Here is a 57,671-nt window from a genome sequence, read left to right as displayed (position 1 = left end):
TACGCGACCTTTTATTTATGGCGTGTGCTCTACTAACCCATTACAGTGAGAATGTAGGAACAACAAAGGCATCTAGATGTATGTAACGTCTAGATGCCAGTCCCCCGCCACCATAAATCTACACGCTTCGATGTACTCGGAACCTTAAATTCTATCGCACCACAGCGTCACTCAGAATAGCCTAAGCCTGCATAACATTCGAGATGCGTTGTACATATAGCGCGCGGTCCGTCGGCACTTTCTTTCATAAGAGAAGCTGTTATCGATGGTGACTTATGAAGCAATGAACTCCCTATTACAATTTGGTATGTTCCTCGCAAATGACATATCCCTCATGTCTCTTGCCGCCCTTGCACATTCATTCCTTCATTCAGTATATTCATTTTAATGTAGCACAAAGAGAGCATTTTCTCTTCAACATTTTCAATTTTCTGTATTTTTTATATACGACGGGATTTATCTCTCCAATAAGGATGTGAAGGCATTTGGCATTGCCGAGAAGGTTTTCTGCATCTCTTAGGTCAAATGATTGTGATCGCTATCTAATAATCAATAAAATTAAACAACAAATTAATATTATTGATTATTTATATAAAAAAATTTAATTTTATTATTTATTTTTTAAATTTCTTGTTATATAATCGAATCAACCAAAGGAAAGGAATTTCATTATGGCTTATAAAGTAATCACAAATTGTCCTGTCTGCAGTAAAACATTGAAAATTACAAAGTTGCAGTGCACTCATTGTCACACGACGATTGAAAATGAGTTTGAATTATCTAAGCTGGCCTCCTTATCACAGGATCAGCTTCATTTTGTGGAAGTATTTCTAACATGCAGAGGGAATATCAAAGATGTTGAAAAAGAACTCGGGATTTCGTATCCAACAGTTCGTGGCAAGCTAACAGACATCATTTCATCCCTTGGCTATGTGCAGAAGAAGAAGAAAAATGAGGTAGACGAGAAAAAGATTGTTACTATGTTGGAAAATGGCGAAATTACACCAGAGGAAGCCATTAAGCTCTTAAAAGAGGAATAAGGAGGAATTTATCATGAAAGATGAAATTACAAGAGTGTTAACAATGGTTCAAGAAGGCAAGATTGATGCAGATAAGGGATCAGAACTGATTGAGATACTACAAGGAAAAGAAGAAACAGCAAATAAACTTTTGGAAAAACCGACTAAATATTTAGATAAAATGTTAAAAGTTCGTGTTGTCTCAGCCGAAAATGATAACGTCACGGTTAATTTGCCGATAAAACTTGTCAAAGTAGTACTAATGGCTGGACACAGTATCGCAGCGAGTATTCCTCAAGCGGAAAAATACGTGAAAGATATAGACATAGGCCTTATTATGGAAGCAATTGAAAACGAATTAGATGGCCAAATCGTTGATATTAAATCGGCAAACGGGGATACCGTTTCGGTTATCATTGATTAGTGATTTACTTATGATGCATGTAAAAGTGAAAGCAAAAGACATTCGGTTTACCATCCCAGTTCCATATGCTATTTTAAACATTGTTATTTCCATTTTGTCGTCAAAATTGTTACAGAAATATGCAAACAAATGGACAAAAGAGTATTTCGAAAGAAAAAAACTGGACTTTACCTTTCCACTCATAGACAAACAAACGCTAATACCTATTGTCAAGGAACTCCAAAATTATAAAGGAATCGTGCTAGTAGATGTCAAAGCTAAGGACGGTACTGAGGTAAAGGTTAAGCTATAATGCATGATCGCCTACACCGACCACTAACTAGCTTTTCAAAGAAAAAGCCTAATTTCTCGCATACAATACCGAGAAATTAGGCTTTGTTGCTTTAATAATAGCCCCTATTGCTGAAAAAAGAGCGTTCGTTTTCATCATTGACGTTCCCGCTAAAATAAAGATCTTACCAAACACGTCCCCTGTAAGATAGTCAATGGCTTACACTGCCACTTTATTCAACTGTCGTAATGCAATGTTCTAGTTTTTTGTGAGCTGGCATATCCTTTGTCGATGTTTCTTTTAGAGAAGTATACCAACGGCTTCTAACATAATTGTATTTTTTATCAAATTTTACATTCATCAGTGAAAGTATACCTACATAAGATAGTCTAGTATTCTCTAAAGATTCCCAGGGATTTACTGGGAAATTAACTAAAAATTACGCAAAAAGTGGTATAGCTTTACTATTCTAGTATTTGTTATGATTAAAAAGCATTTTTAAGAAAAGGAGGTTTTTTGATGAATTATTATGATCCTTATTACAGTGATTATGATGCGGTCTTTGGTGGTTTCCTATTAATTTTCCTTTTGGTGTGCCTTGTATTGGCTATTATCGGTTATATTATTAGTTCACTGATCTATTTTATGGCGTCCAAAACGAATGGCTTTAGCGATGTTGCTTACATTGCATGGATTCCCATCATTAACGTATACAGCCTTTTCCTCTTGACGGCAAATGGTGAGGATGATGCTACAGTCCGTGCAGCCGCGAAAAAGACTACACTGATTTATGCGGGATTATTTATTGTTTCATTTGTCCCATTAGTGGGTATTATCGCTTCACTTGCCATGCTGGGCTATGTGATTTACTACTCCTATCGTTTAATGTATCGTTGGTCAGGTGAATCTGGGAAAGCTATACTTTACATTATTTTATCGATTATCACGGGTGGTTTATTCTTTATGATTTATGGCTTAATGCGCATGAATCGTCCATTCAAGGTTTAATTACTTGCACACATAAAGTGCAGTCAAAAAATCCTCTTTTTTCTCTTAAGAAGAAGAGGATTTTTTGTTGTTTAGCACTCAAATTCACCTAAATAATGCCTGTTCCAGTCTGGTCTTGCCGCCCTTCTTTGGCATCTTCAATGATAATACCGTTTATTTTCTTAGAAAGGGACAGCCGACAGTTCGCAAACTGAAGGTTGCCCCTTTTTACTTTTTGACTGTGTTAAATGCAAAAAAATTTTTCACCTCCCCAAAACTAAGGTAAGTGCCTTGTCCTCCTACCCTATGTCAAAAAAATAGGTCAATTGAAGGAAAAATATGCTATATTATAGTTAGAAAATTTAGAATTTCATCTGCAAAGGGGATCCATGACTATGTATGAAAATATTTTAAGACATCCAGGGCCAACGCCTATTCCGAAAAAAGTTCAACTTGCCATGAATCGGGATATCTTCAGCCATCGGAGCACTGAATTTGTTGAGCTTTACCGCGAAACCATTGAACTTGTTAAGCCGATTTTTGGGACAAAGCAAGAAATTTTACTCCTGCCCTCAGGCGGTACAGCCGCATTGGAAGCTGCAGCAGTCAATACCGTTGCTGCTGGAGAAGAGGTTGTTGTCATTACAGTTGGTGCATTCGGCGACTACTTCGTTTCGATTTGCGAACAATATGGCTTTCACGTACATAAGCTAGAAAAACAATGGGGACAAGCCTGCACAGCACAGGAATTACGTGAATTTTTACAGCCATTACAACATATTAAAGCTGTTTTTATCACATACAACGAAACGTCAACGGGTATTTTAAACCCAATTGCTGAATTGGCACAGGTTGTGCGTGAGGAAAGTGACGCATTATTGATTGTGGACGGCGTTAGCTGCATTGGCGGCGCCCCCGCTGAAATGGATGCCTGGGGCGTGGATATTCTCGTTACTGGCTCACAAAAAGCGCTGATGCTACCGCCTGGGCTTTCACTAGTTAGTGTCAGCGAAAGAGCATGGCAAGTGATTGAAGAAAATCAAGCACCTTCTTATTACTTAAATTTAGCAAGCTATCGTAGTTGGGCAGAAAAAGGCATGACACCGAATACCCCTGCCATCACACTTATTTATGGGCTACATGAGGTGTGCACACTCATCGAGGCAGAAGGAGGCTTTGCCAAAACTGTAGCCCGTCATGAACTCATGAAAAATATGGTGCGCAGTGCTATGAAAGCCCTTAATATCGATTTGTTAACAACTGACGAATACGCATCACCAACGATTACAGCCATCATGGCACCAACAGGCATTGCACTAGGTGATTTCTTGACGCATCTAAAACAACACTACCATTTAGATTTTGCTGGCGGACTTGGTCATTTACAAGGACAAATGTTCAGATTTGGCCATATGGGCTATTGCTTTCCGAGCGATGTGTTACAGGCCGTTTCTTTAATGGAAGCAGCATTGCAAGACTTTTCTTATGATTTTGAGCCAGGTGCGGGCGTGCGCGCAGCCCACGAAGTATTTTTAACCGCGCAACGCAAATAATTAAAAATTGAACTACTAAAAAAGCATTCTCGGAACAAACTGTCCCTTGAATGCTTTTTCTCTTCTTGTATTTAGAGTGCGTTTCCTGACCATCTGTTAGCTAACTATAAAAAGCACGGGGATGGATGCCCGATGTTGTGCGTGCATTAAACACCCATTTTTCTACGAGTATTACTTGTTTTTTTCGGTTGCTGACTTTTCATTTTCTTAGTTGAAAGGTCTGCATTCTGTTTGCCTTTATTCGCTGAAGACTGATTCTTTTTGTTTTCAAGCTGCTGCTTCACTGCTTCTTGCAGACTAATTTTCTTTTTTGGTGCTTCTGATTGATGGTTCTCGGTCATGGAAAATCCCCCTTTTAATACGTTTATTAGTTCAGTATAATCTATTTTCTCTTATTTGTGAAATTTTGCCCTTGGTTTGGCATAATAGCAAAAATAATTTTGGTCCACATTATGTACAGCAACGGGTTTACTACTATGTCCCTCAAGGACGTTGTGGTACAAAGCAAAAGATGCTACCATTGCAGTCAAAAAAGACTCCGCAGATAGCATCTTGTTCATCATTTAGTTAAAAAATTTGTCTACACGCTGTATAACTTCGTCAGCCGAAAGACCATTCGCATCAATGATAGGCCCTGCCATGACAGGGTCGCTAATGCCCATTACATTTTTGTCTTGTCCTGTGATTACACAGGCATCACATTTTTTTGCATCCTCTTCATGGCGAAGCTGTAGCACTTCATAACCTTGTGCTTTTAATGCTTCTTCAACATTTGATAATGATTGCTCAACACCAATTATTCTAGACAATATTCTTCCACCTCCTATATGTAATGTGTCATTTTGGATGGCTTATTATTCACCTCATTCACTTTTTTGCTCTATACTCATGGATGTAGTATATAAATAATCTTTAATGATGGACTAGAGAAACCGACAAAGGAGGGTCGAAATGAAAGTATTTATGAAATTATTTACAGGGATGTTCTTAGTTTTTATACTGACAGGATGCATAGGAGAAGATTATGATGTTGGTGTGCCAACTGCTCATTTACATGTTGAAAGCTTTACCCCATCTGTGCAATTAACCGAAGCAAATATCAACTGGGGTGCATCAAGTGAAGATGTCCATCAAACAATAGAAGATATTCAGAAATTCGGATTATCACAAGATGAAATAAAGATTTTTGCGAATGAACAAGCTACTGTAGAATTTGAAGAGAACGAAGAAAATGGCGGAGATATTTGGACAGATCCCGAAACCCAAATATTAGTTGCCCTTCTGAAAGATAAACAACGAACCAAACTCGAAATAAATGATTTTAGTGAATTTCGATTCCCAACTAACAAAGGAAGATATGTTTTAGTAGTTGAATTTATAAGTGAAAAAGGATCTGCTCAATACGTTGGGAATGTCTTAATTCAGTGATATCTTGAACTAACGAGGCTTTAGTTGAAGATTCGATTTACGAAATATTAACTTGTGTTTTAACAGCAACAATCTTTGAGAAAATACTCTTGCATTTTGTCACTTCTCTAAAGATTGACATTCATCTTGAAAATTCTGAATTACAATCCTCCCTAATACACCATCAGTCAAAATAGCTTAGCACGCTCATTTTCACTGGTGGTATATTTGGAGGGTTTACATCATGAAAAATTTATCCCGCATGAACGGTCAGTGGCCCTCTAATCTCAATTTAAATAAATTTTCACATTTTAACAACTTTATGCCTTTTTCAAATACTCTTCGCGCATTTCTTGTGGCACCATACTACCGCCAGTCGCCCATACAAGATGCGTCGCTTGTGCCATTTTCTCCGTTAATCCATGCTTCTCTAAATAAGCTTGCCCATTTTTCATCAATTGAATGGGACCAAACATTCCTGCATGGGCTGATGGCTCTAAAAACAACTCTTCCGACGCCAGCGCTAATCTAAGTGCAGTAAATAATTCTTCATCTTTCACTGTATAGCAACCATTTATATACGTTTCCATCACTTTCCCCACAAATTTTGAGGCACGCCCCACAGCTAATCCATCTGCTTCTGTTTTATTGTCCAGACCGATATCTTCTACGCTAATGGCGTCATGTAAGCCTGTCATCAGCCCAATTGTCATGCAAGGAGACGCCACTGGTTCAGCAAAGAAAATATGGACGTGTTCTCCGAAAATTTCACGTAAACCGTACGCTACCCCACCTGGTCCACCACCAACACCACAAGGCAAATACACGAACAATGGATGTGCATCATCCACTATAATGTTCGTCTTTTCACATTGCACCTTTAAACGCTTTGCGGCCACTGCATAACCGGCAAATAAGTCTTTTGAGTTCTCGTCATCAATAAAATGGCACAGTGGATCTTGTTCGGCTTCCTGACGTCCTTGTTCAACAGCTACACTATAATCTGCTTCATATTCAATAACAGTCGCACCTTTTTCTTTCAGCAACGCCTTCTTCCACTCTTTTGCGTCACTCGACATATGTACAACGACATTAAAGCCGAGTTTTTTACCCATAATGCCGATACTTAACCCCAAATTACCTGTAGAACCTACTGCAATCGTGTACTGTTGGAAAAACGCGCGTAGTTCTTCCGTAGCTAAAACAGCATAATCATCCTCTTTTTTAAGTTTCCCATGAGCTATGGCAAGTCGCTCCGCATGTTTTAGTACTTCATAAATACCACCACGAGCTTTAATAGAGCCTGAAATCGGTAATGTATTATCACATTTCAATAGGAAACGGCCAGCAATCAATAGGTGATATTTTTGTTCAAGTGCTTCTTTCATAGCCGGTATCTCTTTTATAGCTGATTCAATAAGTCCCCCACTTTTCGCAAGTTCAGGGAAAGCCACTATTAAATAGGAAGAAAAGCGTTTAAGCGTTTCTTCCGCATCCTCTACCTCCTTCATCGAAAAGAGCTCAGTCCTCGCCTTTTTCTGCCATTTTGTATTTTCCCAAAAGACAGTATCGGCTTTTGCCATGTTTTTTAATAACGGATGTCGCTTAAATAGTTCGTGTTTTCGTTCATTTTTCATCTGCTGACGCCTCCATTTTCTTCGCTAAAAGTGCTCGTTCACAAATTTGTCGAAATTTCAATTCGAACGAAATATTGTTTTCTTGCGTTCGTTTTTTTGGTCCCTTGGTTCGTCCACCTGCACGCCTGATTTTCTGTCCAACATGGCGCATATCGAGCAAACGTTCGATGTTTTCATCTGACATTTCCCGTCCATTTTGATCGATTGGATAGCCACCCCTCGCCAAAACCATGGCAGCTAAACCATAATCCTGTGTAATGACAATATCGTATTTTGAAAGCGCATTCACTAGCGTGAAATCAACCGAATCTGGACCCTTGGGTACCATAATTGTTATTACATTATCACGTTCAATACGGTGGGATGTATCGCAAAACAAGATAGTTTCAATCTCATACTCAGATGATATAGATAGCGCTAAATCCACGACTGGACAGGCATCTGCATCAATTAATAACTTCACAATAAGGCATCATTCCCTTCTCACAATCAGATGAATTAATCATCTTTTAATTATTTTAATATAATAATTTCCACACCCTACTTGCTCATTTTTTCACAAACTTTACGTCCTTGGAAAAAGTATTTTATTGAATAGTGTGAAAAATAGATATACGATACACCTATCAAACATTTGGAGGTTTTCACTATGACAACAACAACTGTAAGCAACGAGCAATTAGCGAAAGAATACGTAGATGGCGTATTCGAGCAATTGAAACAACAAAACAGTCATCAAGCGGAGTTCTTACAAGCAGCTGAAGAGATTTTCATCTCATTAGTGCCTGTATTTGCACAACACCCTGAATATATTAAAGCAAATATCTTATCTCGAATCGTGGAACCAGATCGCATTATTTCCTTCCGCGTAGCATGGCAAGATGATCACAACCAAGTTCAAGTAAACCGTGGTTACCGTGTGCAATACAGCAACGTAATGGGCCCGTATAAAGGTGGTCTTCGCTTCCACCCTTCCGTAAACGAATCAATCATTAAATTCTTAGGTTTTGAACAAATTTTCAAAAATGCGTTAACTGGCCAACCAATCGGTGGTGGTAAAGGTGGCTCTAACTTCAATCCTAAAGGAAAATCAGACTCAGAAATCATGCGCTTCTGTCAAGCATTCATGACTGAATTATACCGTCATATCGGTCCAGATGTCGATGTTCCTGCTGGTGATATTGGTGTAGGTGCTCGTGAAGTGGGCTATTTATGGGGTCAATACAAACGTTTAACAAAAGCAAACGAATCGGGTGTTTTAACTGGTAAAACTCCTGGTTACGGTGGTTCATTAGCGCGTAAAGAAGCTACTGGTTATGGTACAGTATACTTTGTAAAAGAAATGCTACAAGATGCCAATGATTCATTCGAGGGCAAAACTGTTGTCGTTTCAGGTTCAGGTAACGTTTCAACTTACGCAATCGAAAAAGCGCAGCAATACGGTGCAAAAGTAGTAGCTTGCTCTGACTCTTCAGGCTATGTTTACGATCCAGACGGTTTAGACCTTGATGCCATTAAGGAAATCAAGGAAGTAAAAGGTGATCGTATCTCAACATACCTAAACTATCGTCCAAATGCTACATTCACAGAAGGTTGCACAGGTATCTGGTCAATTCCGTGTGATATCGCACTACCATGTGCTACACAAAACGAAATTAATGGCGACGCGGCTCGTACTTTAATTTCAAATGGTGTGCAAGCAGTTGGTGAAGGTGCAAACATGCCATCTGACCTTGAAGCAATTAATGAATTTTTAGAAGCTGGTGTATTATTCGGTCCTGCGAAAGCAGCAAATGCTGGCGGTGTTGCTGTATCTGCACTTGAAATGGCACAAGATTCTAGCCGTGTATTCTGGTCATTTGAAGAAGTAGATGCTAAACTACACCAAATTATGAAAGACATTTATGCGGATAGTAAAGCAGCTGCTGATAAATATGGCTTCCCTGGTAACCTTGTTGTGGGTGCAAACATCGCTGGTTTCATCAAAGTTGCAGATGGTATGCTATCTGAAGGTGTCTATTAAGTACAGTCTTTTTTCAATTTAGCCTCTGATGGAATTGGACCTTTCCGGTAGCACACGCCTACCGGAAAAAGTTTAAATTTTCTTAATTCCACCAAGATGATAGCGATCATTCGTTATCATCTTATTTTTTTGTAGATTACGAGATCAAAAACAGAGAAATTATTGATTAAAACGAACGTTTTTTATATTAAACATTTAAAACATTCGTGTTATAATCATAAGGTACTATGAATATTGGAGGGTTTTTAGTGGAATTATTGTATACAGGTAAAACGAAAAATGTGTTCAAACTAGAAGATGGTCATTACTTATTAAAATTCAAAGATGATGTAACTGGTGAAAACGGCGTATTCGATCCGGGCGCAAACACTGTAGGTTTAACAATTGACGGTGCTGGTCTTGCTGGTCTTCGCTTAACTTCTTATTTCTACTCAAAACTAAACGAACAAGGTGTCCCTACTCACTACGTAGATGCAAACTTCGACGATGCAACAATGACTGTAAAACCTGCAACAGTTTTCGGTAAAGGGTTAGAAGTAATTTGCCGCTTCAAAGCTGTTGGTTCTTTCTTACGCCGCTATGGTGCTTACGTACAAGAAGGACAAGATTTAGATTCTTTCGTTGAAGTAACAATTAAAGATGACGATCGCCTAGATCCTCCTATTTCTGAAGATGCTTTAGCTATGTTAAACCTGTTAACTCATGAAGAATATGCTATCTTAAAGCAACGCACGATTGAAATTTCAACATTCGTTGGCGCAGAGCTTGCGAAAAAGGGTTTAACACTTTACGATATTAAATTAGAATTTGGTCGCGATGCACAAACAAATGAAATTTTATTGATTGATGAAATTTCAGGTGGAAATATGCGTGCTTACAAAGGCGAACAATACATCGAACCATTAGAACTTGAAAAAATGATGCTAGCTGAATAACAAAGCTGAACGGAGCCGCTGTGATGCGGCTCTTTTTATATTTCATTTAAGCCGTCGTGTAGCTGAAGATGTTGACTGGCAGAAGCCTTAGATCATCTTCTTTCCTTTTTTATGAAACTTTTCATCACCCCTGTCGTATATTAACTATACGCAATATGCAATTATTCTATTATTTTTGGAGGTAGTTTAATGGAAAACTATAAGGATACACCGCAAGATAGGCAAAATGTTAATCCGTTTTTGCATGTATGGATGCATCCTAAACAAACAGCACGTTTTATGATTGATGTTAAATCCACTGGCTTTGCGATTCTTGTATTGTCAATCGGTTATATCGGTTCATTGCTTTCTGGCCTTATAGATAGTAATTTTATGCCAGAATTATCCCCTTGGATTATCGCGCTATTTTGTGTGATTTTAGCACCGATTGCTGGAATTATTGGTACTGCCATCTCCGCTTTTATCTTTTGGATATTCGGGAAACTATTTAAAGGGACGGCAACATTCTCCGGATTATTTAAAGCACTGAGCTTAAGCGCCGTTCCATTTATCGCCTTGATTCCTTTTTATTTAATTTGGTTATTTACTTCACCAGAATCTTTAATGGATGCGAATTTTATCGGATCAATACCGTGGATTTTTTGGCCAACGTTATTAGCAACTTTGGTTGTTACGATTTGGTCTGTTGTTGTCACTGTCGGCGTTGTAGGAGAAGCACACCAAATTTCAAATTGGAAGGCATTCTTTACTATCTTTATTCCTACCATTATTTTAGGCATCGTGTTCTTTATCCTGATTATGGTTCTCGTTATTGGCATAATTGGTGTCGGCTTAATGTAAAAAAACCTCCCCGCTCAACGATGAGTGCGGGAGATTTTTTTATTTTGCAATAATTGATTTTCCCAAGTTTTCTACAGTTTAAAATGAGTAATTAGCGCATTCATGTTTTGTGCTAATTCAGCAAGCTGTGCTGTTTTTCCAGACATCTCTTCCATTGAAGTACTGGTCTGCTCGGTTGTAGCTGTCGTTTGTTCAATGCCCGCTGCTGATTGTTCGGCAACTGCCGCAATCTCCTGAATGGAGCTATTCATTTTTTGGCCATCTTGCGCTACCATCGATAAATTCGTGGAAATCAACTTAACGCTTTCTACAACATCCGTAATGGCATCACTAATCGTATTAAAGGTTTCACTCGTTGCTTTAATTTGTTCTGAACCTTGTTTTACCTCTTTATAGCCATTCTCTAACGAGCCAGTTACTACACCAAAATCTTGTTGGATGTTCGTGACAATGTCTGTAATATCATTCACCGAAAAGGCTACTTGCTCAGCAAGTTTCCTTACTTCATCTGCAACAATCGCAAAACCATTGCCATGCTCACCAGCTCTTGCCGCCTCAATAGCGGCATTTAAAGCCAATAAATTCGTTTGATTGGCTATATCTTTGATGACGATCACTAATTTCGAAATTTCCCGAGACTAGCGTCTAATTTTTTGACTTTTTCGACGGCATTTTGAACAATGTCATCGATCTTTGCCATTTGTTCATTTGAAGAAGTCATTAAACGGCTACCATCATTAGTAAGATTCAATACCTCAATGGATGCCTGGCGAATATGCTCACCGTGTTTATGTGTTTCGTGTAAATCAGCAGTGAAGTTTTCCATGAAAGACGTTAATTCACTTGAATGATGGGCTTGCTTTTCTGCGCCCGTTGCTAAATCAAGCATCGTTACTGCTACTTGTTCCGTCCCCGTTTTCACTTCAATCGCCGATTGTGATAGCTCATCACTCGAGCGACTAATGAGGTCTGATGCTTGCAAAATTTTATCAATCATATTTTTTATTTTGTTGTGCATTTGATTCATCGCACTTGCTAATTTGCCAATTTCATCAGTTGATTTAATATCAATATTTTCACGCGATAAGTCCCCTTCTGCAAAAAGAACCATTGCCTCCGCTACTTGATTAATTGGCCTTGCCATACCACTCGCATATTTCCAAATAATTATAATCCCCAAAGCAAATGTTATACCCATGACGATTAAGGTTAGTTTTAATATATAATCAGCCGGCCTATCAAATTCTTCCGTATATGTACTTGCCCCAATGACCCAACCCCAATGTGGATCCAATTTTGCATAGACAATTTTCTTCGCAGGCGTCTCTGTATTTGGCAAAGGCCATTCATAAGTGACAAAATCCCCGCCTTTGTTAGCGACTTTAACGGTTTCTTGAATCCACCGCAACCCCTTACTATCAACTAAATCCCAAACATTCATTCCTTCATTAGTGGGATGGGCAAGTGTATCCCCCACCTGATTGATAACGAAAATATACCCGTTGTCACCGAGGTTAATGTTTTCATTGAGTGGTCTTTTCCCCTCAGCCGTTTTTTCACCTAATATCGCTACCTTTACTGTCTCTTGCGCTTCTGCCAATGGTAACCTTCCTGTTTCAACCTCTTTATGTAACATTTTAATCATTTCATGTGTTATTTCTACGCTGTTTTTTAAATTCTCTTTTCCGACAGCCTCTAAACTAGACTTACTTTGTTGATAGCTAAAAAAACTCAAAGCTACTAATGGCATCATTAAAAGGAATAATGAGAACAGGATAAGCTTTGTTTTTATGGAATGAAATTTTATAATGGATTTCAAATTGGCTCACTCCTTTGTCGTATTATTTATATAAAACTTTTTATCTACAAAAACCAATTATAGTAACAATTCTTTTTAACTATAATGATAGTTATTTTTTATTTCATAATTATAATGGCTATCTAATTTATTACACTGATTATTACATAATACTCATTTTAGTACACAACTAGACATAAAACAACACTTTTCGAGCACAATATAGACATTACTAACAAAAAATAACTACTTTCGAGCTACCAAAAAAAGGAGACCATCTGCTTGATGGCCTCCCTCTAGGTATCTCTCATTTATTTATAGTTATTTATACTGTGAGAACTGTCGTTTGCTGGAATAGCTCAGATACGCCTGATTCAACAGCCGCGCCGCTAACAGCACGTGAAACGATTTCTACAACTCTATCATCTAATGATTTCGGTACGATATATTCTTCATTCAATTCTTTATCACTTACAAGTGACGCAATGGCTTCCACTGCCGCTAACTTCATCGCTTCATTAATATCTGTTGCTCGAACATCCAATGCCCCACGGAAAATACCCGGGAAAGCAAGAACATTATTAATTTGGTTTGGATAATCTGAACGTCCTGTTCCCATAATACGGACGCCCCAAGCTTTTGCATTGTCATACGTAATTTCCGGATGTGGATTGGCTAGTGCAAAGACAACTGGATTTTCATTCATGGAAGCAATATGCGCTTCTGTCAGTAAATTTGCAACGGATACGCCGATAAAGACATCAGCACCTACGAGTGCATCCTCCAATGTACCGTGTACTTTTTGTGGATTTGTTAAATGGGCAACTGTCTCTTTAATCGGATTCATGCCTTCTACACGCCCTTCATAAATAAGGCCCTTGGTATCACACATATAAAGGTTTTTATAGCCCATTTGCACAAGAATTCTGAGGATCGCAATGCCCGCAGCCCCCGCACCATTAATGACAATCTTCATTGTCTCCACATCTTTTTTCACGATACGATTGGCATTCATCATTCCTGCCCCTACGACAATAGCCGTCCCATGCTGATCATCGTGGAACACAGGAATATCACATTCCTGACGCAGACGGTCTTCTATTTCAAAGCATCGTGGTGCCGAAATATCTTCTAAATTCACAGCGCCAAATGTTGGGGCAAGCGCCTTCACAATGCTGACGATTTCATCCGTACTTTTCGTATCTAAACAAATTGGAAAAGCATCAACATTGGCAAAACGCTTTAATAAAATAGCCTTTCCCTCCATAACAGGTAACGCCGCTTTTGGTCCAATATCTCCTAAGCCAAGCACTGCCGTCCCATCCGACACAATCGCCACCATATTCCCCTTCATTGTATAGTCATAAACTAACGATGGATTTTTTTCAATCTCCACACATGGAGCAGCTACACCTGGTGAGTAAGCAAGGCTGAGATCATAGGAATCCTGCATCGGCACCTTTGAAATAACCTCTAATTTCCCACTATAATGCGCATGCATATCTAATGCCTTTTTCATAATATCCATTCGACCCCATCCTTTTCCCTTTAAGTTTTCTTTGTATTCTAGAATCATAATACTTTGTGAAAACATAGTCAACGAAAAATTCTGATAATTATATTTTATCTTTGAAAATACGCCTTTATTTATCATTAAAGTCATTTTTTCGTCTTGTTATAACTTTCACAATCAATTATTTCAACATAATTAATACAACGAAAACCTTTCGTGAAAATGTACGTATAACGCTTTTTAACCTGTTCAACTTTTCACATAGTATTTTTCTTCAGTAAATGAGAAGAATTTCACAAACTGATGTAAGCGCATCCATTGTGACGCCTTACTTTGTCACAATTTCTTCATATTTTTTCACAATCATTTTTATTATTGCAACGAAACCATTATTGTTTCCTTCGTCTAAGTAAATTTATTTTTTTAGACAGAGTCAGAGCGGTCCTCCCATGCACCCGAGCGAACAACTCCCTCAGCCACGACACAAAAAAAGAGCCCTTAGCGTAAGGACTCTTGCATAAAATGTTGTGTCAAGGCCGTGATAATATGTTTTGAAGACCACTGCTCCCCCGAAGCTTTCGTAATGGGATAATCGCGACGGAAGATAGTTTTTGTTATTTCATCCACTGTGTGCCCTTGGTCATAAAGTTTTCGGACCTCGCCCTCTAATTCTTCTAAGTACGTAATTTTCTCTTGTATTCTTGCTCGGCCATCTGCTAAAAAGCCAGCATGACAGCAATAAACTGTTTCAAAATCATAGTTTAGTAGTTTCTTTAACGACGCCAAGGTATGTACGATGTTTTCTTCATCCAGCACAACCTTCGTTTTCGTCTGTATATATAAATCTCCTGTAAACATGGCACCGCTTGCCCGATTGTAAAACGATAGATGGTCTGTGGTATGTCCAGGTGTCGAGATAATATCCCAGGTAGCCGACTTCGTTTGTAGTGTGTCGCCAAATGGCTGCGCCACAAACGCGGGCCTCTTGCCCCACAGAGCCTCTCGATACAATGGATAATCGCCATCCTGTGCACAAATATCTACAGACTCGCGATGTATATAGATAGGTACATTACGCTGTTGCTGTATCCATGCTGCATTTCCTGAATGATCCTCATGTGCATGTGTCAGCGCCACCTGCTCAATCGCCAGCTCGTTAAAAAACGATTGGAACTCCTGCGACAGCGAGTTAGAACCCGTATCAATTAGTAGGCCGTCTACAAAGAAGCTATAGACACTCATACCAATACCCTGAACGGCTACCTTGCCATGTGCACAGTGCACATCACGATTCTGTCCAATTTCAATGCTTTTCTCTAGTTTATACACGATTTTCCCCCTTTTCCCTTTATAAAAAGAGTGTAGCACAAAATGAATGGTGAGTCATTTTCAGGTGAACGTACAACAAATGACTTTTTTCAATGCTTTCGTAAAGATAATATATGGAGCAATAAACGTACATGCTGCATCTCCCTCTTTCGCTCGTTGGACGAGTATATCCTGCACGATGCTCCCCTTCCTTTATCTATTAGACTGGCAAATAATAAATTTAGCTTTCGCTTCAAAATAATAATTGTGATTTCCAAAAAGTCTATCATTTTTCTGCAAAACTTCATATTGTATATTTGCCCCGTTTTTTATAGAATCTTATATAACATTAAAGTGAAAAAATGAGAAGGTGCCTATTATGGAAGAAAAAGAAATACAAACATTCTCCAAGCGTGAACAGAAAAAACAATTAAATAGACAAAACATCATTAATGCAGCAATCCAACTATTTAGTTCAAAGCCGTTTTCTGAGGTAAGCATGCGGGCTATTGCCAAAGACGCCAATGTTTCGCCTGGACTCATCTATCAATATTTCGATGATCAACAACATCTTTTTATGACCGCCTTTAAAATTGAAAGTACGAATTTATTAAATGCATTACGCCAAACAATAGAAATACAAGATGACCAATTGGCAGTAATAGCGCGTAAATATATAGACTACATGTTCAGACATGATAATTTATATCAAATGATGACTTATTTTATGTTGGAAAACGACCATCATGGAAGTGTTTCGGCAGGACTGCGTGACATCACAGATGACTTATTTGCAATTTTTCGAGAAGCTTTAAGCAAACATCTACCTGAAAAACAATTAAAAAGTGCTGCCCAGCTCTTTTTTGCTTCCTTAAATGGTATTTTAATTACTTATAAAAACTTGCCAGGGCGCTCACAGGAAGCGACATGGCAGCATATCGAGCATTTAGTAGAGGTATTAGTAGCAACTATAAAGAGGGCCTATCCGGAATAAAAGGCGCTTTTTTCTGACACTAGGTTAAAAAATTTCGCGACCGTTTCGCACAAAACGACCCACCAGACACTCTTAGTTATAGTAATCTAACGATGAGGCTTGCGGCTTGTCCGAGCAACGGCAGCGAAATTTTTTACGCTCAAAACTTTATCGACATTCTATAGAGCAGGTCTTTCATCCTTGCACGACTGCTTGTTTCAACTGATGCTTGAGTAACTTTCCAACGGCATTGCGAGGAAGCTGCTCGACAAAAGTGACTTCCTTCACTACTTTATAGGAGGCTAATTTTTCCTTACAGAAATGAATGATTTCTGTTTCAGTAATGGAAGCCTGTGGTTTTATGACGATATAGGCTTTTGGAATCTCACCCCATTTTTCATCAGGCACACCAATGACAGCTACATCTGCTACGCTCGGATGTGCAGCGAGTACTAATTCTAATTCAGCGGAATATATGTTTTCACCACCACTAATAATCATATCTTTCATACGATCGACGACATACAAATAGCCCTCATTATCGATATACCCCACATCCCCTGTGGCATACCAGCCATTTTTCAAGACATTATGCGTAGCTTCTGCATTATCAAAGTAACCAACGAAAACTTGAGGCCCTCGTAAAATAATTTCGCCTACCTGTCCAGCCGGCAATTCTTCCTCTGTCTGGACATCTATAATTTTCAATTCACCATGCATGACAGATTTCCCCATTGAATCAAATTTTTCTTTATCCATTTGTTCCTTCCACATCGTAACAGCACCCGTATATTCCGTAATGCCGTAGACCTGTTGAACAGGAATGCCTAACTGGCGAAAACCGAGAATGAGTGGGGCGGGTACCGAAGAAGCGCCACACGTAATATTGCGCACAGAAGAGGCATCAACACTTGCTCCCTCATACGTTTTTAATAAGTAGGCCAGCATGGTTGGCACCGTCATCATCGTCGTAATCTTTTCCTGTTCAATCAACCTCCATGCAGCCATCGGTTCAAAAGTCTCCATCAGCACCATTGTACAGCCACTCATTACATTCGTAATGAGCGGCGCAATCCCCCCAATGTGGAAAAATGGTGCCACCATTAAGAAACGATCCTCCTCCCACCAATCAATTGTTTGGGATAAGCCAATGCCAGCCCCAAATAAATTGTGATGAGAAATCATAGCTCCCTTTGGTTTACCCGTAGTGCCGGACGTATACATAATAAGTGCCACATCATCATTACTGGCATTGTACTGTGGTTCCTTGACATCTTCGTCGAAAATCCCCTGTAAAGAAGGTACTGTTTCATTGGAAATAGTAAAATCAAGCGCTATTTGCTCCTGTAGGGCGTTAATTACCGGCTCAAATTCCACATCATGCACAATCATTTTCACTTGACTGTGTGCCACAATATATTGTAGTTCCGCCACTTGTAAGCGCCAATTCAGGACAACTGTGATGACCCCAATTTTAGCTGACCCCATTAAAACAGCAATAAAGTCTTCGTTATTCTTACATAGTAAGGCAATGCGATCCCCTTTTGCATAGCCAAGCTTAGTTAAATAATTAGCAAATCCATTTGCTCGAGCATTCATCTGTTGAAAAGTCCAACGCTTACTGTGATGAATAAATGCCTCTTTGTCCCCCATTAAAACAGCACGATTTTGCAATAACTTCCCAATATTGATGTTCATAATTGCCACCCCTTAACAATTTTTTATTTAACATACATGCATCATTGGATACCGCGTGTGCCCAATCTCTTAAGGTAAAATCGGGTAATCTTGTATTTCTTTAATCGTTTGCTCTTGGAATAACGTAAAGATTTCTTCCCAAGTTTGTTCCCATCTTCGCGCAGCACGTCTATTTTCTGCATTCGGTAATGCCGTTAAATCCACCTGCAATAACTGTTCAATTTGTTCCACAAAGTGCTGAATTTCTTGCGCTGAACAAGCTGTTAAAATATTAGACAGCAATTCTTCAACAGAAATTTGCTTGCGCATCTTCATAATATCTCGATAAATTTGCGCAAGTAAGACATTGCGTGGCCCCTCCCACAATTCATTTACCAGGCTATCTCTAAACAATCTTGGCACGGCCGAAAAGTCTTCTATCGCCCCATGCCCACCAAAAATAGAAATCGCCAACCTTAGCTTATCAACCGCTTCTTTTGATGCAAAGATTTTTTGGAGCAAAATCAATTCCCGTACGACATAAGCCTCTGTTGTATGAGGATTTTCTTGTGTTCGATTAAATGCCGTATAAATGAAAAATGCTGTACCCACAACGCGTTTTGCTGCATGTTCTAAATCTTCAAGTTGAGCGGCAGCCATTGGGAATTCATCGATTTGACGATCAAATACCGTTCGAAAGCGCGCATATAACTTGGCCTCACGAGCCACTCTCATCAAAAAGGCGCCACTCGCAAACCCAATATCCAGTCTTGAACGTGTTAATACAATACCTACAGCTAAAGCCACTCCACGATTTTGAGGTCCAATGCGATAAGCAATTGCCCCCTGATAATCAATTTCCGCAGAAGGCAATTCTGCTGTCCCTATTTTCCATTTTAACCGATTAATCACATGATGATTTCGTTTCTCTTTTACCTTATCCCCCTGCAACCAAGTGGGCACGATGAAAACTGCCACATCATCGGTATGTTCTATGCGCGCAGTCACGACAGAATAGTCAGCATGCACAGCGGAACAGAAAAATTTATTGCCAAATAATCGATAATGTTCACCTTCTGGCTGAGCTGTTAATATATTGGCAGGAATATTAGACCCCCCTTGAATTTCAGACATATACTGTGCGCCAATACCGAAATCCCCGCCGATTCCTGCCGTGACATGCTGATAAATGTTTTGTATTTCGGCGGAGGCATCATCCATGAAATGCTCAATTAATGAGACCAGACCGTCTGTACATGCTAATGGACACGTGATGCCAGCTTCCCCATTCCCATGCAAAAAATAGCGCTTAATAATACCTTCATTTTTTAGTTGGTGGTGGGAAAACAAGCCGTAACCAAAAATCTCCTGCTCCATGTGTTGCATGTCAGAGGACCGTATAATGCGATCAATCCGTTCATTATACGCATTATAATGCCTTACTCTAGGCTGATTTTCAGGACGTGCATTTTCAGCCGATAGCGTGCGCCAATCCGTTGTTACTTTTTGCACAAAGGGCTCTAGCCGAGGCAGCATTTCATCCCACGTACCAAGGCAAAATTGTTGCAATACCTGCTGTAGAAATGGATTATCCAAATCATTCAATTTATCTCTTTCGTCAATAAATTCTCGAAAACTATACGTTTTTTCTGTAACACGCACCAAAACAACACCCCATTTACTAAATTTTAAAAATATTTTAACACTATAAAACAACAAAGTAAACACCGTTTATTTTTGTGTGCGATTTGGATATTCTACGCTCTATCCATAAGGTTCGCGGTCTCTAGCCGTCACTTCGCATGCTCTATCCAACATTTCGCCGATTCTATCCGTCATTTCGCGGGTTCTATCCGCACTTCGCATGCTCTATCCGTCATTTCGCACGGTCTATCCGCCACTTCGCACGGTCTATTCGCCACTTCGACTCACCCCGCTTCCATAGCAAAAAAAACGCTCACCGAGGTGAGCGTTTCAAGAAAAAATTTGTTATTCGTTTGTTCCTTTTTCTACATCATATGTGGTAATCCAGTCACTAAAGCTGCCTGTATACAGTTGAATATGTTCATAGCCCTCATCTGCTAACACGGCATACAACGGAGAGGCTGTGACACCACTGCCACAGTATACGACCACGTGCTCGTCATGTGCCACCTTCGCACGTAGCGCATCATTTGCTTGTAATGTACTGTCTGCCTGCAACTGCTCCCAGTCAAAGTTTTTAGCACTTGGGATATGTCCTGCAACCTTATCCAGTGGCTCCACTTCCCCGCGATAGCGAGCTGCGGCACGGGCATCTAGCAATGTTGCTTGAACATCACCATCCACGATGGCTTTTACCGCCTCTCGCGGTGCATACAGGTGATCCTGCCAATCAAAATCAATGATCGTCGGTGCATATCTCACAATATCCTGCGTAAATGTTACTTTCTTCTCTAGAGCGCCCACGCCACCGTTGACAATCACAACATTCGGGAAGCCCGCATATGTTAGCATCCACCAAGCTCGCGGTGCGAAGGGTGATGCGCCCTGATCATAGACAACAATCTCATCCTCATAACGTAATCCTAGTCCTTGAAAAACAGACGCTAGCTTTTCCTTACTGGGCATCGGATGGCGACCATTGCTACTTTCCATATCCGATAAATCCTGCTCTAAGTCCATAAAAATAGCGCCAGGTGCATGTCCTTCTTCAAACAATAATTTGCCTGCTTCTTTGTTCTGCAAATCAAAGCGTGCATCCACAAAACGGACACCATCAAGCTGAATTTCCTCAACTGTTTTGAATACTTTTCCCATTTGAATCACCTCATGCATATTGTAATTGTGCGTAAATTGATTTCCATGATGCTAAACGACTTTCCTCTTGAAGCACAAGTCGCTCTGTCGCGATTTGCTCTAATGCCTGATGGTAAATGTGCAGACGTAATCGCTCAGCTTCCTCACCGATATAGGTAATGGCCCATGTCATTAGCGAAACCTTTTGACCGTCTAAATAGTTTTGAGCATCTGGCTTCGTTAATGTTTCCAGCGCTTCACTTAACTTCATTTTTTCATTCTTCTCAAAGAAAGCCTTTTGATTGCGGAAGTGTGACTTCACTCCAGTATATTTCGCCATTTCTGCAAAAGGTCCTTCAAAATTAAGTAAATCGGGCTCAGATGATTCAAAGCCTAAAAATGAGAAGCTACGGTTTAATTCTTTCAGCTCACGTACTTCATCTTTAAAGCGTACTTGCAACTTCTTGCTAATGAACTGCGATAAACGGAAGTTCGTGACACGCATTTCCTGTGTAAAATCAAAACGAAGACTTTGCAGTACTTCTTTTAAGGCATGCTCTAATGCTTGCTGTGCTGGCATCGCCGCAAAGGTTGACGGATTGTAGCCTTCTTTAAAGAATTCCGGGTAGCGATAGTAGACACGCTGTAAGACGTAATACAGTAATTCATCTAATTCCTGCTTTGTCTCACTTTCCATCATGCTTGTATTCAGTGCACTAAATTTCGTTTTTATGTGCTGTTCAAGAGTTGTCAGTTCGGCTAATCGCTCATCCTTACGCTTTAAGTTATCTTCCGTTTGCGCAATTAAATCCCCTAAACGTTGTTCTGTTTTGTCGACTTCCTCCGCCAGAGCTTGCACTGCCAATGCACTCAGCTCATCATTTAAGAAGGTATGGAAATTCTCTTCAAATGGTGGCATGCCTGATGCAAAATCAGCACCCTCTACCTTTTCCTTCAGTGCCATTAAGCTTGACACGCCATATAGACGCGGGAAACGAATACCAAAGCGTTGTAGCTCTGAACGTACATAGCCTTTGACATCCTCTTGCTCTTCTTCAGTTGTCGCCAAATCAATGGCATTGACAATAAAGAACATCTTATCTAGCTCAAAAGCATCCTTAACTCGCCCGAGCTGGATTAAAAACTCACGGTCAGCTTTGGCAAAGGCATGATTATAGTACGTAATAAATAAAATGGCATCTGCATTACGAATATATTCAAACGCAACGCCTGTATGACGTGCATTGATGGAATCTGCTCCTGGTGTATCCACTAACGTCACACCCATGCGTGTCAACGGACTATCATAATAGAAATCGATATTATCTACAAAGCAAGATTTGTTTTCTTGCGCAACAAATTTCTCAAATTCTTCGCGCTCGACACGTAACACTTTGCCAAGCTCCGTTTTAAATGTAGGATAGCCTTCCTTATAAGCACGAATAAATGATTTATGGACGTTTAATCGTTCATCTGATAGTTGTACCGCAAGGCCTTCATCTGCACGATTTAGGGCTTCATCTAGCGAAGCAACCGATAAGCCGATTGCAGCATATGAGCTTTGAATATCCTCTAACATTTGTGCCGCTGTTTTCAACTGCACATCTGCTGTTTCATGCGGATGTTCTGCTGTGACAGGGCGAATTTTATTGATGGCTGCTGTCGTTGGATTTGGTGATACTGGTAAAACCTTTGCACCCATTAATGCATTCGAGAAGGATGATTTCCCCGCACTAAACGCACCAAATAACGCAATGGTAAAGTCTTTCTTTTGTAAGCGTTCCACTTTATTTTCTAGATAACTTGCTACCTCAGCAAAGCCCTGTACCTCTTTGACTGCATTGGCCGTATGAAGTGCACGTTTAATTACACCATCGATTGGTAGGCTTGTAGCACTAACAACTTGCTGTATTTCTTCTTCCTGAAGTGCTACTTCTTTTGGTTTTAACATTGACTCATCAAATAAGCGGATTTCGGCTAATGCCTGTGCAAATGCTTTTTCCCAGAAAGTCAACTGGTTATTCGCTTCCTTACGAATTTCATTGCTTGCCTGATGCATGACGCCTGCACTATATTGTTGGTAACCTTCGATTTCTAATACCGCATTGATGGCATCTACTTTATCTTGCATGCCAGCCATTTTTAATTTTGCTGGTGCGGCAGTTTCAGTAGCGACCGCTTCTAACGTTGTAGCTTGCGTATCTTTCCACTTATCCGTTTCCTGAATATAATAGCGTTTAGTCGCCTCTGCTACACGGTTAGCAAAGTTCAACACGGCATCCCCTGTTAATAGCGCACCGATTTGCACTTGCTGTTCAATCAGCGAAAATGGCAAGTCAAACACATAGCCATCAATAGCCTCTGCACGCTCTTCACTTAAGGCGCCTACATCCTTTAACGCCTTTTTCATCAGTCCTTTTAAATGACCAGTTATTTGGGCATGTACGACTGTTTGATAGCTACTAAACGCTTCCTCTTTACGGCGATTGCGCTCTTCCTCGGTTTTTTTCTTCGCTGAAAATAAGCCTCCGACCTTAAAGCCTTCCTGCTTACTTTCTAGATAAAGACGTAATTTATCACGTAAATCTGCCGGCATAATCGCTGCATTCGCAAGTAACTCTTTGCGTTCTTCTTCAAACGTTTCATTCCATGCTTCAATGGAGAATAATTCAACCTGACGATTCAGCTTATTGTATTGTTCTAATATATCTTGATGGTTTGCCCAATCATCGGCGCTTAAAATGTCTTCATCTAAATCTAAACGATCTTGTCTTTCTTCTATTAAATAATTGTCATGCTCACTTTGCAATAAACGTAGCGTATTTGTTGCTGTTTGCACAAGTTGATCTTGCCAATCATTCATACTATCCATCACGATTTTCTTGACGGCTTCAAAATCATTATTTGGATGCTCAGGTTCTCTTAAAGACGTGAAAAATACACCCTTTGGCTCAACGCCCCATGCAGAAAAGGAGTGATGAACAGTGGCCTTAAACTCTTCAAAGCTTAATTCATTCTCTTTATGCTTATCAATCATATTGACGATTAAATAGACATTGGGATTGTATTTCATTAATTGCTTAGTAAATTGAAAGTTCAACTCGGATTGAACGTGATTGTAGTCCATTGTATAAAATACAATATCAGCAATATGAAGTGCTGATTCTGTAGACATGCGGTGGGCATCATCTGTTGAGTCAACACCTGGTGTATCCATAACGGTTACGCCACTTGGTAATGTCGAAGTGCTATGGCCAATCTCAATCTGTGATACCAAATCACCATTTTTGCTTAGCTCTTTTACCGTTTTAAAATCATAGCCTGCTTCAAATTTTACAGGCTTTTCATTATGCATGTAAACAATCGCATAATCTTCATCCGATTTATGGACCTTTACGATGTTGGCACTTGTCGGAATCGGACTGGAAGCCAATAAATCTTCGCCAGATAAGGCATTAATCATGCTCGATTTACCCGCAGAGAAATGGCCGGCAAAGCCAATGACATATTCTTTCTGCTGTAATTTTCGTGCAAAAAGCGATGTTTTCTCCATGCGCTCTGTATCACCATTATGCTGATATATTATGTATTGTAATGAAGCTTGCTTTAAAAGCCCCTCAAGTTGTTGATCAAATTCTTTCATAAAAACAGTAACTCCTTTACCCTTTAGTTATTCATATTTAGTATTCTACCTTATTCGACATTCAAAGTATAACACTAATTTACTTTAAAAAGCATATATATCAAGGTTTTAGACGCAATATTCGTCTTTCCTTTCATACAAGATACTGCATAAAAAAGTATGATTTGGCAGGTAAATCTTTAAAATTTTGATGCACAACCAATCATAATAAGAGTTTCCATCATACTCTAAGTTAATGAATATTTTTGTCCGATAGATTTGTTAGTGTATGACAGACTGATTCTCGCCCTTACAGGAGAACGCTTCAAGGAAACTATACATTGTTGGCTTATCAATAAGAGGGAGGAAGTGATTAACCTATGAAAAAACAAAAAAAGCATATGAAAAGAGTGCGGGATTTAGAAGATCATTCATGTGAAGAGAGCATGCCTTGCATGCAGCGTATCATAGCAGTGAACGCTGCATGCATCAGCAACCCTCCCCCAGGGAATAACGCTGAGGGAAATATCATCCCCATCATAAATAGATACTTTTATATTCCAGAGGAAGATATTGATTTAACAAATGGCGTCACAATACCTGCGAATTTATTTTATGGGGATGATGGCAATCCAGTAACTGAATTTATGCTTTTTCGTCCAAATGGATATGTGAATCTTTACATCAATGCTGTTATGCAAGAAGGTGGGATTTACACAGTCACGACAGATTCCTTAACATTAAATCCTTATGCTACGACCATTTTTGCAGGGACTCCGATTATCTTGGAGTCCCTCGGATTCACAACGACATGATGGCTGCCGCTAGCATGAAAGGAGGTGAAAAAATGGCACTTTCCATAATTAATATTAATGTCAATGTGACTGGCACTTCGACAAGATTTTTTAATATATTAGCTACAACTTTAACAGTTGCTGACGGTACCACTATCCCTGCTACTGCCTTCCTAGATGATAGTGGGGTTGCCGCAACTGCTTTTCCAGTCGTAACGAATGGTTACTATAACTTCTATGTTAATGGTGTCTTACAAGAGGGCGAATCGTATACAATTTCTACAACCGAGTTAACCTTTAACACGGTTACAGGCACTATTTCTGCTGGCACGCCATTGGTAGTTGAGGCTGTAGAATTTGTGACAACAACTTAACTGGCAAGCTTTATTTGGGTTTCGTTATGCTGTTTGATAACCATCATATAATGAAATCACTAAGATTCCTGCGCATTATTATTAGAAAATGATTCACACAAAACGACTGCGGAACTTGGACGTCCAGAAAGTGACCTCGGTTTTCTACAAACGGATAGATAAACAGAAATTAATCGCTGCCGCTAGAATCATCTTCGCGACAAAAGTGTGAGTAGAACGTAGCGATTGATGTAGGATAAGCTGGTCAGTGACCAAGGGACTGACCCGATATATAAGACAAAGGTAAACAATCATCCAACCAGTTGTCGGTATTGAACCGGCAACTGGTTGTTTAGTTTCACTTGTATTCAAATATAGTTAGACGTTTGCTGTTGTAGTATTTCTTAAATCGACTTAGAAGAATGGTTCAGACTTTAGTGCAAGATAGGGCATTATCAGTGGCCGTATGGTAACGTATTATGCTTATGACCATGCCCTTTTTTTGATAATGAATACGACTAATAGAATGTGTACACTGAACCTTGATTACTGTGCAGTGTACATTCTTCAGCTAAAGTTACAAGTTGAGATATGATATCTTGATATAAACTGAGCGTAGCGCCTTTTAGCATTTGTCAGGTTCGCTTACCTCAGTAATTCATTAAACGAAATCGTTAGGTTGTTCCAGTTTGTTTTACTTTCACTTGATACGGCAACGATATTTTTGCATGATGTGTTACGGTTATTTATACAATAAAATCTGTAACTAAAATCATAATCAATGATACTAGCCAAGCTAAAGTTGTTGGTACAGACCATACCATAATTTGCTCTTTCGTATCTGTAATGCCAAGCGAACGGTTGACTACCCAGAATAATGTATCACTGAAGTATGAGAACACCATAGCGCCTAATGCAGCAGCTTGTGCAGCTAATACCATGTTAACATCTGGAATAGCCATTAAAATTGGTGCTGAAATTGAAGCGGCTGTTATCATAGCAACAGTACCACTTCCTTGAATCAATCGAACAAGTGAAGCGATAATGAATGGAATTAAGACAGCTGGCAATGGAAGAGAGGCTACTGAATTACCGATATAATCGCCAGCACCACTTTCACGTAATACGAAACCAAACGCTCCTCCCGCACCAGTAATTAATAATATAACCCCGGCACTATTCATACCTTCTTCCAAACGACCTAAAACTTCTTTACGATCCCATTGACTAGCTAATGTATAAATCGAAGCAATTACTGCTAAACCAACTGCAATAATTGGTTGACCTAAGAAGATTAAATAGTCAAAAATGCCACCGGTAATTTTAAAAGCTGATAACGTTGTATTTAAGAAAATTAACACGATTGGTAATAAGATTGGAAAAATTGAACGGAACAATGATGGTAATTCTTTATTACGCTCATCTGATAATTTAACAAAATCTTGATACGTATATTCTTCGTCTTGTCGAATCCAATCCGTCCCATCTTCGTTTGGAATTTGATTGATGCGCTTACCGAGCCATTTCCCATAGAAAATACCGACAAGCATTATTGGCACAGCAAAAATCAATCCATAAATAATCATTTGTCCAACATCAACATTGAAAATCCCTGCAACCCCTAATGGACCAGGTGTAGGAGGAACCGCATGGTGTGTTGCCGCTGCACCAATTGCTAATGGAATCCCGATAGCTACTACAGATTTACCAGTGTTTCGTGCGACAGATTTAATTAATGGTGTTAGAATAATAAATGTAGAATCAACGAAGATTGGGATTGCCACGATGTAGCCCGCCAAAGCCATCGCCCATTCTTCTTTTTTTCTACCAACAAAACGAATCAATTCATAAGCTAATCGTTCTGCTGCTCCTGATACTTCTAAAATACGTCCCATCATTACGCCAAAACCAATAACAATACCTATTGAACCAAGCGTACTGCCAAATCCACTAACTATAGCATCTGAAACAGCTTTTGGTGCCATTCCACCAATAATCCCTGTAGTTGCCGCTGAAATAATTAATGCTAAAAAAACATGAATCTTTGTTTTCACAACTAGAAATACTAATAAGATTACGCCAATAATAAGACCTAGTAAAATCGTTGTTTCTGTTGTCATATTGTAACCCCTTTCATTTTTATATAAGAAAAAAGAGGAAAGGAATATTCCCTCATTTCTTTTTAATCAAAGTGATTGTCTTGTAAATTTCGGTGCATATTCAGCAGCAAGCTTGATGCATTCATACATACTTACTTCCGAAGCTATATTTTTCCAAGCAATATCAAATGCTGTTCCGTGATCTACGGATGTACGTAAAAACGGTAAACCATTTGTAATTGAAATTGTACGGTGGAAGTCCGTCATTTTTGCAGCGATATGTCCTTGGTCGTGATATAAAGACAGAACAGCATCATAGCGACCATTTAGTGCCTGATAAAAAACAGAGTCTGCCGGAACAGGCCCAACGGCATCGATACCAGCAGCGACTGCTAATTCAATGCCTGGTTTGATTTCTTCTACTTCCTCCATTCCGAATAACCCCCCTTCACCAGCATGTGGGTTTAAACCCGCTACTGCAAATTTACGACTTTCAACACCTAAACGTGCTAATGCTTTGTCACAACGCACTAAGTAATCGTATACACGTTCTTTTGTCATTTGTTTAATGGCATCCGCAACAGATAAATGACGTGTTAAGAAGAAAATACGCATCCCCTTTACTTGAAACATTGTTAGTGGATCTTTGGATTGTGCTAAGTCTTCCAGCATTTCTGTATGTCCGATATACTGCACTTTTCCAGCTTTTAATGATTCTTTATTAATCGGTGTAGTTGCTAAAGCTTTGACTTCACCATTCATTGCTAGTTCTACTGATTTTTTAATAAATTCAAAAGACGCCCTACCATTTTGAGCTGATACTTGACCCGGTTCAAATGCATCCATATCGACGTTGGCTAAATCGATGATATCAATGGTACCGAATTGATATTTACCATCTAATGGTGTGGAAACCACATTGACTGACAATTGTACGCCCGTTACATCGATGGCTTTTTGAACAATGCCTGCATCACCGACTACTAATGGCTTGCACATTGTATAAATCTCTTCCTTTGCTAAAGATTTCACAGTAATTTCTGGCCCAATTCCTGCTGCATCGCCCATTGGAATAGCGATAATTTCTCTAATAGTTGTTGTCATATTGTTACTCGACCTTCTTCCTTGTTATTTATTAAATATTGAATGCACTCATCAATCGAATGCTTGTCACCCACTGTTCCGCCTTTTGTTACGACAGGAATCCCATCGAATGTACCACCGATAAATCGCCCAAATGCTGCCCGTGGTAGCACTTCGTCATATAGTTGAATCGCTTCTGCACCACTGATTGCACAAATAGCCGCTGTAACATCCCCGCCGCTAGAAAACGAACCGCTAATACGAGATTTCGCATGTTGTACAACTTGATTTGTTATCATGGCTAAGCCCTCTGTAATCCGTTTTGCTACTATTTCTTCTGGGACATTTTGTTCCTTTGCAAGCGTCCATAAGTCTAATTTTTCTGTTCGTGGTGAATAGGTCGTGATGATTAATACATCTTCACTAAATAGCTTTTCGAATGCTTCCGCTGTAGCACGTGCAATTTCCTCGTCCCAGCTAGATGAAACGGAGGCAAGTTGTTGAGGATTGACGTAAACTGGGTTGGCATTGCGTTTATCAATGACGTATTGTAACTGGCAACCTGTTAATGAGGTAATGCTTCCAACTGTCACGATAATTTTATTATTTTTGACAGATTGGGCGGTCTTGGCATAGCCGTATGCCGCTGTTAATGGCCCAGGATCGACAGGCATTACATCGAAATCTTTAATAGTCATCATTGCCTCAGCGATGACATCAATATCTTCATTCGATATAGCATCTATCACGATAATACGACTACCTTCTTCAATCTGTTGTACTAGTTGTTCACGTAATGCTAGTTGTCCTTGTAACACACATGATAAAGTAATATGTGTAACTTTATGATAGCTTTGCTTTTGTAAAATAGACGGTACATGGGAATCCGTAATTGGATTCATCGGGTCTTTTGCAACATCTGTTTTTTCAACAGGAACCCCATCTACTAGTAAATAACCACCTGTTACGGAACGACCAGAGTCCGGATACGTCACGATGACAACCGCAATTCGATTTGCTTTGATCTCTAATAATGCATCAATCTCACTCCCCAAATTTCCACGTACAGTACTATCAATTCGTTTCGCAATAACATCTGCTCCCCACATATCTAGCTGCTTTTGAACACGGAGGACGCGCTGTGCAGCAATTTGTGGTTGCACATAACGACTATCTGTATCGAAACATAGCGCATTAAGCGAGCTATTTTTAGGGATTTCTCCACCGAATACTACAGTAGCACTACGAAACGCCTTTTTTGATAAACACACGCCCGTTGCATTAGCTCCTGTTAGGTCATCTGCAATTACGCCGATTTTCATTAACTCACCTCTTCTATGAATATTGAATATTCCTTATAAAGCTCTTTGATATCCTCTGGCAAAAGATGATCCGTAATAATTCCCGTTACGCTGTCTACTTTAGCAATTTTTGCAAACGCTTTCTTTTCAAACTTACTAGAATCGACTACTAGATAAACTGATTCAGAAGCGTCAATAACACGCTTTTTCAAAGAAGCCTTTTCAAAGGTAGTCGACATGATTCCTAAATTGGCATGTACTGCATGTGCACCTATAAATGCGATATCTACATGAATATTTCGCAACATTTCATCAGCTGTTACCCCGAACACAGCGCCTACATTTTTTTGAACAATGCCACCGAGTAATACTAATTCGTGCTCACTATCCATCAATTCAGCAGCAATTATAATATCGTTCGTTACAATCGTTAGGGGTTGTCTTGATTTTAACTGGCGTGCAATTTCTAAATTGGTTGTGCCAGAATCTAAAAAAACTTTCATGTCTTCTTTAACAAGTGACACTGCTTTTTCTGCAATTTCTATTTTTTGTGAACGTGCTTCAGAAAGTTTTTGATTGTAACTTACTTCTGTCATAATAGTTTGAGCATGTGTTGCACCGCCATGTGTACGAATAAGCTTTTTATGTTTTTCAAGTTCATCTAAATCCCGACGAATTGTCATGGCAGACACACCAAGCATCTCAACTAATTCTAAAATTTCTACCCTGCCTTTTTTCTGAATTTCATCAATAATTTTTTTCTTTCGTTTTAAAGGTGTCATAGTAGTTCCCTTTCTGTACCTAAAAATCATTTGTTCACTTTGAACAAATTATGCACTTTTCTGATAATTAAGTCAATAACTTTTTGTTTACTTTGAACATTTAAATGTTAGTTTTTATCATCGATTCATTTCATGCGGAGCATTCAAGAGCGGTTAATGGCTGGAATCACCACATTCATGTGCTTGATTTTTTTCGCTTTGCTAAACAAAAGGAGGAATGTAATTGGTAGCATTTACAAGTTGTTTTGTGAAGAGGGTGACCAAATAGTATGGCTATATAGGGATTTTTCTGAATGGATGGGGCTTGGAATGGCGTAGGTGGAAAGATAGAGAAGAACGTAACACCACTAGCTGGCGCTTTACGAGACATTATAGAACAACAGCCATCGCACTGAAGGATATTACCTACTTTGGCTGTATGTATGCTTTATTGCAGAATTGCCAGAGACCTATCTTTATGTACCAATTAAAGTCGCAGAAGGCATTCTTGATATCATGGAAACTTCATCCCAAAATGCACAAAAAAAACTGGATGCAATCAGCTATTATGAATACACATTTACATATAAGAAAGTAAATTGATGGACATTACCACTACTTTATTAAACAAATTTTACTTTATAGATACATAGGTACATAGGTATAACAAGCCCCTCAACAAGTGGTACGTGTTTTAGTAAACGTAACGATTTATAGATGAACATAAAAAAGAGAAGGCATTTAAAGACTAGTCCATGAATCACCACAGTGACTGCTAACACGATTGAAACCAAAGTCACCAATGGGACTGCCTTTTAACGCCTTCCATTCACCTGGGTGTTATTGCCCGCTTAAAAAAATCAAAGGAATAATTGGCATGGTGCCCGAAGTAAAAGTCGGCTGTTCATTCATTTTCCTCGATTACCACACCAATCAGCTTGGCTTAGGCGTCATTTTCTTTCTAAGTTGTCAAACTTACCTTACTTAACGATTCAGCTCATATATTTTTTTGGCAAAGGCGAGTGCATGTGGGCCGTCCCCGTGTATACACAGTGTTTGGGCGGAAATTTTGATTTTCTTTTGTTGCACAGACATTACCTCATTCGTTGTGAAAATACCTTTGACATGTACTAGCATTTCCGCCTCTGTGTGAATCAGCGCATTTGGTTCCAATCTACTCACTAATGTACCGTCATCATTGTAATTACGATCTGAAAAAGCTTCCTCGTACACCAGTAATCCTTGTTCTTTTGCAATAGTGGCCATCTTACTGCCAGACAAGCAATATAAAATATATGCTGGGTTTACGTCATATACCGCCTTGACAATCGCTGTTGCCTTTTCGATATCATTTGCACTTTGATTATAAAGCGCCCCATGCGGCTTGACATGATGGAGTGTTCCATTTTCTACAGTAACAAAAGCTTGTAATGCCCCTATTTGATAGACGACCATATTGTAAATTTCCTGTGCACTAAAATCCCGATTACGACGACCAAATCCTTCGACATCAGGATAACCTGGGTGTGCGCCAATATGGACATTTTTTCGGATGGCATTTCTTACAGTACGATGCATTATTGTATGATTACCAGCATGATAGCCACATGCAATATTAATGGACGTCACATAATCTAAAATTGCATCATCATTGTCTAATCTAAAAGCATCCGTGCTTTCACCCATATCACAATTTATATCAAATGGCATAGCTATCCCTCCGATAGTGCAAATTTCACAGTGTTAAACACACGCATTTGAGCAATTTTATGTAAGTCCTCTTCATGAATTGTAGCAATTATTGGATAGCCACCAACCGTTTGTGCATCTGCCATTAATACGATTGGCTCCCCATTTTGTGGCACTTGAATTGTTCCAAATTGTGTTGCCTCCGAAAGAATATCTTTCTTTTCCTTCAACTGCAGCACAGAACCTTTCAAGTAATAGCCCATCCGATTTCCCCCTGTCAATTGGAACGAATGCTGCAATAATTGCTGTTGACTTTCTTCGGTAAATAAATCAAAATGAGGGCCTTTAAAAACGCTTACTGTTATGGCGTCTTTAAATGTCGGACGAAATGGTGCATATAGACCCCTTGTAAATGGCATGGACGCAGATGACTCAGTTTCATGCCCATACAATATGCTACCTTTCCTTACCGAATCACCTATGGTCCCTAAGGGAAAACACGAATTACTGGCCAGTATTTGCGCTGTTTGAAATCCACCTTTAGGCGTTAGATACACGATTGACCCACAACTGACATTTTTTATCGTTAACCGATCTCCCTGTGCTAATTGAAAGGTCTTCCACATTTCGACAGGTACACCATTCACGCAACATTCGCTTTGTGCCCCTGTCAATACATAAGTACCTCCAGTTAATGCCTCAAATTCAAACCCACCAATAAATACTTCAAATGAAGTTTGGTTTTTGTCGTTATTTAAAATATAATGAGCTGCTTGGAATGATACTTTATCCATAGGTCCAGATCGAGGAATACCGTATGCCCGATAGCCGTATCTCCCTTGGTCTTGCATGCTACCATATACACCTTGCTTTTTCACTATAAGAAGTGGCTTCAACTGCTACACTCCTTTGCTCTTTATTTCACTATACTCCTGCTTTGTGATTTCATAAAACTGTACTTGATCCCCTAGAGAAAATAAAAAACTGTTCTTCTCGTGTACATCAAATAAAGTAAATGGTGTTTTGCCAATAATATTCCAACCACCTGGTGAATCGAGTGGATAAATCCCTGTCTGTGCACCACCAATGCCAACTGAGCTTGCTGATACTGATTTTCTTGGCTTCTTCAAGCGTGGTACAAACAATTGTTCATGTAAATCACCCAAATAAGGAAATCCCGGTAAAAATCCAATTAAATACACAAGGTATGCCTTAGACATGTGCATTACTTTTACCTCTTCATACGTTAAGCGCGTATAATCCATAACACGTTGCATATCTAAGGCAAATTCTTCATCATAGCAAATTGGAATTTGTAAATGGCGACTTGGTATTTCTTCGTTTGTTGTAGACATTTGCATAGCAAGCCATTGCTTTTGTAAACACTTTATATCAATTTTTTGATGGATATATGCCGTAACTGTGTGATAGCTAGCAACTGTTTCAACTAACTTGTGCTGTAGATTTTTTTGCAGAAACCAATTAAATTTTTGTACAGCTTGAAAATTTTCTTGGGATATTACTTCATTAAATGCAAAACGAACTGTGTATTGGCTAATCCACATAGTATGAGGGAAATTAATTATTCGCCGCACAAATTGCCTCTTTGATGCAGATTTCGATACTGGCGATTAAATCTTGGCTATTCCATCCTGGTATTTTGCCATGCTGAATGGCCAACTCAAAGGAAGCAGGAATATGGATGAATCCAGCGAGAACTCCTTCATGTTGCTGTGCGTAACGTAGCCCTTCATACATAATATTATTGCATAAATAGGTACCTGCTGTATTTGAAATTTCGGCAGGATAGACTTCGTTGTGTAAGCGGTTCACCATGTTGCGGATAGGCAAATTCGTTAGATAGGCATCGACTCCACCGTCAAGAATGCTTTCATCCACTGGTGTATAACCATTATTATCAACCTCGCCATCTTTCACATTAATGGCAATTCGCTCTGGTGTAATCTTAAAACGTCCTCCAGCTAATCCTAATGAGATGATGATTTTAGGCTCTACTTCAGCAATATGTTGTTGCAACTGCTGGGCAGATTGCTGAAAATCTACAGACAATATGCGTCCAGCAATCTCATAATCATCCATTACCTTTCCATCCAAAGCTTCTACAATTTGCATGGTTGGATTCATTGTATAGTCAAGAAATGGCACAAACCCTGTTATTAATATTTTTGTCATTTTATTCACCTAGATTTCTATTGGACGTTGTTTGATGATCCGCCCATTTTGATTTTGTTTATTGACTGGTGTCGAGACAACCGCCTCGATAATTGCCTGATTGAATAACTTATGAGCCTGAATACATGAATTTAATTCCTCATCATACACAATTTCGTCTGCCACTTCTGATATTATATCAAGTGCCACCCATTGGGGGTAACGTAAAATACTTACAGAAGAGTATGTTGGTGTCACTTCCATCCCCCGGTAGAAATTAATATTGCCCATTTCTTCAATTGGGTATTTTTGAGGTTCCCACTTCGTACCATACTTATAATAACGATGACGCCAATAAGTATTTTCTTCAGCAAAGGTTGTGTCTTCAAAAATAGCATTCACTTTTTCAGCTACATGTTCTAAATTTTTTGCCTGAATCTCCCTTGTCCCACTATCTGCATAACGACCAATCCCATATATTTTTGCGCTTGGCAATGTATAGGAGACTGGAAAAATAGGTGGGCAAGCATAGCCAGCAAAAGGCTGTACCCATTCACGCGCAGGAATCCCATGATCATCTAGTACAATATCAGGTGCCCATTTTTTTAATATCATTGGTAAAACATTTGCCTCACCAAATACACTTTTTTGGAATTTCACATGCGCAAATTCTAATCCAACTGCATTGTATCTGGCTGCATGATGTTTCCATTTTGGATGCTCTTGTGTCAAAGTCTTCATCAGCTCATAACCATCCGGGTTCGCTAGTGGAATCACAATCATATTGATTTTCTTTAAAATCTCTGGGTGCTGACGAATAACATCTTCCACTAGTTCTAATATAGCAGGTGTACTCGAAACTTCATTTGGATGATGCCCCGCTTCAAAAACAATCGTATGCTTGTCATTAGATTTCTTGAGCCCCGAAAAATAGTCACTAGTAATCGGTTCTGTCACTTCGATAAAGGGTATCAAGTTCCCTTTATACGACAAATCCGCAGTATTGATTTTGACTTCTGGCATGGTGTTATATCTACTTAATAGCTGAAAGTCATCTTTTATTTTGTGTTTTAATGGTTGTTCTACTGCAACAACTTGACGTTTTTGGCCAACGAGCATTTCTACACGGTCCATCCGTCCGTTATCATCAAATAGTATTCGCTTTGTTGTAGAGGCTATATATGCTTGTTCACGCCACTGATACAACTTTAGCAAGCTATTAATGGGCGCATAGATATCCTCCTGCATATGGATAAAAGGTACAACACCTCCTGGCGCCTTATAAGGTCGATTCACTAGTCGGTCGCCCAATGCATAAAAATAGTCCAGCGTGTTGAAATATATATCCTCATACAACGCCTCAAAGGATGAATTTGCTTCTTGTTTAATAGAGAGTTCCTCTTCAATTCCAGAAGAGGTAAAGTCTATTTCAATTCGGTCAAAAAGCGGATACAGTTCCCCTTGACTGCTACTACTTTTATCAATAACTAATCGATCCACGACATGTGGTAAAAATCTATCTATATAGTATTTATAAAAGCGTTCTCGATCAGACAATATGGCTTTTTCTTGAATACAATCTTCATCTTTAAATAATCTGTATCCTGCTGTAGTCGGATACGCTTTTTTATCTCCAGCTACATAATCCAATTCACTAATTAACGGGTTTAATACCGCTATCAATTGTTCATCTACATAGACACGATAAACGTGATGTTGTGTGGACGATAGTTCAAAATGAACATTCTCCTTCGGAACCCCATATTGCGCTTCAATCAATTCGTCAATCGGATATAGTTCCATAATCCATCGATTGCGTAATTCTAAACCTTTTTGCTTGCTGCCATCCTTACAAACAATTTTCACCTGTGTAAAAGGTGTTTGAACTGACGGCAGTACTTCTTCTAATATCCAGTACAATCCTGTTTTAAATGCCGAGCGCACATAGATAGTCTTTAGAGTGGGAAATTTATCAACTAAATCTAAACGATAGTTATCTCGTTTTTCTTTTGATGCCGTTATATATATTTCGGCATCTACTTCTAGTTGTGTTTCCATTTGTAATGCATTCATAATCGATGTAGCTTCTGATTCATCTTGCCACTTTTCTTCGTATAGCAGTTGAGCTTCATTAACTTGCTTGTCGTTTAATTCCCAAATACCAAGTAAACCACCTTCAGTGACGTGCTTTTCTTTTGTAATCGTATGAAGAACAGTTGGTAGACTTACTTTCGTACCCATTATATGAATGGCGTTCGGAGCGACTAGTTCCATAATATTTTCGGTCCCTAGTTTAATGACAATGGACAAATTACGTTCTTCTTGTGTCACAACAGGAAAAGAAGCTGTCGTTGAATATAAGCCTAGTCGTAGCCCAAGATAACAAACTTCTTTCAAGAGTGCATGACTTTGCACTGCTTCTTGCAAATGCATTTGTACACTTAGATGTTGTAAAGGATGGGCCTCATCTTTTTCACCAGTACCATAAGCTGACCACAGATGACTTAAACTTTCATAATAGATAGCAGGAATCGTTTCACTTGTATCTGGCATACCCTCACACGCAACAGCGCTTAACAATGCCGATAATGACTCCTCTGTCTCATAATAAAAGATAAATGTTGAATTTTTTTTCATCACATACGTGGCATCATGGTGTTGAAAAATCATTGAGAAAGTTTGGTTGGCTGGTTGAAATAAATTAAAATCAAGTTCATTTGCTTCCAAGCCCAATCTCACACAAAAGTCGATTAATCCAACAGGTGCAAGATGAGACGGTAATTCAATATATAAGGAAGGTTTTTTTAACGGTTGATGCATACTAAATAAACTTGTGAAAATAGTTGTATTCATATTCATCACCTAAACTTTCATATTCGGATCTAAGCGGTCACGCAGCCAATCCCCTAATAAGTTAAAGCCTAATACTGTTAACATAATTGCAATACCTGGGAATACAGAAATCCACCATGCCGATGTCATATAGTTCCGACTATCGGCTAGCATGCCGCCCCATGAAGGTACAGTTGGTTCAACGCCTAATCCTAAAAATGTCAGGGAAGCCTCTAATAAAATAAACTCTGCAATACACATAGTAGCTAATACTAAAATAGAAGACGCAACATTTGGCAGAATATGCTTAACGATTATTTTGAAATGAGTTCCTCCAATAGCTTTCGCCGCTTGAATATACTCTTGTTCTTTTAAGGCCAAAATTTCTCCGCGTATTAATCGGGCAAAACTTACCCAATACGTAAGACCTAAAATAATAATGATTTTCTCAATGCCTGTACCAAATACACTCATAATAACAATCGCTAATAATATAAAAGGCAGCCCTAATTGAACTTCTGCCAAACGCATAATTAAATCATCCAACCATTTCCCAAAATAACCAGAAACAAGTCCTAAAACCGTGCCTAACACAAGAGAAATGGCAACCCCGCAAATACCAACCAATAAAGAAATACGTGCCCCATAAATAATTCTACTCAACAAATCACGTCCTACTTGGTCTCCTCCAAGTAAATATTGTGATTCCCCTGTTTCATCCAACCATTTAGGCATATCTAGGCGTTGCCCTAAACTGGCAGCACCTGGATCATATGGCGCGATATATGGCGCAAAAATGGCACAAAATATGGCGGCTACTACTAGCACTAATCCGATCATCCCTGTCAAGTTCGCTTTGATATACTTTAAAATCTGCATCATTTTACTTGTCTTTTTAGCCGCTACTATTTCAGTCTCAATCGCCTGTGTCATTAATTGTCACCTCTTCCTGTCCGAATTTTCGGGTTAATCAATGAGTAGCATAAATCTACCATCAAATTGACCATGATCATTAATAATGCCAGAAGAATAATGCCACCTTGTACAACTGGATAATCCCGTTGATTGATGGAGTCAACAATTAAACGACCAATGCCTGGCCAAGAAAATACTTGCTCTACTATAACCGCACCACCTAATAGCCCACCAAACTGCAAACCAACAAATGTCACCGTTGGCAATAACGCATTTCGGAATGCATGCCTTACAATGACGAGCCATTCTCTAATTCCTTTAGATCTTGCTGTCGTGACATATTGCATTTTAAGTACCTCAAGCATCGATGATCGAATTAAACGCACTAAAATACCTGATAAAATAAGTCCTAATGCGATGGATGGCAATATTAACGAACTCAAGCCATCAAAACCTGATACAGGTAGCCATTTTAGCTGTACAGCAAAGATTAAAATTAACATAAAGGCTAACCAAAAGTTTGGAAATGAGATACCTAGTAGCGAGAAGATACGACCAAATATATCAATTGATTTTCCTTTATACACAGCTGATAGAATGCCAATAGGAACAGCGATTAATAACGCCACAGTCATACCACCTAAAGCAAGTGCAATCGTTGGCCATGCACGTTCTATCAGCATATCCAGAACGGGGCTATTGGAGCGATACGACGTACCAAAATCAAGCATGAATAAATCTTTCATAAAAATGATATATTGTTCCCACACCGGCTTATCTAAACCTAATTTAGCAGTTAACTCTTCTACGGCCTGCTGACTTGGTTCACCAGCACCGAACATAATACTTACTGGGTCTCCTGTTAAACGGATAGAGAAAAATATGATTAATGAAACGGCCATAATCACCAGCACCGTATGCGATAAACGTCTCAGTATATAGGAAAGCATAATTCCATCCTCCTAGTTTGAAATGAAAGAGATAGTATGTAAGCATACTATCTCTTAACTTACTAATTACTCGACAGTAACCCCTTCAAATCTAAAGCGACCATCATGTGGTGGTTGGAAATCTTTTACTCGCTTATTCACTCCGTATATTTCAACTTCTGAATATAAATTCACTTCTGCTGCATCTTCATATAATACGTCTGTCAGTTCTTTAAAGATTTTTTCACGTTCCGTACTATCATTCGTCGCACGTTCCGCAGTTAACAATTGTTCAACTTTATCGTTTTTATAAGTTGGATTCCAAAATTCTCCTTCGTGATACATTAAATAGGCAGTATTATCAAAGTCTAAAGTCCAACCACCCCAACCATTTTTATACATATGACCAGCGTCGCCTTTTGGTATTAATTCTGATTGGAAGGTTGTATTTTCTACACTATTAATAGATACTTTTAAGCCCACTTCTTGTAAATAGAAAGCGACTGCTTGTGCAATTTCTTTAAATGTTCCATCAGTACCCGGAATATAGAATTCTAATGTTGTTCCTTCAGCAACATTTGCCTCAGCAAGAAGTTTTTTTGCCTTTTCAGGATCATATGGATATGGTTGTAAATCTTTGTTATAGCCAAATGAAAGTTCACTTTGGAATGAGCTGATAAGTTTTCCATAACCACCTAAGATTTCTTTCACGATTGTTTCCTTATCAATGGCAAAGTTGATTGCTTGTCGAACTCGTACATCGTCTACAGGTGCTTTCGCTGTATCAAAGCGTATCGAGTATGCTGTAGGAGTAGGTACATCCATTAAAGTGATGAAGTCAGTACCTTCTGCGGTTGCTGCTTGAGCAACTTCTAAGCGTGTCATAATATCAATGTTACCTGTTTGTAATTCTGCTAATGCTGTCGCAGTTTCTGGAATGACTTTAAACGTTACTTTATCTAGCTTAATTGCGTCTTTATTCCAATAATCTGCATAACGCTCCACGACCACTTCTTTATCACGTTGGTAATCCGTCATCTTGAATGGACCTGTTCCGACAGGTTTCATATCAAAATTCTCTGCACCCTGTTCAGTAATGTATTTTGGTGGAACGATGACTGCACCGTAACCAGATAATTTCGTTAATAACACTGGGTCAATTGCCTTTAAATACATTGTTACTTCATAATCGCCAGTTACTTCTACACGATCAATCGATGTATAGTTTGAATATTGAGGCCCCTTTTGCCCCTCTTCACCAAGTAAACGGTCAAATGTAAATTTAACTGCTTCTGCGTTAAATGGTTCGCCATTGTGGAATGTAACGCCATTACGCAATTGGAATACGAGTGTCTTATCATCTACATATTCCCAAGACTCTGCTAAGCCGGGTTGAATTTCTAAGTCAAGTGAACGACTAACTAAACCTTCAAATACGGAAGTTCCAACCATACTCCAAGCCAATAGATATGTATCAATTGGATCCCAGTTTTGTGGATCTCCCGGAACACGAATGACTAATTCGTTGCCACGGGCTATTGCTGGATTTTCACCCTTCACTTTTCCATTGTTTTTTTCTTTATTACCACTTTCTGATGTGTCACCACTACATGCTGTTAATACGAGCAGCATACATACAAGTAACAACGTGAACAATTTGTATTTTTTCATATACGACATCCCCTTTGTTGTTTGCTATTTATACACCATATGGATATGGCAACGAATAACCTAATTCAGCTGATATTGAAGCCGCTGTGGCCCAAAGCCCCTCTAAAAAACCATTTACTTTTTCTTTAGGTAATAACGAATCTATTCCAGCGATACTGATGGAATATTCTACTTCACGATTGCTATTAAAAATTGGTACAGCTATTGAAATGGTGCCCTCTTCTAGTTCGGAAACACTGTAGGCATAGCCATTGTTTTTTCCAAATTCAATCAATTCATAGATTTCTTCGTCTGTTACCGGTGTTCCACTGGCATATTTTTTACGTGTTTTTTGTAAAACTTCTTGTATTTTTTCTTCTGATTGGAAAGATAAGATAATACGTGAACAAGCACCTGCGTACAGTGGCGCCCTTCTCCCTACTCTTGTATAAAGTAATACCGGTTTTAGACTTTCTATTTTTTCAATGTATAGACCATCTGTATCGTCCATCACGATTAACTGAACAGCTAAGTCAAATTTCTGCTGTAACATTTTCATATGTGGTATAGCAAGTGAACGAATTTCAATGGAATTAGCAGCAATAGCCCCCAATTCAATTAATTTATGTCCAAGAAAATAATGATCACTCAACACTAGTTGACCACCACTTTGAATATATGGGCGTTTTAACACCCCTAATTCTGTGAATGTCTTCAGAAATCTAAGTAAGGTAGGCTTTGGAATGTCTGTTTCATGTGCCAGTTCATCTAAACGCCAGGAAGGTTTTTCTTCCGTAAATAATGTCAAAATGTTAATGCCTTTTTCTATTGTTTTACTCATCATAATCGCTCCATTTTTTATTCATAAAGTAAGCAGGATACATCATGCTTCTCACCCATTCTTTTTAGGGTAGGAGGCGTCACTGTGCATATGTCCATACAATTAGGACATCTTGTATGGAATGTACATCCACTAGGTGGGTTTGCAGGATTTGGAACATCTCCTCTCAGGACAATACGCTCTTTTTTTCTCGAAGGATGCGATTTTGGTAATGCCGATAGTAACGCTTTTGTATAGGGATGTTTTGGATTACTAAACAATTCATGCTTATCCGCTACTTCCACTAATTTCCCTAAGTACATAACACCAATACGATCACAAAAATGATGGACGACACTTAAATCATGTGAAATGAAGATATAGGTAAGATTCATTTCCTTCTTTAAGTCTTTCATGATGTTCAATACTTGAGATTGAATCGATACATCAAGTGCAGATACAGGCTCGTCCGCTATAATGAGCTTAGGATTTGAAACAAGTGCTCTCGCAATGCCTATTCGTTGTCTTTGACCACCTGAAAATTCATGTGGGAAACGATCTAATTGCTTTTGTGTCAGTCCCACCTGTTTAGCTACTTCATAAACTCGTTGTTTTCTTTCTTCTTTTGTACCAATCTTAAAATTAACCAATGGTTCTTCAATGATTTTATAGACCTTCATTCGAGGATTAAGGGAAGAAAAAGGATCTTGGAAAATAATTTGCATGTCTCGGCGTTTTTCACGTACCTTTTTCGGGCTCAGGTTTGCAATATTTTCTCCGTTTAATAAAATTTCACCCTCTGTTGGTGTAAGTAATTGAATGAGTGTTTTTCCCATCGTAGACTTTCCACAGCCTGATTCACCAACTATGCCTAAAACCTCTCCTTCATTTACAGTAAATGAAATATCATCTACTGCTTTTAAATAATCTGCCCGTGATCCTTTTAAGTTGAAATATTTTTTCAAGTGTTTTACTTCTAATAATGGACTGACCATTTACATCCCCCCTATTAATTCTCCGCTCTCATAAAGCCAGCAACGCACTGTACTGCCAATATTTGTTGTAAACAAATTTGGTTTATTCTTACATTTTCCTGTTGCATACTCACATCGATCGAAAAATCTACAACCTGCTGGCATATCCGCTGGGGCTGGTACAACTCCCTCAATTGAAGGCAAATACTCCTGCTCTGTCTCAATATCTGGCAAGGAATTCAATAGACCCTGTGTATAAGGATGGAGAGGATGATTAAAAAGATCTAAAACAGTCGCTTCTTCAACTATTTCTCCTGCGTACATGACGACTACTCGTTCGCAAATTTCAGCAACGACGCCAAGATCATGCGTGATGATAATGATAGACATCTGTAATTTCTCTTGCAGGTCTTTCATCAATTCGAGAATTTGGGCCTGAATCGTCACGTCTAATGCAGTAGTAGGTTCATCTGCAATTAATATTTCTGGACCACATGCTAATGCCATGGCAATCATGACTCGTTGACGCATCCCACCTGATAATTGATGAGGATACTCATTCACTACTCTTTCTGGGCGAGGAATTCCAACAAGTTGAAGCATGTCAACAGCACGTTGCAGCGCCTCTTTTTTGGATATATGCTCATGACTAAGAATCATTTCAACTATTTGAGAACCAACTTTATAAACTGGATTTAACGAACTCATCGGTTCTTGGAAAATCATTGCTATTTTTTTCCCTCGAACGTTTCGCCATTCTTTTTTTGATTTTTTGTTAATTTGCATTTGGTCTATGTAAATGTCTCCATTTTGCCAATCCACTCCAGAAGGTAACAATCCCATTAGTGATAGCGACGTCATACTTTTACCACAGCCTGATTCGCCAACAATCCCTAAAGTTTTTCCTTTTTCAAGTTGTAATGACACGCCATTGACAATCGCAATGTCTTTTTTGTCTTGTTCAAATCCTATTTTCAAATCTTTGACTTCCAAAATGTTGACAGCCATTTTTAACCTCCGTTCCAATATATGAAAAGCGATTCCATTTTTTAAAATTCTACATAAAAAAATAACCTATTTCAATAGTTTTCAGAAAAAAATAAATATTTAGTTTAATAAAATTATTCTATAAAAATAAATACTTTTTCTCTATTTTTCTTATTTTTTGTCGAATAAATAGGCTTTTGCAGATTTCCACTTTACATATAACCAAGGGATTTCGTTGATAAATCATTTTACAAATGTTGATTTTTTCGCACAAAAAAAGAGTATGACTCAAAAGAACTTTGTGTCATACTCTCTTTATTAAAATAATCATTTTATATGGCAACAGCTAAAATACAAACTTTACTATTTTATATGTGCAGTCGCTTGTTTCATGACGTATTTCCCCACGCCAATATAGATCGCCACTGTTACTCCAATGAATACGAATGTCATTGCTGACCGCTCCTTTTCTTATAGATACTTCAACTTAAAAACGAAAACTTTTGCACTATCTTATTGAATTTGAAAATCATTCTCACTAATATAATATAAATTTCAGCCTATTTCGTCAAGACATACTTTCATCTTACCCTTTTAACATGGTAAGATGTAGAAAAGTCGGAAAAAGGATGCGGTAATGATGAGTAATTCGAAGTACTTTCAAACTATTTTAAACGGGACAATCCATGCATTAAAATCGATACTACCCATGGACATCCAGGTGAAATCGCCAAGTATTATTTCTGAACCTTTTCAACAGCAACAAATGGGCGTATTAATTGGGCTTATTGGAGATTTAAAGGGCCGTGTTATTATCGATTCCTCTCCTGAAATATTCAGTGGCATTGGCAACACGATGTTTGGTATGCCTCTTGAAGGAGAAATGTTAGAATCCTTTACAGGTGAATTCGGAAACATGATTGCAGGTAACTTATGTACGGCTGTCGGACAACAAAACCTTGAAATTGATATTACGCCACCAACTGTAATGGTGGGAAACACGAAGTTATATGGGTTTGAGAAAGCCTTTGTCCTCCCTGTTACGATTCCAGACATTGGTGCACTAACGGTTCTATTAACCATTGAAGAAGAAGCATAACTAACTAGATTCTGATCTTGCAAACGATACATCTTATGCCATCGCATCAAACATTTATGCATAAAATTTGGCATTCGCTAAATAGGAGGGCAGCCCCTAGTGATACATACATCACTTAGGGGTTGCCCTCTTATTTTTGTGCAAACTACTGCTGAACGACCACGCACATCCATCTCAAAGCTATCAATCGTCGAACTACAAGATTAGGTCTCAATGCTCAGAACGTTTATTTATTTTTTTGATTGACACCTTTGAGCGAATGACTACTAAACTGTCTTTTTACCTATTCGTAAGATACCTTCTTTTGTTTTCGCTCTATATTTCACATTTTTTTCACACTTTGACCGAGAAAGTGTGATTTTTTTCACATCAAATCGACATAAATTTCTATATGATGACATTAAGAAAGTCCACTAAGAAAGCGTAGGAGGGAGCAACAATGGCAAATAAAAAGAAGTCAGAAGATAATCTTAAAGGTTCACTCTATGCAGTATTTGGAGTCGGCATCATTATTATTTTACTGTGGGTATACTGCTTCAATTTATTCATCGGCCGCTTTTAACTTATCACCGTAAATTACCTTTTTCATTCGGTGTTCAGTATGACAAAAGCAGTTAATTCACGTTAAAGTCTGTAAATATTTACCTATGCGTTTAGCCCAATGCCAAGCAGCGGGATGAACATTTCAGCAAGATGTCATTAATTTTAGAAAGAAGGGACAGAGATATATGCACTTACATAAGTATGAGAAATATTGGCTAGTGTTTGGCGTCACTACTTTAGTGGCATTTCTCGTTATTCTCGGCATTGGTGCATTCCATCAAGGCTCACATCCGAACAACGGTAAAAAAACACTAGATTACGAGAAAGCAAAAGAAATTGCACCATTTGATAACCCTGGTGTCCATAAAGTAGAGGGCAAGGATTGGGATTATGAAGTCGTTGTTTTAGCTTCTGCGTTCTATTACAATCCCCCTGAAATCGAAGTTCCACTTGGGGCAAAAGTGAAGTTTATCGGTACAAGTGAAGATGTAATGCACGGCTTTGAGGTTGCCGGCACAAATATTAATATGATGCTTGAACCTGGGTATATTTCCGAATATGTGACAGAAGTAAATAAAGTAGGAGAGTTTTTAATCGTCTGTAACGAGTACTGCGGTACAGGACATACGATGATGCACTCTATGCTAAAGGTGGTGGATCCAAATGAGTCTGAATAATAATTTGACAAAGGTGGATCGTCGTGACGCGAAGCTTGCAATGGCGCATATTTATGTCGCATTTATCGCATTATTATTAGGTGGCCTTGCAGGTTTATTACAAGTGTTTGTACGCTCTGGACAATTCACGTTACCAGCAGGTATTGGTTATTATCAAGTTTTAACAGTACACGGTGTGTTACTCGGTCTTATTTTAACAACGTACTTTATTTTTGGTTTCCAAATAGCCAGTGTAAGCCGTACTTCTGGCACGTTCTCAGCTGCTCAACGTCGTCTTGGCTGGATTGGTTTCTGGTTAATGACGATTGGTACAGCTGCGGCAGCAACTATGGTGTTACTCAATAAAGCAACCGTTCTCTATACGTTCTATGCTCCTCTTCAAGCACACTGGATTTTCTACTTAGGCTTAACCTTAGTCGTTGTAGGTTCTTGGGTTGGCGGTGCAGGTCAAATTTTACGTTATGCACAATGGCGTAAAGAAAATAAAGCAAGTGGGCAACCGAGTCCCCTACTATCATTTATGGTTGTTGTTAACAATCTGATGTGGTTTGTTGCCACGCTAGGTGTAGCCGTTTCTGTATTATTCCAGCTACTGCCTTGGTCATTAGGTTTCATCGAACGTGTTGATGTAGCCTTATCTCGTACATTATTCTGGTATTTCGGGCATGCCCTTGTATACTTCTGGTTATTACCAGCTTATATGGTTTGGTATACAATGATTCCAAAGATTATTGGCGGGAAAATTTTCTCTGATTCTCTAGCTAGACTGGCATTTATTCTTTTCTTATTATTCTCTGTACCTGTTGGGATTCATCACCAATTAACTGAACCAGGTATTGATGGTACATGGAAATTCATTCAAGTTGTTTTAACATTTGCCGTTATTGTGCCATCCTTAATGACAGCCTTCTCCATGTTCGCTATGTTTGAATTACGTGGACGTGAATTAGGTGGAAAAGGTCTCTTCGGTTGGTTCAAAAAATTACCGTGGACTGATGTACGTTTCTTTGTACCTTTCATCGGTATGGTGTCGTTCATTCCTGGTGGTGCTGGCGGGATCGTCAATGCTTCTTATCAAATGAACCAATTAATCCATAACACCATTTGGGTAACGGGACATTTCCATTTAACAATCGCTACGGCTGTCGTGTTAACTTACTTCGGTGCGGCATTCTGGTTAATTCCGCATTTAACAGGTCGTACGCTCACAAAATCATTAAACAATCTTGGTAACTTCGCAGGGATTTTATGGGCAGTTGGTATGACAATCATGTCTTCTGCTATGCATATCGCAGGTCTTATCGGTGCACCTCGTCGTTCAGATTACTCTGAGTACGGTGGCGCCCAACAAGCATATGATTGGATTCCATATCAAATTGCACAAGCAGTTGGTGGTACAATTTTGTTCATCGCCATCCTAGTAATTATGTATATCGTTGTAAAACTAGCATGGTTCGCACCAAAAGGTGACGAAGAGTTCCCAGTAAGTGACGTACATGAACACAGTGGCAAAACACCAGCCATTTTAGAAAACTTTAAACTATGGGTTGTTATTTTAGTCGCATTAATATTATTTGCTTACACTGTTCCACTGATTGATATTATTTCCAACTCACCTCCTGGCTCAAAAGGCTATAAACTTTGGTAACTCATGCATCCCGCATCTTCTTTATTAAAGCGATTTCTCTGTAATAGAGAAATCGCTTTTTCTTTTAAAATAGAAGTATCTAGATGAACCCGTTGATTTCCGCTACGGCGGACGCTTTTCATAGGCATGGCTTCAGTCTCCTCGTTGCTATATCCTCTCGAAGCCTTTAGCTCTTGCGATTCTCGCTGGAAACTTTGCTCTGTAGCGAAAGGCGAATGGCGTCAGCTATAATTTAAAGGTGATGGATAGGATGACTGAAAATTTAAATCATGAACATCGTCAAAATAATAAACAAATTTAAGCGCATCGCTAAGAAAACGCTGGATTGTGTTTTATACATTGCAAAAGAAGCATTGGATAACCCTCAAAGCTGGTCATGCAGATAATACTTACTTTTGCTGCAATGACTTTGAAGAAACTTGCTAACTGAATATAGCGAAGTCCAGAAATGGCATAATAGTTGAATTCGTAGTAGTTCGTGGAATTTTAAGCGCAATGGAAAAGGCATTCAGAATATCATCATTCTGAATGCCTTTTATCGTCAAACTGAAGCGATTTCTCCGTAATAGAGATATCACTTTTTTATAGCTGATACAGTTTTGTATATTTGTCTTGTAAATAGTTTGCTAGATAGTGGCCATTCAAGCCTTCCCCTGTCGCCGCTTGGAGCAGCTCGAAAGGTTTTTTCAATGCACCATATTGATGCACCTTATCGCTTAGCCATTCACGAATAGGCAGTAGCTCGCCATTTGCTAGCAGGTCATCAAAGTTTGGAATATCCTTGTCCATCGCATGCTTCCACTGTGCCGCATAGATCAGACCTAAAGCATAAGATGGGAAATAACCAAACATGCCACCTGACCAGTGCATATCTTGCAGTACCCCTTGTGCATCTGTCTCAGGTCGAATACCTAAGTATTCCTCGTACTTAGCATTCCATACTTGCGGTAAATCTTTTGCTTGTAAATCACCATTGAACAAGTCGCGCTCAATCTCATAACGAATCATAATATGCAGCGCATACGTTAGCTCATCTGCTTCAATACGGATAAGTGACGGTTCCACCATATTAATGGCACGTAAGAAATCGGCTAATGCAACTTCACCAAATTGTGCGGGCGAATACTTTTGCAGACGCTCATAATTATGCTCCCAGAATTTTTCGTTTCGACCGACAAAGTTTTCATAAAACAATGATTGGGATTCGTGTATGCCCATTGATGTGCCTTGTGCTAATGGTAAACCATCAAGCTTGGCGTCAATATTTTGTTCATACATGGCATGTCCACACTCATGAATTGTACCAAATATCGCCGAACGGAAATCCGCTTCATCATATTTCGTAGTAATCCGGTTATCCCCATGATTTAAACCGATCATAAATGGATGGACACTTTCGTCTAAGCGACCCGCATCAAAATCATAGCCAAGTTGCGCTAAAATTTCTAGTGACAGCGCTCGTTGTTCCTCTCGCGGGAAATGCTTAAATAAAACGCTGGTATCTGGTTTATTTGATGATGCAGCAATTTTTTGTACCAGTGACACAATCGTTGTACGTAACTCGCCAAAAACGCGGTCTAAAATTTCCGTCGTCATTTCTGGCTCATATTGGTCCAGTAATGTGTTGTATGGAGAGCCGTTTTTCATGCCCCAATAACCGATAAATTTCTTTTGCCAAGCAATGATTTCTTCGAGGTATGGTAAAAATAGCGCAAAATTATTTTCTGCTTTTGCCTCTTCCCAAACGGCTTCTGCTTTCGATTGCAAGATTACAAATTCCTTGTACTCATGCGCTGGAATTTTTTTATTATTGTCGTAGTTTTTGCGCACTTCCTCGACTAAGCGCAGTGTGACATAATCCAGCTCTTCCTTCTGCGCTTCAAGTACCGTAAGTAACTCCCCTAATTCTTCACTCGTTTGCATGTCAAATAGTGAGGCTGATAGCGTCCCAATCACTTCTGAGCGCTGAGCGAGTCCCTTCTTAGGTGCCCCCGTGCGCATATCCCAATAAATTACACTGAGCGCTTCTTCATAATGTTCCATTTTCTTCACATAATCTATAAATCGTTGAACGGCCATGCCATCATCCCCCTTTTTCTCGCTACTATTTTATCATATTTTCGAAAATTTTGGATATTATGGACTTTTAAGTATTTAAAATATGTGCAATATCATTGTTGTGTGTTGATTTCCATGCTTGTTCACAGTTGATTTCACACTACCCGAGCGCTAGATGTATTTCAATCACTCTTTTCAATTAATTTGAAAAAGTTCAACTTTCATCCAGAGCTTTTCGAATATCATAATCGTTTAGATTGATATCCAGAGCTATTCCTAGTGCCATCTTTGCTAGCTGCCCTCCAATAAAGGGGCCCATCGTCAATCCGGACGCACCTAGTCCGTTCGCCGTTATTAGACCATCCCAGCCAGGAATAGCCCCTATCACCGGTAGAAAACCAGGTGTAAAAGGACGAAAACCAACTCTTACCTCCTGAAAAATGCTATTTGCTAAATCAGGTGCTATATCTAACCCTTTATTCAGAATTTCTTGTATTCCTCCTGCTGTGATTCTTGTATCGTAGCCTTCCATTTCATTTTCGTGAGTCGCTCCTATAACAATCTTCTGGTTATCAAAAGAAAGCAGGTATTGATCAGATGGCGGCATGACTACAGGCCAAGTGCCTGTGTCTTGTCTATCAGGTACTTGTAGATGCATAATTTGTGCTTTTTGAAAGCTAACTTTAAAGTGAATGCCTAATGGCTGCAGCAGTTGATTGGCCCAGGCACCTGCACAAACAACCACCATGTCAGACGAGAAGCTTGTATCACCGACGATTACTCCTGTAATTCGGTTCGACTGATATTGAAGCCTTGCATCCCCGTTTATCAGGACAGCACCGTTCCTTTGGGCTGATCGAAGCAATGCATCGCGTAGCGCACGACCATCTACCCGTGCAGCACCGCTAATATGAACAGAATGATAATCTTCTGTTAACAAAGGAAAACGCTCATGGGTTTCTTTTTCATTAAGCTGGGTAATTTCACCGATTTCCGGTGCATCCACTTTTCGTAATTGTGCCCGCTCTCCCATCCTTTTTATTTTCTCCAAATCGTCATGGATACTAATTGCACCAACTTGAGCATAGCCTGTTTCTGCTTCGCCCTCCCTTTCGAGCTCTTTAATCAACCCCGGGTAAAAACGCGCGCCGGCCTTAGCCAACTGGTACCAAGCTTGATTGCGTCGCTGTGATAACCAAGGGCAAATAATACCAGCAGCGGCATCTGTAGCCTGTCCTTTATCTTTGCGATCTACAATTAGAACATCCGCACCCATCTTGGCTAACTGGTATGCTGTCGATGCCCCAAGAATTCCTGATCCAATAACAATGACTTTCTTCATGTTTACATCCCTTTCCTAAATCACTGTATCCATTATAACGAACTCCGCATGAAAGTATTGTCCTTACATTTACAATTAATATCTGTTAGGCAATCCTAAAACTCAAATCAGTACTTTTTAAACAGGCACCTTTTACTTTTCTACTCTCCTCTTTGCCAAACTTAGAGAAAATATATTTAATCAATTACTGCCGGCAGAATCTGTTCCTTAATCAGTGTCCATCTATCACGGGGATTCATGATGAAGGTAGAGGCGATGGCTATCACTAAGTCTTTTGCTGGGATGCAACAAATGACATGGCCACCATCACCTAGTGCTAAGTAGGCAGAAACACCGTCCTCCTCTCTTAACCACCAGAGATAGCCATAATTATTGGGATTCATCGCAGTGGATTCACTAATCCATGATGTCGGAATAATTTGTTGACTGTCCCACTGACCACCGTTCAAATAGAGCGTGCCAAAACGAGCCATATCACGTGCGCTGAGGGTAAGTCCCCATCCTCCAGTGGCATGGCCATTGGGGTCTTCCACCCAGCCTTTTACATTATGTCCAAATAAATCTTCAAAGCCAAATGATGTCATAGCATACTGAGGGATTACTTTCATGCCAATAGCGCTGAATAGATGCTCATTGGCAAACACTCGGGCATTCTTGCCTGTACTACGTGTGATAATCGCTGAAAGTAGATGTGCTCCTGATGTGGCATATTTAAACACACCGATTTTACCTTGTTCACCTAACATATCAAGAGTATATTTTACCCAATCTGCTTGTTGACACAACTTATCTAATGGCTCATGCCAGTCTTCAAATGGATAGGGCGCAGTCATCGTCAGAAGGTGGCGTATAGTAATTTGATGTTTCTGCTTGTCAGCAGCATTAGCCACATATTCCGGGAAAAAATCTAGCACTTTCTGATCTACATTGTGAATATATCCTGCATGGATAGCAATACCGATGAGCGCTGATAGGATACTTTTTGTTACAGATGCCACATGATACGTGTCATCTGGACCAAAGCCATTATAGTATCTTTCATAAGCAATACTGCCATTTCTTACCACAACCATACCATTGATATTGCTGTACTCGGATTGTATTTTCTGTTCAAGCTCTGCAAGCTTTGCCGTGTCCATTTTCTCCATTTCAGGGTCTACGGCTTGCCATGTTGTAGTTGGCTCAACATTTTTTTGCATGAGAAGTCCTCCTAAAGACGTTTTGGTTTTAATAGATTTTTTATGTTGTCGCTATTTTCTTTACAGGAAAATACACCTCGGTAATGATCTCCTCAGGAACAGTGACTTCATTAGGGTTGGTTATATACACTTCATACGGTGATTTCACCAATTCATAGCCCTCATTTGCTAGCCATTCCATCAAGTTTGCGTATACTGATGTCAATTCTGGATATGCCCCCTTTAAAACCGATTTCGCACAAAGGGTACCAGGCACATCTCTCGTTCCTGTTACAGCCTCCTTAATTGGGATTGCAAACTCTGTATCATTGCCGACAGGATTGAACTCTGGACTATGATAAAAAGTCATTGGCTTCCCAAGCAAGGTAAGTTTATCGATAGCAATCTTTTCATAGAGCTTGCTAAAATATGTCCCATATCCTGTCTCAAAGTCAGCACTCGTCATTCGTTGACGGCTATAAAGAAGAGTCATCGGCTGCGTTTCAACAAGCTGGACGTCAATTTTGTCAAGGTAAGACATAATGGGTATACCCTGCTCTAAATTGAGAATATCTGTGCTCATTTGTTTGACGGTATAGGCTAACGCATTTAGCTTCTTCTGCATTGCATGTCTTTTGCTAGTAAAAGCCGCAGCAAGCTCCTCTTCTGCTTGATGTTCTTCCAGTTCCACAAGGGCTTTTATTTCCTCCAGCGAAAAATGATAAGATTTTAAACGATTAATAAAGAGCATCTTTTTCAGTTGCTTGATGGCATAATACCGATAACCGTTGTCAGTATTAATGTCATCAGGCGTAATTAATCCAATTTCAGCATAATAGCGCAGTGTCTTAGTTGACACGCCGCAGAGTTTTGAGAATTCTCCAATCGATAGCAAGCAGCCACCTCCATGTTCCGATGTTTATCAAAACCTTGTTCCATTCAGTTATACACCTTTCCCTTAGGGCAAAGTCAACTTCAATAATTTTGTTTAACGTAGGCTTGTACATAATTTTTAAATACTGTATTCCCTATTATATGAAGCAAAATTGCAGGATGGATTTTTGCAGTAGCTTTCACTTTCAGTAAATGTTTGAGCGGCTGATCTGAAACTCCTGCAAGCATGCGAGACAAATGAAACCACACACGAAACGTAAGCAAGGGAGGCTTGGCGTACGCCCATGCATAACGATGTATAGTTTTTTACTGACCGTCTATGGTGAGACCAAGCTTCTGCGTGAAGACAAAAAGAAGCGCCCTTCAACGCTTTCACGCTAGAAGAGAGCTTCTGATCTATATTAATTTTTGGGGGAATTCTAAACAAAATATGCAAATGGCGTTCAAGCGTAATTTCGATTGGTTTTGCAGTTCAAACATGTAGAGCAAAATCTTATAGTAGTATCTATATTTGGGGATAAATATAGATACTACTGGCTAAAGTAGGCTAGCTAGTGCCTTGCTCTGCCTTATATATTTTGGCAAATCTTCAATACTTGATGTACCGCCTCTGCGGAATGATGCAGGGCTTGTTGTTCTTCTTTCGTTAGCTGTAATTCGATAACCGATTCGATGCCATTTCCGCCGAGGATTGTCGGTACACCTAAAAATAATTGGTGATAGCCGTACTCTCCTTCTAACAGGGCAATAGAAGGAATAATTTTCCGTTGATCTTTCATGATGATTTCCACCATTTGGGCACAGGCTGCGGCTGGCGCATAGTAGGCACTGCCGTTGCCAAGCAAACCAACGATTTCTCCGCCACCTTTTCGTGTGCGTTCCACTATTTGCTGTAATCTTTCTTGGGGAATCAGTTTTTCTAGTGGAATGCCTCCTGCATAAGAATAGCGAATGAGCGGCACCATTTCATCTCCATGTCCGCCTAATACGAAACCTGAGACATCCTCTGGTGCAATGTGTAACTCTTGTGCTACAAAGGTGTTAAATCGGGCTGTATCCAAGACACCTGATTGGCCGATGACACGATTTTTCGGAAAACCAGTCTCTTTATAGCAAACATAAGTCATGGCATCTACAGGGTTGCTCAGTACGAGCACAATACTGTGTGGCGCATATCTTTTTATTTGCGCAGATACTTGTTTGATGATTTTCGCATTCGTTGTCACTAAATCATCCCGGCTCATGCCTGGTTTACGTGGAATGCCCGCTGTTATGACGACGATACTTGCACCTGCTATATCTTCGTAATTACTTGTTCCTGTTACCGTGACATTAAACTTTTCAATCGGTCCAGTTTGTAGTAAATCAAGCGCTTTTCCCTTGGTCGGATTGTCTGCTTCAGGAATATCTAACAGCACTACGTCGCCTAACTCTTTTTGTGCTAAAAATAAGCTTAACGTTGCTCCGGTATGACCAGCACCGATGACCGCAATTTTACTTTTTTGAAATGTCATACCGTTTCACCTCGGCCTTCATCAGCCACTGTTTCCGCTGTTTTTTTAGCGCGGGTTGGTAACGGTTTTTTCTTTGGGGGCTGTGGTCCATTGATCATCTGAAAAACATCATCATCTGGTCTAGGGATTACATGTGCACCTAGTAATTCACCAACACGCATTGCTGCCGCCTTACCAGCCTCGACAGCCGCCTGCACTGAGCCAACATCTCCTTTGACCACGATTGTTACAATGCCACCATCGACAAATTCCTGTTTCACAATGGTCACATCGGAAGACTTAATCATTGCATCGGCTGCTTCTAACGAGCCGATTAATCCTTTTGTTTCAATCATTCCAATTGCACTACTCATTTACTTCACCTCGCATAACTTCCGTAGAATCAATAATGCCAATAACGACTGCATCAATGGGCAATGGATTCTCTTTCATAATGTAGCGTGATGACCCACCACTTGTAATGAGCACATCATCTCCAACACCAGCCCCAATGCGGTCTGCTGCCACAATCTCAGTGCGAATCGGCTGTTGATTTGAGTCGATAGGTTGAATGATTAATAATTTTAAGCCATTTAACCCTTCTTCCTTCCTCGTCGCCCAAACACTGCCGATGACTCTTCCCATCTGCATGCCTTCACCCTCTTTACCCTATGCTTGATTCTTCGCTTACCCAGTGCTAATCGTTAATGTTTTGTTTAACTCGCGTATTTTGTCATAGGCTAATGCTGTGACAATTGTCTTCTTTGAGACGATAATTTCTTGCGCATCTATTGCAAGTACTTCTCCTTGTGACAGCAACTTCTTGTCAAAATGGAACATGGATTTTTCCTCAGTCTTCACGACTGCTTGTCGTTCTATCGGTTGCAAGCTTTCTATAGCTGAGGCATTGACGATTTCAGCCTTGGCACCTTGTTGAATTAAACCCGCATTAGCTTCATCTGTATCAATATGCATTTCTAAGCGATAGCGCTCAGAAACACGAATAATGACATTCGATAAAATAATCGGTCTTATCCCTTCTACCTTGACCTGGACAGACTGCCCATCAGCAACTTGGAGTCGATTACTATCCACTGGTGACATATGAATATGTGCTTGTGCAATAATCAGTCCTTCGGCAAGCGACACGCTACCCTTTGGTCCAATCAATGTAATCGGGCTAGAACCCTTTATATCTCCTGAAGTTCGCAAGGGTGGTTTGACGCCTATTTTCATGGCATCTGTCCAACTAATCTCTACTTGCGATAAGGCACGAGCTGGGCCTAAAATGCGTACCCTTTCTATAGAGCCCTTCGGACCTGCAATCAACACAGTTTCCTCCGCGGCAAACTGACCGGGCTGTGAAAGCTCGAATTTCGGCGTCAACTGATAGTTTTCACCAAATAACAGTTCCACCTCTGCTTGTGCTAAATGGACATGACGTGCCGATACACCAATCGGGATTTTTCCATCATGTTGCAAGGAAGGTTGACTTTTTAACACTTGCTGTAATACTTCTTCCACAATTTGTTGCACTAAATTTTCTTGCATCAGACCTCCTCCTTACGTCCATGATTTGATAATTTTTCCTTGTGCCTGCTGCTCAATAAAACCGGCATTGGCTTCATCTGTATCGATATGCATCTCTAAACTAAAATCTTCTGACACACGGACAACGACACCACGAAAAGTAACAGGTCGTTCGCTCTCCACCTCAACAGCTACCCATTCATTATTTTCGACGTTTAATGCCAAAGCATCTGCTGGCGTCATATGAATATGCGCCTGTGCTATTATGACACCTTGCTGTATAGTCACTTCCTTATCTGCAACCATGATGTTAATGCTAGCAGAGTTTTCAATGTCACCCGATTGTCGCAACGGGGCTGATACTCCTAATTTCACAGCATCTGTTCGACTTACTTCTACCTGTGTTGCTGCTCTGACTGGTCCTAATACACGTACATTATGAATAACACCTTTTGGCCCCACGATGGACACCCGTTCTTTTGCTGCAAATTGGCCTGGTTGCGAAAGAGCAAAATCCCATGTTAATGTGGCATCGGGACCAAAAAGTGCCTGTAAATCTTCTTCACTTACATGTATATGACGAGCTGAAACGGCTACAGGGAATGTTTTTACCTCTGTTATCAAGCTAGCCACCTCTATATCTAGTAAACTTCTACATATTTATTAAGCTTCTGATTTTGGTAAGATTAACTCTAACTCGTTATGAGGACGTGGAATTACATGGACAGATAATAATTCTCCTACACGTCCTGCTGCTGCTGCACCTGCATCCGTAGCTGCTTTCACTGCCCCAACATCACCACGTACTAGTACTGTGACAATACCGCCACCAACATGGACTTTTCCTACTAAATTCACGCTTGCAGCTTTGACCATTGCATCTGCCGCTTCAATTGCTCCTACTAATCCTTTTGTTTCTACCATTCCTAATGCTGTACTCATTTGTCATTCCTCCAAGTAAATTAATTTTTTTGTAACACAATTTGTTTTAATACTTCATCTACGATTTGCTGAACCACTGCGTTATCCAAAGTCGGTTCTTGTGCCTTGATATTTTCTACTAGTGGTGTAATTTCGAACGCTGG

56 protein-coding genes (2 of these 56 cut by a window edge) are annotated in these 57,671 nt (G+C 39.5%); 17 read left to right on the top strand and 39 right to left on the bottom strand.

Going from position 1 to position 57,671, the window contains the following annotated elements; translation table 11 throughout:
- From C9J35_RS09325 to C9J35_RS09300, 6 genes are all read left to right on the top strand, one after another.
- Nucleotides 1-36 carry the end of a DNA-3-methyladenine glycosylase family protein gene (locus tag C9J35_RS09325; protein WP_107924290.1) on the top strand. Its footprint begins 876 nt before the window's first position, so 36 of the gene's 912 nt are visible here — the last part of the coding sequence; its start codon lies beyond the left edge, outside the window; its stop codon occupies nt 34-36.
- 635 nt (nt 37-671) lie between these two features.
- Nucleotides 672-1,040 carry a DUF2089 domain-containing protein gene (locus C9J35_RS09320; protein WP_054767563.1) on the top strand — a complete coding sequence of 123 codons (369 nt, stop codon included), beginning with the start codon at nt 672-674 and terminating at the stop codon, nt 1,038-1,040.
- A 13-nt stretch (nt 1,041-1,053) separates the two neighbouring features.
- Entirely contained in the window at nt 1,054-1,443 is a 390-nt protein-coding gene (locus C9J35_RS09315) for an SHOCT-like domain-containing protein (RefSeq protein ID WP_054767562.1), read from the top strand.
- 10 nt (nt 1,444-1,453) lie between these two features.
- Nucleotides 1,454-1,735 (top strand): hypothetical protein, encoded by a 282-nt coding sequence (locus tag C9J35_RS09310; RefSeq protein ID WP_107924289.1) that lies wholly within the window; start codon nt 1,454-1,456, stop codon nt 1,733-1,735.
- Between the two features lie 498 nt (nt 1,736-2,233).
- On the top strand, nt 2,234-2,722 hold the full coding sequence (locus C9J35_RS09305; RefSeq protein WP_107924288.1) for a hypothetical protein: 489 nt from the start codon (nt 2,234-2,236) through the stop codon (nt 2,720-2,722).
- Nucleotides 2,723-3,096: 374 nt separating this feature from the next.
- Entirely contained in the window at nt 3,097-4,254 is a 1,158-nt protein-coding gene (locus C9J35_RS09300) for a pyridoxal-phosphate-dependent aminotransferase family protein (protein WP_107924287.1), read from the top strand.
- Nucleotides 4,255-4,400: 146 nt separating this feature from the next.
- On the opposite strand, the gene C9J35_RS09295 is transcribed toward C9J35_RS09300, so the two are convergent.
- Complete coding sequence (locus C9J35_RS09295; RefSeq protein WP_107924286.1) at nt 4,401-4,595, bottom strand: hypothetical protein; 195 nt, start codon at nt 4,593-4,595, stop codon at nt 4,401-4,403.
- Between the two features lie 222 nt (nt 4,596-4,817).
- Nucleotides 4,818-5,063, bottom strand: a complete 246-nt coding sequence (locus C9J35_RS09290; protein ID WP_107924285.1) for a YkuS family protein — start codon at nt 5,061-5,063, stop codon at nt 4,818-4,820.
- A 142-nt stretch (nt 5,064-5,205) separates the two neighbouring features.
- On the opposite strand from C9J35_RS09290, the gene C9J35_RS09285 reads away from it, so the two are divergent.
- Nucleotides 5,206-5,682 carry a hypothetical protein gene (locus tag C9J35_RS09285; protein WP_054767561.1) on the top strand — a complete coding sequence of 159 codons (477 nt, stop codon included), beginning with the start codon at nt 5,206-5,208 and terminating at the stop codon, nt 5,680-5,682.
- A gap of 299 nt (nt 5,683-5,981) precedes the next feature.
- Here the strand turns inward: C9J35_RS09285 and dsdA are convergent, their stop codons facing one another.
- Nucleotides 5,982-7,298, bottom strand: a complete 1,317-nt coding sequence (gene dsdA / locus C9J35_RS09280) for a D-serine ammonia-lyase (protein ID WP_107924284.1) — start codon at nt 7,296-7,298, stop codon at nt 5,982-5,984.
- Nucleotides 7,288-7,761: a YaiI/YqxD family protein gene (locus C9J35_RS09275; protein WP_107924283.1), complete on the bottom strand. Its 474-nt coding sequence runs from the start codon at nt 7,759-7,761 to the stop codon at nt 7,288-7,290. The genes dsdA and C9J35_RS09275 overlap by 11 nt, the downstream gene beginning before the upstream one ends.
- A 186-nt stretch (nt 7,762-7,947) precedes the next feature.
- Between C9J35_RS09275 and gdhA the strand changes: the two genes are divergently transcribed.
- The 3 genes from gdhA (at nt 7,948) to C9J35_RS09260 (ending at nt 11,096) form a co-directional block, all read left to right on the top strand.
- Entirely contained in the window at nt 7,948-9,321 is a 1,374-nt protein-coding gene (gdhA, locus tag C9J35_RS09270; protein ID WP_054767560.1) for an NADP-specific glutamate dehydrogenase, read from the top strand.
- A gap of 248 nt (nt 9,322-9,569) precedes the next feature.
- Nucleotides 9,570-10,256, top strand: coding sequence for a phosphoribosylaminoimidazolesuccinocarboxamide synthase (locus C9J35_RS09265; RefSeq protein ID WP_107924282.1), 687 nt, complete (start codon nt 9,570-9,572; stop codon nt 10,254-10,256).
- A gap of 189 nt (nt 10,257-10,445) precedes the next feature.
- Nucleotides 10,446-11,096, top strand: coding sequence for a Yip1 family protein (locus tag C9J35_RS09260; protein ID WP_107924281.1), 651 nt, complete (start codon nt 10,446-10,448; stop codon nt 11,094-11,096).
- 71 nt (nt 11,097-11,167) lie between these two features.
- On the opposite strand, the gene C9J35_RS24095 is transcribed toward C9J35_RS09260, so the two are convergent.
- From C9J35_RS24095 to C9J35_RS09245, 4 genes are all read right to left on the bottom strand, one after another.
- Entirely contained in the window at nt 11,168-11,713 is a 546-nt protein-coding gene (locus C9J35_RS24095; protein WP_235616246.1) for a methyl-accepting chemotaxis protein, read from the bottom strand.
- Nucleotides 11,713-12,915: a methyl-accepting chemotaxis protein gene (locus tag C9J35_RS24090; RefSeq protein ID WP_235616245.1), complete on the bottom strand. Its 1,203-nt coding sequence runs from the start codon at nt 12,913-12,915 to the stop codon at nt 11,713-11,715. Before C9J35_RS24090 ends, C9J35_RS24095 begins: the two co-directional genes overlap by 1 nt.
- A gap of 304 nt (nt 12,916-13,219) precedes the next feature.
- Nucleotides 13,220-14,422 carry an NAD(P)-dependent malic enzyme gene (locus tag C9J35_RS09250; protein ID WP_107924280.1) on the bottom strand — a complete coding sequence of 401 codons (1,203 nt, stop codon included), beginning with the start codon at nt 14,420-14,422 and terminating at the stop codon, nt 13,220-13,222.
- Nucleotides 14,423-14,905: 483 nt separating this feature from the next.
- Complete coding sequence (locus C9J35_RS09245; RefSeq protein ID WP_107924279.1) at nt 14,906-15,736, bottom strand: MBL fold metallo-hydrolase; 831 nt, start codon at nt 15,734-15,736, stop codon at nt 14,906-14,908.
- Between the two features lie 358 nt (nt 15,737-16,094).
- Between C9J35_RS09245 and C9J35_RS09240 the strand changes: the two genes are divergently transcribed.
- Nucleotides 16,095-16,709 carry a TetR/AcrR family transcriptional regulator gene (locus tag C9J35_RS09240; RefSeq protein WP_107924278.1) on the top strand — a complete coding sequence of 205 codons (615 nt, stop codon included), beginning with the start codon at nt 16,095-16,097 and terminating at the stop codon, nt 16,707-16,709.
- Between the two features lie 174 nt (nt 16,710-16,883).
- Here C9J35_RS09240 and menE read toward each other — a convergent pair whose 3' ends face one another.
- The 4 genes from menE to C9J35_RS09220 all read right to left on the bottom strand — a co-directional run bounded on the left by menE (nt 16,884) and on the right by C9J35_RS09220 (nt 24,786).
- A complete protein-coding gene (gene menE / locus C9J35_RS09235; protein ID WP_054767557.1) occupies nt 16,884-18,386 on the bottom strand; it encodes an o-succinylbenzoate--CoA ligase in 1,503 nt (500 codons plus the stop codon).
- Nucleotides 18,387-18,455: 69 nt separating this feature from the next.
- Complete coding sequence (locus C9J35_RS09230) at nt 18,456-20,027, bottom strand: acyl-CoA dehydrogenase family protein (RefSeq protein ID WP_235616251.1); 1,572 nt, start codon at nt 20,025-20,027, stop codon at nt 18,456-18,458.
- Nucleotides 20,028-20,354: 327 nt separating this feature from the next.
- Complete coding sequence (locus C9J35_RS09225) at nt 20,355-21,164, bottom strand: sulfurtransferase (protein ID WP_054767553.1); 810 nt, start codon at nt 21,162-21,164, stop codon at nt 20,355-20,357.
- A gap of 10 nt (nt 21,165-21,174) precedes the next feature.
- Entirely contained in the window at nt 21,175-24,786 is a 3,612-nt protein-coding gene (locus C9J35_RS09220; RefSeq protein WP_107924276.1) for a dynamin family protein, read from the bottom strand.
- 359 nt (nt 24,787-25,145) lie between these two features.
- Here C9J35_RS09220 and C9J35_RS09215 point away from each other — a divergent pair, with 359 nt between their 5' ends.
- Both C9J35_RS09215 and C9J35_RS09210 read left to right on the top strand, forming a co-directional pair.
- On the top strand, nt 25,146-25,580 hold the full coding sequence (locus C9J35_RS09215) for a DUF4183 domain-containing protein (protein WP_235616244.1): 435 nt from the start codon (nt 25,146-25,148) through the stop codon (nt 25,578-25,580).
- Between the two features lie 32 nt (nt 25,581-25,612).
- Nucleotides 25,613-25,933: a DUF4183 domain-containing protein gene (locus C9J35_RS09210; RefSeq protein WP_107924275.1), complete on the top strand. Its 321-nt coding sequence runs from the start codon at nt 25,613-25,615 to the stop codon at nt 25,931-25,933.
- A 725-nt stretch (nt 25,934-26,658) separates the two neighbouring features.
- On the opposite strand, the gene C9J35_RS09205 is transcribed toward C9J35_RS09210, so the two are convergent.
- The 15 genes from C9J35_RS09205 to C9J35_RS09135 form a co-directional block, all read right to left on the bottom strand.
- Nucleotides 26,659-28,032, bottom strand: coding sequence for a GntP family permease (locus tag C9J35_RS09205; RefSeq protein WP_107924274.1), 1,374 nt, complete (start codon nt 28,030-28,032; stop codon nt 26,659-26,661).
- A 66-nt stretch (nt 28,033-28,098) separates the two neighbouring features.
- On the bottom strand, nt 28,099-29,115 hold the full coding sequence (pdxA, locus tag C9J35_RS09200; protein ID WP_107924273.1) for a 4-hydroxythreonine-4-phosphate dehydrogenase PdxA: 1,017 nt from the start codon (nt 29,113-29,115) through the stop codon (nt 28,099-28,101).
- A complete protein-coding gene (locus C9J35_RS09195; RefSeq protein WP_107924272.1) occupies nt 29,112-30,416 on the bottom strand; it encodes a four-carbon acid sugar kinase family protein in 1,305 nt (434 codons plus the stop codon). Before C9J35_RS09195 ends, pdxA begins: the two co-directional genes overlap by 4 nt.
- Nucleotides 30,416-31,177 (bottom strand): DeoR/GlpR family DNA-binding transcription regulator, encoded by a 762-nt coding sequence (locus C9J35_RS09190; protein ID WP_107924271.1) that lies wholly within the window; start codon nt 31,175-31,177, stop codon nt 30,416-30,418. The genes C9J35_RS09195 and C9J35_RS09190 overlap by 1 nt, the downstream gene beginning before the upstream one ends.
- 963 nt (nt 31,178-32,140) lie before the next feature.
- Complete coding sequence (locus C9J35_RS09185; RefSeq protein WP_107924270.1) at nt 32,141-32,866, bottom strand: 5-oxoprolinase subunit PxpA; 726 nt, start codon at nt 32,864-32,866, stop codon at nt 32,141-32,143.
- Between the two features lie 2 nt (nt 32,867-32,868).
- Nucleotides 32,869-33,741 carry a 5-oxoprolinase subunit C family protein gene (locus C9J35_RS09180; RefSeq protein ID WP_107924269.1) on the bottom strand — a complete coding sequence of 291 codons (873 nt, stop codon included), beginning with the start codon at nt 33,739-33,741 and terminating at the stop codon, nt 32,869-32,871.
- Between the two features lie 3 nt (nt 33,742-33,744).
- Complete coding sequence (gene pxpB, locus C9J35_RS09175; RefSeq protein WP_107924268.1) at nt 33,745-34,440, bottom strand: 5-oxoprolinase subunit PxpB; 696 nt, start codon at nt 34,438-34,440, stop codon at nt 33,745-33,747.
- Nucleotides 34,424-35,038, bottom strand: a complete 615-nt coding sequence (locus tag C9J35_RS09170) for a pyroglutamyl-peptidase I (RefSeq protein ID WP_054767548.1) — start codon at nt 35,036-35,038, stop codon at nt 34,424-34,426. Before C9J35_RS09170 ends, pxpB begins: the two co-directional genes overlap by 17 nt.
- A 9-nt stretch (nt 35,039-35,047) precedes the next feature.
- Nucleotides 35,048-37,870 (bottom strand): M14 family metallopeptidase, encoded by a 2,823-nt coding sequence (locus C9J35_RS09165; protein ID WP_107924267.1) that lies wholly within the window; start codon nt 37,868-37,870, stop codon nt 35,048-35,050.
- A 9-nt stretch (nt 37,871-37,879) separates the two neighbouring features.
- Nucleotides 37,880-38,782: an ABC transporter permease gene (locus tag C9J35_RS09160; protein ID WP_107924266.1), complete on the bottom strand. Its 903-nt coding sequence runs from the start codon at nt 38,780-38,782 to the stop codon at nt 37,880-37,882.
- The gene (gene nikB, locus C9J35_RS09155) at nt 38,782-39,714 is read right to left on the bottom strand and encodes a nickel ABC transporter permease (RefSeq protein WP_054767547.1); all 933 of its coding nucleotides are present in this window, start codon (nt 39,712-39,714) and stop codon (nt 38,782-38,784) included. Before nikB ends, C9J35_RS09160 begins: the two co-directional genes overlap by 1 nt.
- A gap of 66 nt (nt 39,715-39,780) precedes the next feature.
- Nucleotides 39,781-41,364, bottom strand: a complete 1,584-nt coding sequence (locus tag C9J35_RS09150; RefSeq protein WP_107924265.1) for an ABC transporter substrate-binding protein — start codon at nt 41,362-41,364, stop codon at nt 39,781-39,783.
- A gap of 28 nt (nt 41,365-41,392) precedes the next feature.
- Complete coding sequence (locus tag C9J35_RS09145) at nt 41,393-42,184, bottom strand: IclR family transcriptional regulator (RefSeq protein WP_107924264.1); 792 nt, start codon at nt 42,182-42,184, stop codon at nt 41,393-41,395.
- Nucleotides 42,185-42,201: 17 nt separating this feature from the next.
- On the bottom strand, nt 42,202-43,158 hold the full coding sequence (locus C9J35_RS09140) for an ABC transporter ATP-binding protein (protein ID WP_107924263.1): 957 nt from the start codon (nt 43,156-43,158) through the stop codon (nt 42,202-42,204).
- Nucleotides 43,159-44,145, bottom strand: coding sequence for an ABC transporter ATP-binding protein (locus C9J35_RS09135; RefSeq protein WP_153062950.1), 987 nt, complete (start codon nt 44,143-44,145; stop codon nt 43,159-43,161).
- 619 nt (nt 44,146-44,764) lie between these two features.
- On the opposite strand from C9J35_RS09135, the gene C9J35_RS09130 reads away from it, so the two are divergent.
- The 4 genes from C9J35_RS09130 (at nt 44,765) to C9J35_RS09120 (ending at nt 48,091) form a co-directional block, all read left to right on the top strand.
- Nucleotides 44,765-45,223, top strand: coding sequence for a chemotaxis protein CheX (locus tag C9J35_RS09130; protein WP_054767581.1), 459 nt, complete (start codon nt 44,765-44,767; stop codon nt 45,221-45,223).
- Between the two features lie 439 nt (nt 45,224-45,662).
- Complete coding sequence (locus C9J35_RS24520) at nt 45,663-45,785, top strand: hypothetical protein (RefSeq protein ID WP_268807919.1); 123 nt, start codon at nt 45,663-45,665, stop codon at nt 45,783-45,785.
- Nucleotides 45,786-45,951: 166 nt separating this feature from the next.
- Nucleotides 45,952-46,443, top strand: coding sequence for a cupredoxin domain-containing protein (locus C9J35_RS09125; protein WP_054767546.1), 492 nt, complete (start codon nt 45,952-45,954; stop codon nt 46,441-46,443).
- A complete protein-coding gene (locus C9J35_RS09120) occupies nt 46,430-48,091 on the top strand; it encodes a b(o/a)3-type cytochrome-c oxidase subunit 1 (protein WP_107924262.1) in 1,662 nt (553 codons plus the stop codon). The genes C9J35_RS09125 and C9J35_RS09120 overlap by 14 nt, the downstream gene beginning before the upstream one ends.
- Here the strand turns inward: C9J35_RS09120 and C9J35_RS23545 are convergent.
- The 12 genes from C9J35_RS23545 to C9J35_RS09065 all read right to left on the bottom strand — a co-directional run.
- The gene (locus C9J35_RS23545; RefSeq protein ID WP_167395938.1) at nt 48,076-48,219 is read right to left on the bottom strand and encodes a hypothetical protein; all 144 of its coding nucleotides are present in this window, start codon (nt 48,217-48,219) and stop codon (nt 48,076-48,078) included. The genes C9J35_RS09120 and C9J35_RS23545 overlap by 16 nt on opposite strands.
- Nucleotides 48,220-48,673: 454 nt before the next feature.
- Entirely contained in the window at nt 48,674-50,170 is a 1,497-nt protein-coding gene (locus C9J35_RS09115) for a carboxypeptidase M32 (protein WP_107924261.1), read from the bottom strand.
- A 193-nt stretch (nt 50,171-50,363) separates the two neighbouring features.
- Nucleotides 50,364-51,491, bottom strand: coding sequence for an NAD(P)/FAD-dependent oxidoreductase (locus C9J35_RS09110; RefSeq protein ID WP_107924260.1), 1,128 nt, complete (start codon nt 51,489-51,491; stop codon nt 50,364-50,366).
- A gap of 176 nt (nt 51,492-51,667) precedes the next feature.
- Entirely contained in the window at nt 51,668-52,690 is a 1,023-nt protein-coding gene (locus tag C9J35_RS09105) for a serine hydrolase domain-containing protein (protein WP_107924259.1), read from the bottom strand.
- 40 nt (nt 52,691-52,730) lie between these two features.
- On the bottom strand, nt 52,731-53,564 hold the full coding sequence (locus C9J35_RS09100; protein ID WP_054767545.1) for a MerR family transcriptional regulator: 834 nt from the start codon (nt 53,562-53,564) through the stop codon (nt 52,731-52,733).
- 568 nt (nt 53,565-54,132) lie between these two features.
- Nucleotides 54,133-55,077 (bottom strand): malate dehydrogenase, encoded by a 945-nt coding sequence (mdh, locus tag C9J35_RS09095; RefSeq protein WP_107924258.1) that lies wholly within the window; start codon nt 55,075-55,077, stop codon nt 54,133-54,135.
- Complete coding sequence (locus C9J35_RS09090; protein WP_107924257.1) at nt 55,074-55,430, bottom strand: BMC domain-containing protein; 357 nt, start codon at nt 55,428-55,430, stop codon at nt 55,074-55,076. The genes mdh and C9J35_RS09090 overlap by 4 nt, the downstream gene beginning before the upstream one ends.
- Nucleotides 55,423-55,707, bottom strand: coding sequence for a EutN/CcmL family microcompartment protein (locus C9J35_RS09085; RefSeq protein WP_054767543.1), 285 nt, complete (start codon nt 55,705-55,707; stop codon nt 55,423-55,425). The genes C9J35_RS09090 and C9J35_RS09085 overlap by 8 nt, the downstream gene beginning before the upstream one ends.
- A gap of 36 nt (nt 55,708-55,743) precedes the next feature.
- The gene (locus tag C9J35_RS09080) at nt 55,744-56,607 is read right to left on the bottom strand and encodes a phosphate propanoyltransferase (RefSeq protein ID WP_107924256.1); all 864 of its coding nucleotides are present in this window, start codon (nt 56,605-56,607) and stop codon (nt 55,744-55,746) included.
- Between the two features lie 12 nt (nt 56,608-56,619).
- The gene (gene pduL / locus C9J35_RS09075; protein WP_054767542.1) at nt 56,620-57,210 is read right to left on the bottom strand and encodes a phosphate propanoyltransferase; all 591 of its coding nucleotides are present in this window, start codon (nt 57,208-57,210) and stop codon (nt 56,620-56,622) included.
- A 39-nt stretch (nt 57,211-57,249) separates the two neighbouring features.
- Nucleotides 57,250-57,528 carry a BMC domain-containing protein gene (locus C9J35_RS09070; RefSeq protein ID WP_010858947.1) on the bottom strand — a complete coding sequence of 93 codons (279 nt, stop codon included), beginning with the start codon at nt 57,526-57,528 and terminating at the stop codon, nt 57,250-57,252.
- 20 nt (nt 57,529-57,548) lie between these two features.
- Nucleotides 57,549-57,671: the end of an aldehyde dehydrogenase family protein gene (locus C9J35_RS09065; RefSeq protein WP_107924255.1), read on the bottom strand. The gene runs 1,368 nt beyond the window's last position; the window shows 123 of its 1,491 coding nt (coding positions 1,369-1,491); the start codon falls outside the window, past its right edge; it ends in the stop codon at nt 57,549-57,551.

This window comes from Lysinibacillus parviboronicapiens (assembly GCF_003049575.1).
Lineage (GTDB): Bacteria > Bacillota > Bacilli > Bacillales_A > Planococcaceae > Lysinibacillus > Lysinibacillus parviboronicapiens.
This window is presented reverse-complemented; position numbering and strand designations above follow the sequence as displayed.

Bases quoted from the DNA above. Each gene is read 5' to 3' on its own strand.
- C9J35_RS09320 (WP_054767563.1), top strand. From the start codon at position 672: ATGGCTTATAAAGTAATCACAAATTGTCCTGTCTGCAGTAAAACATTG.
- C9J35_RS09315 (WP_054767562.1), top strand. From the start codon at position 1,054: ATGAAAGATGAAATTACAAGAGTGTTAACAATGGTTCAAGAAGGCAAG.
- C9J35_RS09310 (WP_107924289.1), top strand. From the start codon at position 1,454: ATGATGCATGTAAAAGTGAAAGCAAAAGACATTCGGTTTACCATCCCA.
- C9J35_RS09305 (WP_107924288.1), top strand. From the start codon at position 2,234: ATGAATTATTATGATCCTTATTACAGTGATTATGATGCGGTCTTTGGT.
- C9J35_RS09300 (WP_107924287.1), top strand. From the start codon at position 3,097: ATGTATGAAAATATTTTAAGACATCCAGGGCCAACGCCTATTCCGAAA.
- C9J35_RS09295 (WP_107924286.1), bottom strand. From the start codon at position 4,595: ATGACCGAGAACCATCAATCAGAAGCACCAAAAAAGAAAATTAGTCTG.
- C9J35_RS09285 (WP_054767561.1), top strand. From the start codon at position 5,206: ATGAAAGTATTTATGAAATTATTTACAGGGATGTTCTTAGTTTTTATA.
- dsdA (WP_107924284.1), bottom strand. From the start codon at position 7,298: ATGAAAAATGAACGAAAACACGAACTATTTAAGCGACATCCGTTATTA.
- gdhA (WP_054767560.1), top strand. From the start codon at position 7,948: ATGACAACAACAACTGTAAGCAACGAGCAATTAGCGAAAGAATACGTA.
- C9J35_RS09260 (WP_107924281.1), top strand. From the start codon at position 10,446: ATGGAAAACTATAAGGATACACCGCAAGATAGGCAAAATGTTAATCCG.
- C9J35_RS09250 (WP_107924280.1), bottom strand. From the start codon at position 14,422: ATGGATATTATGAAAAAGGCATTAGATATGCATGCGCATTATAGTGGG.
- C9J35_RS09240 (WP_107924278.1), top strand. From the start codon at position 16,095: ATGGAAGAAAAAGAAATACAAACATTCTCCAAGCGTGAACAGAAAAAA.
- menE (WP_054767557.1), bottom strand. From the start codon at position 18,386: ATGAACATCAATATTGGGAAGTTATTGCAAAATCGTGCTGTTTTAATG.
- C9J35_RS09225 (WP_054767553.1), bottom strand. From the start codon at position 21,164: ATGGGAAAAGTATTCAAAACAGTTGAGGAAATTCAGCTTGATGGTGTC.
- C9J35_RS09220 (WP_107924276.1), bottom strand. From the start codon at position 24,786: ATGAAAGAATTTGATCAACAACTTGAGGGGCTTTTAAAGCAAGCTTCA.
- C9J35_RS09215 (WP_235616244.1), top strand. From the start codon at position 25,146: ATGAAAAAACAAAAAAAGCATATGAAAAGAGTGCGGGATTTAGAAGAT.
- C9J35_RS09210 (WP_107924275.1), top strand. From the start codon at position 25,613: ATGGCACTTTCCATAATTAATATTAATGTCAATGTGACTGGCACTTCG.
- C9J35_RS09205 (WP_107924274.1), bottom strand. From the start codon at position 28,032: ATGACAACAGAAACAACGATTTTACTAGGTCTTATTATTGGCGTAATC.
- pdxA (WP_107924273.1), bottom strand. From the start codon at position 29,115: ATGACAACAACTATTAGAGAAATTATCGCTATTCCAATGGGCGATGCA.
- C9J35_RS09195 (WP_107924272.1), bottom strand. From the start codon at position 30,416: ATGAAAATCGGCGTAATTGCAGATGACCTAACAGGAGCTAATGCAACG.
- C9J35_RS09190 (WP_107924271.1), bottom strand. From the start codon at position 31,177: ATGACACCTTTAAAACGAAAGAAAAAAATTATTGATGAAATTCAGAAA.
- C9J35_RS09185 (WP_107924270.1), bottom strand. From the start codon at position 32,866: ATGCCATTTGATATAAATTGTGATATGGGTGAAAGCACGGATGCTTTT.
- C9J35_RS09170 (WP_054767548.1), bottom strand. From the start codon at position 35,038: ATGACAAAAATATTAATAACAGGGTTTGTGCCATTTCTTGACTATACA.
- C9J35_RS09165 (WP_107924267.1), bottom strand. From the start codon at position 37,870: ATGAATACAACTATTTTCACAAGTTTATTTAGTATGCATCAACCGTTA.
- C9J35_RS09160 (WP_107924266.1), bottom strand. From the start codon at position 38,782: ATGACACAGGCGATTGAGACTGAAATAGTAGCGGCTAAAAAGACAAGT.
- nikB (WP_054767547.1), bottom strand. From the start codon at position 39,714: ATGCTTTCCTATATACTGAGACGTTTATCGCATACGGTGCTGGTGATT.
- C9J35_RS09150 (WP_107924265.1), bottom strand. From the start codon at position 41,364: ATGAAAAAATACAAATTGTTCACGTTGTTACTTGTATGTATGCTGCTC.
- C9J35_RS09145 (WP_107924264.1), bottom strand. From the start codon at position 42,184: ATGAGTAAAACAATAGAAAAAGGCATTAACATTTTGACATTATTTACG.
- C9J35_RS09140 (WP_107924263.1), bottom strand. From the start codon at position 43,158: ATGGTCAGTCCATTATTAGAAGTAAAACACTTGAAAAAATATTTCAAC.
- C9J35_RS09135 (WP_153062950.1), bottom strand. From the start codon at position 44,145: ATGGCTGTCAACATTTTGGAAGTCAAAGATTTGAAAATAGGATTTGAA.
- C9J35_RS09130 (WP_054767581.1), top strand. From the start codon at position 44,765: ATGAGTAATTCGAAGTACTTTCAAACTATTTTAAACGGGACAATCCAT.
- C9J35_RS24520 (WP_268807919.1), top strand. From the start codon at position 45,663: ATGGCAAATAAAAAGAAGTCAGAAGATAATCTTAAAGGTTCACTCTAT.
- C9J35_RS09125 (WP_054767546.1), top strand. From the start codon at position 45,952: ATGCACTTACATAAGTATGAGAAATATTGGCTAGTGTTTGGCGTCACT.
- C9J35_RS09120 (WP_107924262.1), top strand. From the start codon at position 46,430: ATGAGTCTGAATAATAATTTGACAAAGGTGGATCGTCGTGACGCGAAG.
- C9J35_RS23545 (WP_167395938.1), bottom strand. From the start codon at position 48,219: ATGCCTATGAAAAGCGTCCGCCGTAGCGGAAATCAACGGGTTCATCTA.
- C9J35_RS09115 (WP_107924261.1), bottom strand. From the start codon at position 50,170: ATGGCCGTTCAACGATTTATAGATTATGTGAAGAAAATGGAACATTAT.
- C9J35_RS09110 (WP_107924260.1), bottom strand. From the start codon at position 51,491: ATGAAGAAAGTCATTGTTATTGGATCAGGAATTCTTGGGGCATCGACA.
- C9J35_RS09105 (WP_107924259.1), bottom strand. From the start codon at position 52,690: ATGCAAAAAAATGTTGAGCCAACTACAACATGGCAAGCCGTAGACCCT.
- mdh (WP_107924258.1), bottom strand. From the start codon at position 55,077: ATGACATTTCAAAAAAGTAAAATTGCGGTCATCGGTGCTGGTCATACC.
- C9J35_RS09090 (WP_107924257.1), bottom strand. From the start codon at position 55,430: ATGAGTAGTGCAATTGGAATGATTGAAACAAAAGGATTAATCGGCTCG.
- C9J35_RS09085 (WP_054767543.1), bottom strand. From the start codon at position 55,707: ATGCAGATGGGAAGAGTCATCGGCAGTGTTTGGGCGACGAGGAAGGAA.
- C9J35_RS09080 (WP_107924256.1), bottom strand. From the start codon at position 56,607: ATGCAAGAAAATTTAGTGCAACAAATTGTGGAAGAAGTATTACAGCAA.
- C9J35_RS09070 (WP_010858947.1), bottom strand. From the start codon at position 57,528: ATGAGTACAGCATTAGGAATGGTAGAAACAAAAGGATTAGTAGGAGCA.